At 63.0% G+C, this 56,899-nt stretch carries 41 protein-coding genes and 4 pseudogenes; 35 read left to right on the top strand and 10 right to left on the bottom strand.

The features are described from left to right. On the bottom strand, positions 1-2,146 hold a 2,146-nt coding region (locus BX592_RS30725; protein ID WP_134197060.1), incomplete at its 3' end, for a DUF6531 domain-containing protein. A gap of 255 nt (positions 2,147-2,401) precedes the next feature. Between BX592_RS30725 and hutH the strand changes: the two genes are divergently transcribed. The 8 genes from hutH to BX592_RS30685 all read left to right on the top strand — a co-directional run bounded on the left by hutH (position 2,402) and on the right by BX592_RS30685 (position 12,354). Further along, positions 2,402-3,925 carry a histidine ammonia-lyase gene (gene hutH, locus BX592_RS30720; protein ID WP_134197059.1) on the top strand — a complete coding sequence of 508 codons (1,524 nt, stop codon included), beginning with the start codon at positions 2,402-2,404 and terminating at the stop codon, positions 3,923-3,925. 1 nt (position 3,926) lies between these two features. Beyond that, positions 3,927-4,622 (top strand): histidine utilization repressor, encoded by a 696-nt coding sequence (gene hutC, locus BX592_RS30715; protein ID WP_134197058.1) that lies wholly within the window; start codon positions 3,927-3,929, stop codon positions 4,620-4,622. Between the two features lie 110 nt (positions 4,623-4,732). Beyond that, on the top strand, positions 4,733-6,421 hold the full coding sequence (gene hutU, locus BX592_RS30710) for a urocanate hydratase (RefSeq protein ID WP_134197057.1): 1,689 nt from the start codon (positions 4,733-4,735) through the stop codon (positions 6,419-6,421). Between the two features lie 5 nt (positions 6,422-6,426). After that, complete coding sequence (locus BX592_RS30705) at positions 6,427-7,047, top strand: HutD/Ves family protein (protein WP_134197056.1); 621 nt, start codon at positions 6,427-6,429, stop codon at positions 7,045-7,047. Positions 7,048-7,078: 31 nt separating this feature from the next. Beyond that, positions 7,079-8,296: an imidazolonepropionase gene (hutI, locus tag BX592_RS30700; RefSeq protein ID WP_134197055.1), complete on the top strand. Its 1,218-nt coding sequence runs from the start codon at positions 7,079-7,081 to the stop codon at positions 8,294-8,296. A 44-nt stretch (positions 8,297-8,340) separates the two neighbouring features. Next, the gene (locus tag BX592_RS30695; protein WP_134197054.1) at positions 8,341-9,732 is read left to right on the top strand and encodes a formimidoylglutamate deiminase; all 1,392 of its coding nucleotides are present in this window, start codon (positions 8,341-8,343) and stop codon (positions 9,730-9,732) included. Between the two features lie 402 nt (positions 9,733-10,134). After that, positions 10,135-10,800, top strand: coding sequence for a hypothetical protein (locus BX592_RS30690; RefSeq protein ID WP_134197053.1), 666 nt, complete (start codon positions 10,135-10,137; stop codon positions 10,798-10,800). Positions 10,801-10,965: 165 nt separating this feature from the next. Further along, positions 10,966-12,354: a DHA2 family efflux MFS transporter permease subunit gene (locus BX592_RS30685; RefSeq protein ID WP_134197052.1), complete on the top strand. Its 1,389-nt coding sequence runs from the start codon at positions 10,966-10,968 to the stop codon at positions 12,352-12,354. Between the two features lie 11 nt (positions 12,355-12,365). Here BX592_RS30685 and BX592_RS30680 read toward each other — a convergent pair whose 3' ends face one another. After that, positions 12,366-12,926, bottom strand: a complete 561-nt coding sequence (locus BX592_RS30680) for a hypothetical protein (RefSeq protein ID WP_134197051.1) — start codon at positions 12,924-12,926, stop codon at positions 12,366-12,368. Between the two features lie 139 nt (positions 12,927-13,065). Here BX592_RS30680 and BX592_RS30675 point away from each other — a divergent pair, with 139 nt between their 5' ends. Further along, positions 13,066-13,998, top strand: coding sequence for a helix-turn-helix transcriptional regulator (locus BX592_RS30675; RefSeq protein WP_243849810.1), 933 nt, complete (start codon positions 13,066-13,068; stop codon positions 13,996-13,998). Next, positions 13,995-15,965, top strand: coding sequence for a DUF3857 domain-containing transglutaminase family protein (locus BX592_RS30670; RefSeq protein WP_134197050.1), 1,971 nt, complete (start codon positions 13,995-13,997; stop codon positions 15,963-15,965). Before BX592_RS30675 ends, BX592_RS30670 begins: the two co-directional genes overlap by 4 nt. 66 nt (positions 15,966-16,031) lie before the next feature. Here the strand turns inward: BX592_RS30670 and BX592_RS30665 are convergent, their stop codons facing one another. Further along, positions 16,032-17,183: a branched-chain amino acid ABC transporter substrate-binding protein gene (locus BX592_RS30665; RefSeq protein WP_134197049.1), complete on the bottom strand. Its 1,152-nt coding sequence runs from the start codon at positions 17,181-17,183 to the stop codon at positions 16,032-16,034. Between the two features lie 156 nt (positions 17,184-17,339). On the opposite strand from BX592_RS30665, the gene BX592_RS30660 reads away from it, so the two are divergent. Next, the gene (locus BX592_RS30660; RefSeq protein ID WP_134197048.1) at positions 17,340-17,525 is read left to right on the top strand and encodes a hypothetical protein; all 186 of its coding nucleotides are present in this window, start codon (positions 17,340-17,342) and stop codon (positions 17,523-17,525) included. A gap of 139 nt (positions 17,526-17,664) precedes the next feature. On the opposite strand, the gene BX592_RS30655 is transcribed toward BX592_RS30660, so the two are convergent. After that, positions 17,665-19,008: an aminotransferase class III-fold pyridoxal phosphate-dependent enzyme gene (locus tag BX592_RS30655; protein ID WP_134197047.1), complete on the bottom strand. Its 1,344-nt coding sequence runs from the start codon at positions 19,006-19,008 to the stop codon at positions 17,665-17,667. A gap of 283 nt (positions 19,009-19,291) precedes the next feature. On the opposite strand from BX592_RS30655, the gene BX592_RS30650 reads away from it, so the two are divergent. Further along, positions 19,292-20,272 carry a helix-turn-helix domain-containing protein gene (locus tag BX592_RS30650; protein WP_134197046.1) on the top strand — a complete coding sequence of 327 codons (981 nt, stop codon included), beginning with the start codon at positions 19,292-19,294 and terminating at the stop codon, positions 20,270-20,272. Positions 20,273-20,430: 158 nt separating this feature from the next. Here BX592_RS30650 and BX592_RS30645 read toward each other — a convergent pair whose 3' ends face one another. Next, entirely contained in the window at positions 20,431-21,390 is a 960-nt protein-coding gene (locus BX592_RS30645) for a phosphodiester glycosidase family protein (RefSeq protein WP_134197045.1), read from the bottom strand. 327 nt (positions 21,391-21,717) lie between these two features. Then, the gene (locus BX592_RS30640; RefSeq protein WP_134197044.1) at positions 21,718-22,179 is read right to left on the bottom strand and encodes a hypothetical protein; all 462 of its coding nucleotides are present in this window, start codon (positions 22,177-22,179) and stop codon (positions 21,718-21,720) included. A gap of 187 nt (positions 22,180-22,366) precedes the next feature. Between BX592_RS30640 and BX592_RS30635 the strand changes: the two genes are divergently transcribed. Continuing rightward, positions 22,367-23,242 carry an alpha/beta fold hydrolase gene (locus BX592_RS30635; protein WP_134197043.1) on the top strand — a complete coding sequence of 292 codons (876 nt, stop codon included), beginning with the start codon at positions 22,367-22,369 and terminating at the stop codon, positions 23,240-23,242. Between the two features lie 25 nt (positions 23,243-23,267). On the opposite strand, the gene pdxY is transcribed toward BX592_RS30635, so the two are convergent. From pdxY to glgC, 3 genes are all read right to left on the bottom strand, one after another. Continuing rightward, complete coding sequence (gene pdxY, locus BX592_RS30630) at positions 23,268-24,131, bottom strand: pyridoxal kinase PdxY (protein ID WP_134197042.1); 864 nt, start codon at positions 24,129-24,131, stop codon at positions 23,268-23,270. 265 nt (positions 24,132-24,396) lie between these two features. Next, complete coding sequence (gene glgA, locus BX592_RS30625; protein WP_134197041.1) at positions 24,397-25,857, bottom strand: glycogen synthase GlgA; 1,461 nt, start codon at positions 25,855-25,857, stop codon at positions 24,397-24,399. A gap of 217 nt (positions 25,858-26,074) precedes the next feature. Beyond that, on the bottom strand, positions 26,075-27,343 hold the full coding sequence (gene glgC / locus BX592_RS30620) for a glucose-1-phosphate adenylyltransferase (protein ID WP_134197040.1): 1,269 nt from the start codon (positions 27,341-27,343) through the stop codon (positions 26,075-26,077). 543 nt (positions 27,344-27,886) lie between these two features. On the opposite strand from glgC, the gene BX592_RS30615 reads away from it, so the two are divergent. The 7 genes and pseudogenes from BX592_RS30615 to BX592_RS35320 form a co-directional block, all read left to right on the top strand. Further along, positions 27,887-28,891, top strand: a complete 1,005-nt coding sequence (locus BX592_RS30615) for an alpha/beta fold hydrolase (protein WP_377681679.1) — start codon at positions 27,887-27,889, stop codon at positions 28,889-28,891. 1,047 nt (positions 28,892-29,938) lie between these two features. Then, entirely contained in the window at positions 29,939-30,898 is a 960-nt protein-coding gene (locus BX592_RS30605; RefSeq protein ID WP_134197037.1) for a CgnE/CgnB domain-containing protein, read from the top strand. A 77-nt stretch (positions 30,899-30,975) separates the two neighbouring features. Then, on the top strand, positions 30,976-31,647 hold the full coding sequence (locus BX592_RS30600) for a hypothetical protein (RefSeq protein WP_134197036.1): 672 nt from the start codon (positions 30,976-30,978) through the stop codon (positions 31,645-31,647). Positions 31,648-31,985: 338 nt separating this feature from the next. Continuing rightward, entirely contained in the window at positions 31,986-32,336 is a 351-nt protein-coding gene (locus tag BX592_RS30595; RefSeq protein ID WP_243849809.1) for a MarR family winged helix-turn-helix transcriptional regulator, read from the top strand. A 54-nt stretch (positions 32,337-32,390) separates the two neighbouring features. Further along, positions 32,391-32,804, top strand: a complete 414-nt coding sequence (locus tag BX592_RS30590; RefSeq protein ID WP_134197034.1) for a DUF1398 domain-containing protein — start codon at positions 32,391-32,393, stop codon at positions 32,802-32,804. Positions 32,805-33,028: 224 nt separating this feature from the next. Continuing rightward, positions 33,029-33,577, top strand: coding sequence for a hypothetical protein (locus BX592_RS30585; protein ID WP_134197033.1), 549 nt, complete (start codon positions 33,029-33,031; stop codon positions 33,575-33,577). An 84-nt stretch (positions 33,578-33,661) separates the two neighbouring features. Beyond that, a pseudogene (locus BX592_RS35320) lies at positions 33,662-33,731 on the top strand (LysR family transcriptional regulator); the annotation flags it as partial. A gap of 97 nt (positions 33,732-33,828) precedes the next feature. On the opposite strand, the pseudogene BX592_RS30580 reads toward BX592_RS35320, so the two are convergent. Beyond that, positions 33,829-33,915: pseudogene (locus BX592_RS30580) on the bottom strand (LysR family transcriptional regulator); the annotation flags it as partial. A gap of 744 nt (positions 33,916-34,659) precedes the next feature. Between BX592_RS30580 and BX592_RS30575 the strand changes: the two are divergent. From BX592_RS30575 to BX592_RS30505, 15 genes and pseudogenes are all read left to right on the top strand, one after another. Continuing rightward, a complete protein-coding gene (locus BX592_RS30575) occupies positions 34,660-36,138 on the top strand; it encodes a sugar ABC transporter ATP-binding protein (protein WP_134197032.1) in 1,479 nt (492 codons plus the stop codon). Beyond that, a complete protein-coding gene (locus tag BX592_RS30570; protein WP_134197031.1) occupies positions 36,135-37,124 on the top strand; it encodes an ABC transporter permease in 990 nt (329 codons plus the stop codon). The genes BX592_RS30575 and BX592_RS30570 overlap by 4 nt, the downstream gene beginning before the upstream one ends. 45 nt (positions 37,125-37,169) lie before the next feature. Next, positions 37,170-38,180 (top strand): annotated as a pseudogene (locus BX592_RS30565) (substrate-binding domain-containing protein). 28 nt (positions 38,181-38,208) lie between these two features. Beyond that, positions 38,209-38,976, top strand: a complete 768-nt coding sequence (locus BX592_RS30560; protein WP_134197030.1) for a GolD/DthD family dehydrogenase — start codon at positions 38,209-38,211, stop codon at positions 38,974-38,976. A gap of 101 nt (positions 38,977-39,077) precedes the next feature. After that, complete coding sequence (locus BX592_RS30555) at positions 39,078-40,085, top strand: dihydroxyacetone kinase subunit DhaK (RefSeq protein WP_134197029.1); 1,008 nt, start codon at positions 39,078-39,080, stop codon at positions 40,083-40,085. A gap of 14 nt (positions 40,086-40,099) precedes the next feature. Next, positions 40,100-40,783: a dihydroxyacetone kinase subunit DhaL gene (gene dhaL / locus BX592_RS30550; protein ID WP_134197061.1), complete on the top strand. Its 684-nt coding sequence runs from the start codon at positions 40,100-40,102 to the stop codon at positions 40,781-40,783. A 161-nt stretch (positions 40,784-40,944) separates the two neighbouring features. After that, positions 40,945-41,439 carry a substrate-binding domain-containing protein gene (locus BX592_RS34960; RefSeq protein WP_166676514.1) on the top strand — a complete coding sequence of 165 codons (495 nt, stop codon included), beginning with the start codon at positions 40,945-40,947 and terminating at the stop codon, positions 41,437-41,439. Next, the gene (locus BX592_RS30540) at positions 41,385-42,014 is read left to right on the top strand and encodes a substrate-binding domain-containing protein (RefSeq protein WP_134197027.1); all 630 of its coding nucleotides are present in this window, start codon (positions 41,385-41,387) and stop codon (positions 42,012-42,014) included. The genes BX592_RS34960 and BX592_RS30540 overlap by 55 nt, the downstream gene beginning before the upstream one ends. A gap of 54 nt (positions 42,015-42,068) precedes the next feature. After that, a complete protein-coding gene (locus BX592_RS30535) occupies positions 42,069-43,547 on the top strand; it encodes a sugar ABC transporter ATP-binding protein (RefSeq protein ID WP_134197026.1) in 1,479 nt (492 codons plus the stop codon). Between the two features lie 7 nt (positions 43,548-43,554). Continuing rightward, positions 43,555-44,565, top strand: coding sequence for an ABC transporter permease (locus tag BX592_RS30530; protein ID WP_134197025.1), 1,011 nt, complete (start codon positions 43,555-43,557; stop codon positions 44,563-44,565). Between the two features lie 231 nt (positions 44,566-44,796). Next, entirely contained in the window at positions 44,797-45,288 is a 492-nt protein-coding gene (gene rpiB, locus BX592_RS30525; RefSeq protein ID WP_134197024.1) for a ribose 5-phosphate isomerase B, read from the top strand. Between the two features lie 84 nt (positions 45,289-45,372). After that, on the top strand, positions 45,373-46,359 hold the full coding sequence (locus BX592_RS30520; RefSeq protein WP_134197023.1) for a sugar-binding transcriptional regulator: 987 nt from the start codon (positions 45,373-45,375) through the stop codon (positions 46,357-46,359). 1,110 nt (positions 46,360-47,469) lie between these two features. Continuing rightward, positions 47,470-55,998 carry a discoidin domain-containing protein gene (locus BX592_RS30515; protein ID WP_134197022.1) on the top strand — a complete coding sequence of 2,843 codons (8,529 nt, stop codon included), beginning with the start codon at positions 47,470-47,472 and terminating at the stop codon, positions 55,996-55,998. Positions 55,999-56,100: 102 nt separating this feature from the next. Beyond that, positions 56,101-56,559, top strand: coding sequence for a type II secretion system major pseudopilin GspG (gspG, locus tag BX592_RS30510; protein WP_134197021.1), 459 nt, complete (start codon positions 56,101-56,103; stop codon positions 56,557-56,559). Between the two features lie 74 nt (positions 56,560-56,633). Then, positions 56,634-56,899: pseudogene (locus tag BX592_RS30505) on the top strand (type II secretion system F family protein); the annotation flags it as partial.

Raw genomic sequence — 56,899 nt, 5'->3', positions numbered from 1 at the left:
GAATCAGTTTGCTATTCTGTTTGGCGATCGATTCACGCAGGCGCGCGGCTAACGATTCCTTTAACCGCCTCACCCACAAAAATGCGGACAGGTTCGGAAAGATAAATGCGCACTCGACGCATATCGTTTCCAAGCCGGGTTCAGGGGAAAACCACAGCAGGCTTGAGAGCTTGTTGCGACTTGTTGATGGTCCCGCCGGAGTTATACCGGACTCGTAGTTATCCAGCCACTCATCAATCTCCTCACTACCAATCGCAGTAGCCTTCCCACCCTCAGGCTTAACCGTCCCCGTACGGGACACAACGCGCCCTTCCGGCGAATACCCATAATCGACGGTCAGCGTACGTTCCACATTCCCGTTCGCCGGCGCTGCATCCTCCCTGTAGATAAACCGCGTAACTCGTCCACGCACGTCATAATTCACGTACGCATACATGCCATCGGCCATCAGTTGCAACGGTCGATGCGCCGCGTCCCGCAACATGATCCCGACCGAGTGACCATTTACGACGGACATCGCGATCCGTCGGTTGGCGCTCCCGTCATAGTTCTGATGCCAGTCTTCGACCGTTTGACCGTTGACCTTCGTCAACATCGATAACAGTCGATTCCGGCTGTCGTAGACAAAGCCAGATGTCCGTTGCTGTCCGGTCGACTTCGCATCAAAGCCGTTCGCGCCTGTCGCATCATCGGTCGTTAGTTCGCCAAGCGCGACGAGGTTGCCCCGATCGTCATAAGCAAAGCTACGCATCACACGAGGCATCGCGATCAGCGACGGATGCAAAGTCGTCGCATCGGCGTACCTTACCGATGTGATCGACACGCCTGTCGAACTCCGTCGTGTAACGCGCACCGGGCGGCCGATATCGTCGTAGCTGTATTCGGTGCTGTTGCCATCCGCCGTGCGATCGGTGAGCAGATTTCCCTTGGTATCCCACGTCGTTGACGCGTTGCCCGACGATGAACTGCTTCCAGTGGGCCTCTGCAAACCGGCGACCGACGAGAAGTTCAACGTCGTGCTCCGGCGACTGTCCGTCACCGTCGTGCTACCGCTGCCGTACGCAAACTGAACGTTGCGCGTGGTATCCGGATGGCTAGCGGCAACGGCGCGCCCCTTCGCGTCATACGACCACGTCGCCACGCGTGAGCCCGCTTCGTCGATCACGCCGGTCATCGCCGACCAGAAGCGAACGTCCTCAAACAGATAGCGCCGCACATAACCATCGGGCCACGTCACCGAGACCAGGTTGTTGTGCGAGTCATAGCCATACCGCGTGATTGCGCCCGTCGGATCAGTCAGCTGCGTGATGCGGTATTTCGCATCGTAGGTGAACCGCAGCACAAGGTCGAAGTACGTGCTTGTATCGGCTGCGTGCTCGGTAACGGAAATGAGAAGACCGCTCGCGGGTGCTACGTTCGACGGCGTATTCGCATCGCTATAGGTGAGTGTGGTGACGCGGCCATCGTGTGTGCTGACCGATAGCAGTACGCCCTGACTCGAATACGACTCTGCCGTGTCAGTGGTCAGGTCGGTCAGCGTCCAGCCTGCCACATCGTCGCGCAGCGCGAACGCAGCAGTGCCCACTGCACGCCACGCTCCGTTCGCCTTGGCGAACGTGACAGGCTCTCCGTCTTCGCGATATGCAATGACTTGCGCAGAACTCACACGCGCATTGGCCAGATCCAGTTGACGTTGCCAGTTATGAAACCAGCCCGCACCGACAGTGGCGTCCGGGTGAAGATGAGGTGCCGAACGATAAGTGCGGCGAAACGCTACGGGCGTATCGCCACCACTGACAAAGTCGACCTCGGTCTGCGTGTTGACGCCCGTGCCCGGATAAACCGGATCCGCAACAGGACAACTCGCTTCAGGCGCGACGGGCTCCGGCGCATTGCAGTACCGATCGATGCGATCGGCGTTGGCCGTACAAAAGTACGTCCCCATGCCGACCGGCGTCCCGCCCGCGACGCTGATCGCACATCCCTTGGTTCCGGGTACCCCACGCGACTTCGCGTAAAGGGAGTAGCAGATCGCATCGCCGCCTTCAGCGTGAGCGGTGATAGCCGGCAGAAGTGCCGCTAGCAGTAGCAGCAGTCGTAGCGCGCGCGTCGAAAGCCGACGCGGCGAAAAAGAGCAAAGGCCCATTCGAATTTTTCTCTGTCGTTTGTGTGTTTATTACCCGCTTAAACGCCATCACGATAAATGCACACACAACCAAAAAATCGCCGAAAAGTCCGAACGTGCCCGCGTCTATTCCTCTTCTGAAATATGCGTACGAAGCGGCCCCAACCCCCCGCCGTAGTGGAATCCCCTAACCCAACCAAACCCAAAAACAACTTGTATATACAACTCGCACCAGCTAGACTCCACCGTAACTTGTCTATACAGGAACGCACGACCATGATCCTCACGCCCGGCTGCCTGACGCTGCCGCAACTCCGCCAGATCGCACGCGAGCAGGTCACGCTCGAACTCGACCCCGCCAGCTTTGCCGCAATCGACGCGTGCGCGAAAACGGTCCGCGACATCGCGGCGAAAGGCGAGCCCGCGTATGGGATCAACACCGGCTTCGGGCGTCTCGCCAGCACGCACATCCCGCACGATCAGCTCGAACTGCTGCAACGCAATCTGGTGCTGTCGCACGCGGTCGGCGTCGGCGAGCCGATGTCGCGTCCGGTCGTGCGTCTGTTGATGGCGTTGAAGCTGTCAAGCCTCGGCCGCGGCCATTCGGGCATTCGCCGCGAAGTGATCAACGCATTGATCGCGCTGTTCAACGCCGACGTTTTGCCGGTCATTCCGTGCAAAGGCTCAGTCGGTGCGTCCGGCGATCTCGCGCCGCTCGCGCATATGTCTGCGGTGCTGCTCGGCGTCGGCGAGGTGTTTAACAAGGGCGAGCGCATGTCGGCCGTCGAAGGCCTGCGCCTCGTCGGCTTGAAGCCGCTCACGCTCGAAGCGAAAGAAGGTCTCGCGCTGTTAAACGGTACGCAGGCCTCCGCCGCGCTGGCGCTTTACAACATGTTCGCGATCGAAGACCTGTATCGCACCGGGCTCGTCGTAGGCGCGCTTTCGGTCGACGCCGCCGCCGGTTCGGTCAAGCCATTCGACGCGCGCATTCATGACTTGCGCGGCCATCAAGGCCAGATCGACGCAGCGTCCGCGTTCCGTTCGCTGCTGGAAGGCTCGGCAATCAACCTGTCGCATCGCGACTGCGGCAAGGTGCAAGACCCATACAGCCTGCGTTGCCAGCCGCAGGTGATGGGCGCCTGTCTCGATCAGATGCGCCACGCGGCCGACGTGCTGCTAATCGAAGCGAACGCGGTCTCCGACAATCCGCTGATCTTCCCGGACACCGGCGAAGTGCTGTCCGGCGGCAACTTCCATGCAGAGCCGGTCGCATTCGCCGCGGACAATCTTGCGCTCGCCGCTGCCGAAATCGGCGCGCTCGCCGAGCGCCGCATCGCGCTGCTGATCGACGCCACGCTGTCCGGCCTGCCGCCGTTTCTCGTGAAGGATGGCGGCGTCAACTCCGGTTTCATGATCGCGCACGTCACGGCCGCGGCACTCGCATCCGAAAACAAGACGCTCGCGCATCCGGCATCGGTCGATTCGCTGCCGACTTCCGCAAACCAGGAAGACCACGTATCGATGGCGACCTTCGCCGCACGCAAGCTGGCCGACATCGCGGAGAACACCGCGAATATCCTCGCGATCGAACTGCTTGCCGCCGCGCAAGGCGTCGATCTGCGCGCGCCGCATCACACCAGCCCCGCATTGCAGCGCGTGATGACCGTCGTGCGCAATGAAGTCCCGCGCTACGAGCTCGACCGCTACTTCGCACCCGATATCGCCGCGATCACGCGTCTCGTGCAAAACGGCACGATCGCCGCGCACAGCCCCTTCGAATTCGTATCCGAGCGCGGTTGATATGAACTCGCCCGCTTATCAGGGAATCAAGGACTTCATCCTCGCCCGCATTCACGCAGGCGAATGGGCGGAGGGCGACCAGGTGCCCTCGGAGAATGAGCTCGCGCGCGAATTCAACGTCGCGCGGATGACGGTCAACCGCGCGCTGCGCGAGCTGACGGCCGAACAGGTGCTGACGCGCGTGCAGGGCTCGGGCACCTTCGTCGCGCGGCCGAAGTACGAATCGACGCTGGTCGCGATTCGCAGCATCTCGGACGAAATCATCGCGCGCGGTCATCGCTATCACGCGAATGTGCTGCATATCGGCGACGCGATCGCCGATGCCGAACTCGCCGACGAGATGCAGCTGAAAGCGGGACACGCCATTTTCCATTCGCGCGTGCTGCACTTCGAGAACGATGAGCCGGTGCAACTGGAAGAGCGCTGGGTCAACCCATCGGTCGCGCCCGACTATGCGCTCCAGGACTTTACCAACACGACGCCGAACCAGTACCTCGTGCGCGTTGCGCCGTTGCAGCGCGTCGAGTACCGGATCGAAGCGCTCGCACCCGACGACGGCACGCGCGCGCTGCTATCGATGGACGACGTCGAGCCGTGCCTCGTGTTGCATCGGCGCACGTGGTCGCAAGGCGTGGTCGCTTCGGTGGCCAACCTGTGGCACCCAGGCAGCCGCTACCGCTTTACCGGGCATTTCTGATTGCTTGCTGCCGTTTCCTTGTCGTGGCCGCGGTTTTTAGCCCGCTGTTATTCGTACCTTGCGTACCTTGCGTACCTTGCGCACCCTGCGCACCCTGAAGGCTCACTACCATGAACGATCCGAAACACATCGATCCGCGTTTGGACCCGTCGCGCACGATTCGCGCGCCGCGCGGCAGCGAGAAGGTCTGCAAAAGCTGGCTCACCGAAGCCGCCTACCGGATGATCCAGAACAACCTCGACGCGGAAGTGGCCGAGCATCCGCATGCGCTCGTCGTGTATGGCGGCATCGGTCGCGCGGCGCGCAACTGGGATTGCTTCGATCAGATTCTCGCTTCGCTGAAGGACCTGAACGACGACGAGACGCTACTGATTCAATCGGGCAAGCCAGTCGGCGTGTTTCGCACGCATCCGGATGCGCCGCGCGTGCTGCTTGCGAACTCGAACCTCGTGCCGCACTGGGCGACGTGGGACCACTTTCACGAACTCGACCGCAAGGGACTGATGATGTACGGCCAGATGACCGCGGGCAGCTGGATCTATATCGGCAGCCAGGGCATCGTGCAGGGCACATACGAAACGTTCTTCTCGGTTGCGAACCAGCATTTCGGCGGCAAGCCGCAGGGTCGCTGGATTCTGACCGGCGGCCTCGGCGGCATGGGCGGCGCGCAACCGCTTGCGGCGACGATGGCGGGATTTTCGATGATCGCAGTCGAATGCGATGAGACCCGCATCGACTTCCGCCTGAAAACGCGCTACGTCGACAAAAAAGCGAAGACGCTCGACGAAGCGCTCGCGATGATCGACGCAGCGAAGGCGAGCGGCAAGCCGGTGTCCATCGGCCTGCTCGGCAACGCGGCGGATGTGTTCGCCGAACTCGTCAAACGCAACGTCACGCCGGACTGCGTGACCGATCAGACGAGCGCGCACGATCCGATACATGGCTATTTGCCGCAAGGCTGGCAGGTCACCGACTGGCGCGAACGTCAGAAGACCGACCCGCAAAGCATCGTGACACCGGCGAAGCAGTCGATGGCCAACCAGGTGCGCGCAATGCTGACGCTGCAGCAACGTGGCGCCGCGACGCTCGATTACGGCAACAACATCCGGCAGATGGCGCTCGACATGGGTGTCGAAAATGCATTCGACTTCCCCGGCTTCGTGCCCGCCTATGTGCGGCCGCTGTTTTGCGAAGGCAAAGGTCCGTTCCGATGGGTCGCGCTGTCGGGCGATCCGGAAGATATCTACAAGACCGATGCGAAGGTCAAGGAACTGATCCCGGACGATGCGCATCTGCACAACTGGCTCGATATGGCGCGCGAACGGATCGCGTTCCAGGGGTTGCCTGCACGGATCTGCTGGGTCGGCGTGAAAGACCGCTATCGCCTCGGCCAGGCGTTCAACGAAATGGTCCGCACAGGTGAGCTGAAAGCGCCGATCGTGATCGGCCGCGACCATCTGGACACCGGTTCGGTCGCGAGCCCGAATCGCGAAACGGAAGCGATGCTCGACGGCTCGGATGCGGTCAGCGACTGGCCGCTGCTCAATGCGATGCTGAACACCGCGGGCGGTGCGACCTGGGTGTCGCTGCATCACGGCGGCGGGGTCGGCATGGGGTATAGCCAGCATGCGGGTGTCGTGATCGTCGCGGACGGCACCGATGCCGCGCATGCGCGCCTCGGTCGCGTGCTGTTCAACGACCCGGCAAGCGGGGTGATGCGCCATGCGGATGCGGGCTATGACCTTGCGCGCAAAACAGCGGTCGACGCAGGCCTCAAGCTGCCGATGCTGGGCCGGTGACTGCAATGCCGGGCAACCGCTCACAGACGGCGCAAGTCACGCTGATTCGCGGCGCGGACTTGCACGCGACGCGCTGGAAAAACGGCGGCGGTATCACGCGCGAGATTGCCGTGTATCCGGCCGCAGCGGAATTTGATACGTTTGTCTGGCGCGTGAGTGTTGCCGACGTCGAGCAAGCCGGGCCGTTCTCGCGCTTTGCCGGCATCGACCGGACACTTGTGCTGATTTCGGGTGCCGGCATGCTGCTCGACGAAGGGCAAGGGCGCACGCATGCGTTGACGCAACCGTTCGACATCGCCCGTTTTGCCGGCGAAACGGCGATCGATGCGCGGCTCGTCGAAGGCGCGACGCGCGACTTCAACCTGATGGTCCGGCGCGGTGTGGCGAGCGGCAACATCGAGGTATGGCGCGCCGGCAGCGCGCATACCGTGTCCGCGGACACCGTACTGCTATTTTGCGCAGCCGGTTCGGTCGATGTCGTGCCGAGCGCCGGCGAGCCCGTTGCGCTCGCAACGAACGACACGATGCGCATCGCTGACGCGCAAGCATGGCACTGCACGCTGCGTGGCACGGGCACCGTGCTTGCCGTGTCGATCCTTCATGCGGATTCCCGACAACCGGTCTGAGCGAACCGCCTATTCCTCCAGCGAGCTTACGATGAAGCAAACCGTCTGGCATCACCTGAAACTCTGTGCGCACGGCGATCCGCACGACACGATCGGCGACGCCGCGATCGCGGTGCAAAACGGACGCATCGAATGGCTCGGCGCCGCGCATGAGCTGCCCATCGCGTACCGCGACTGGGCGCGCGAGGATCTCGATGGTGCATGGGTGACGCCGGGGCTCGTCGAGTGCCATACGCATCTCGTCTACGGCGGTCAGCGCGCGGACGAATTCGCGCAGCGTCTGGCGGGCGTCAGCTACGAAGAGATCGCGCGGCGCGGCGGCGGCATTGTGTCGACGGTGCGCGCGACCCGCGAAGCCGATGAAAACACGTTGTTGTGCGCGGCGGCGGCGCGGCTCGAACCGCTGATCGCCGAAGGCGTCACCGCGATCGAAATCAAATCCGGCTATGGGCTCGACTTGCCGAACGAGCGCAAGATACTGCGCGTCGCCCGGCAGCTCGGCGAACGCTATCCGGTAGCGGTGTACACGACGTTTCTCGGCGCGCATGCGTTACCGCCTGAATTCACGGACCGTGCCGACGACTACATCGACGAAGTGTGTTCGCGGATGCTGCCGGCGCTCGCCGACGAAGGCCTCGTCGACGCGGTCGACGTGTTTTGCGAGCGCATCGGTTTTTCGCTGGCGCAGAGCGAGCGCGTATTCGAAGCGGCCGCGCGTCGCAATCTGCCGGTCAAGATGCACGCGGAACAGCTATCGAACAGCGGCGGCGCGGCGCTCGCCGCGCGCTATCGCGCGCTATCCGCGGACCACCTCGAATTCCTCGACGAAGCGGGGGTCGTCGCGATGAAAGAAGCGGGTACCGTCGCGGTGCTGTTGCCGGGCGCGTATTACTTTATCCGCGAGACACAACTGCCGCCGCTCGAATTGTTGCGCCGCCATGCGGTGCCGATCGCGATCTCGACTGACAGCAATCCGGGCACATCGCCTGCGACTTCGCTGCTGCTGATGATGAACATGGCGGCCACGCTGTTCCGGATGACCGTGCCGGAAATACTGCAAGCGGTGACGCTCCATGCGGCGCAGGCGCTCGGAAAACCGGACGTGCACGGCGCGCTCGCGGTAGGCCGCGCGGCGGACTTTGCCGTGTGGTCCGTCGACTCGCTTGCCGAACTGCCCTACTGGATGGGCCGACGCTTGTGCGCGCGGGTCGTGCGCGGCGGGGAGACGGTCTATGCGAGCCGGACCTGAGCGCAACGGCAAGACGATCCAGCAACGATGGAATTGAGCCGAACATGAGCGAAACCAGTCGAACGCTTTTTGCCGGGCACGCATGGCTGCCCGATGGATGGCGCCGCAACGTGCTGCTGCAATGGGATGAAGCGGGCACGTTGACCGCGGTGATACCCGATGCGCACGCAAATGCCGGCATCGCGAGAGCGGCGGGTCCGCTGTTGCCCGGCATGCCGAATCTTCATTCGCACGCATTTCAGCGCGCGATGGCGGGGCTCACCGAATATCGCGCGAACGCGACCGACACGTTCTGGAGTTGGCGCGACCTGATGTACCGTTTTGCCGCGCGCATCACACCGGAAGGCCTCGCGGCGATCGCACGCTGGCTGTACATCGAGATGCTGAAGGCAGGGTACACGTCGGTTTGCGAATTCCACTATATCCATCACGCACCGGACGGCAGCCGCTATGCGCACGGCGCGGAAATGGCGCAGCGCGTCGTCGATGCGGCGAGCGCGAGCGGCATCGGCATCACGATGTTGCCGGTGCTCTATCAGTACAGCGGCTTCAATGATGCGGCGCCGCGTGACGATCAGCGGCGCTTTATCGATACGCCCGACGGCCTGTTGCGCAACCTCGACGATCTGCGCCGTGCGCGGCCGGAGCACGGCGCGCGGCGCTATGGCGTTGCGCCACATTCGTTACGCGCGGTGTCGCCGGCCTCATTGCATGCGTTGCTCGACGGACTGGATGCGCTGCTACCCGATGCACCGGTTCATATCCATATTGCCGAACAGACCGCCGAAGTCGACGCGTGTATCGACACGCAGGGGGCGCGGCCCGTGCAATGGCTGCTCGACCAGTTCGATGTGAATGCACGCTGGTGTCTCGTGCATGCGACGCACATCGAGGCTCGCGAGACCGTTGCGCTCGCAACTAGCGGCGCGGTTGCCGGCTTGTGCCCGACCACCGAAGCGAACCTCGGCGACGGCCTGTTTCCGGCGCAAGCGTATCTGGATGCGCAAGGTCGATTCGGCGTCGGCTCGGATAGTCATATCGCAGTCGACTGGCGCGCGGAACTGCGTTTGCTGGAATACGGCCAGCGTCTGGTGAGGCGGCAACGCAACGTGCTTGCCGCGGCGGATGCAACGCATGTTGCGGACCGATTGTTCGCGGCTGCGCTCGCCGGCGGGGCACGGGCGACCGGCCGCGCGACCGGCGCGCTCGCGGCCGGCATGCGAGCCGACTGGCTCGTGCTCGATGCCGCGCACCCGGCCGTGGCGGAACTGCCATGCGATGCATGGCTATCGGGTGCGGTGTTTTGCGAGCATGGCGATTCGCCGGTGCGGGACGTCTACGCAGGCGGCGACAAAGTGGTCGAAGATCGCCGGCATCGCGACGAAGAACCCGCCTACGCGCAGTACCGCGCCGCGCTCGCCGAACTGCTGAAGTGACGCGCTGACACGCGTTGCCGATGCGCGTGTAGCCGAATTCGCGTCGAGGCGCGCGAAGCAGGTGAGCGAGCCGCGGAGGCGGCCGCCCGCGAATGGCCGTGTGCTATGCGGCAAGCCGATGTGCGTCCGGTTTAGCGCTGGTGCGATTCGTCCTGCATCACCCGTCGCCTTCGCTCGCAAATCATGTGCCAAGGAACATGGCACGTCTGTCGCAGTCAATCCTTTCTGAATCCGCGCAACGCCGCGCCATTGTTGCCGTTGCACCGCATCGGCGGCGGCGACGGGCTTGCGCGCGGCATCACGGAACGACTAATCTTTGACGGGAACCCTCGCGCGCGGCTGCGCCGCTTGCGCACATTGCGCCGGGTTGCCGCCGGGAACGGAGATCGAAAGGAAGACTCAGTGACGGAATATTCCGACGAAACGCTGCTGCCGGTCTGGCGAGCCAATTTGCTGGTATTGACGCACGAGGTCGGCGCGGCGACGCGGCTCGCGCGGATGATGACCTTCTCCGAGTCATATCTGAAGCTGATGCTCACCGGCCAGCGCGACTTCAGCGAAGAGTTCGTGCGCGGCGTCGAGGCGGTAGCCGGCCTGCCGGCCGGCTGGATGGACGCGCCGCACGACGCACACGACGTGCCGGACAACGCGCGGGCCGCCATCGACAACGAAGCTCCGCTCGCCCGTTTTCGCGGCACCGCGCATCCGGTGCGCAAGAAAGTGGTGCTGCGGCCACCCGAGCCGATCTTCGGGCAAACGCCGCCGAAGAAGCACGACGACGAGACAAAAGATGCGCAGACACATCGCAGGCACGCGTATTTGCGCAAGGTGCGCGACCTCGCGGCGCAGGACGTGCGGCGCTTCGAGCGGCACCTCACGCATCCGCCCGTCGACATTGGCGCGCTGCGCGCAAAAGTCGAAGACGTGATGGGCGCGGTCGATCTCGATGAAAACGTGCATGCGGACCTCGCGGGCCGACTCGAACAGATTGAAAAGCATCGGCATCTGTTGATCCGGCATGTCGAAAAGCTGTACGAACTGCTCGCGGCTCTCGGTGAAAACGAATGAATCGCACGACCCGGTCGAGTGATCGATGCGCGTGCAACGATACTCGCTGCCCGAACCGTCTTATCGGGAAACATTGCTTGATGCACGGGGTCGCGCGAAACGCGCAGTAACAGTCGGCACGCTCTGAGGTCTCGTCGTGCCGCGCATTTTGCGGTAAAAGAATGCATGACCGACCGCGCCCGACTTATTCCGATCATCGTTGCCTGCCCGCTGTTGCTGCAAAACCTCGACACGTCGATCATGGCAACCGCGTTGCCGTCGATAGCACGCTCGCTAGGTGTCGAGCCGCTGCATCTGAATCTCGCGATCACCTCGTATCTGCTGAGTCTTGCGGTGTTCCTGCCTGCCAGCGGCTGGCTTGCGGACCGTTTCGGCACACGCCGCGTGTTTTGTGCGGCAATCGTGTTGTTTTCGGTCGGCTCGGCGCTGTGCGGACTCGCGATGTCGCTGCCGCAACTCGTGCTGTTTCGCGTGATACAAGGCATGGGCGGCGCGATGATGGTGCCGGTGGGCCGGCTGATTCTGCTGCGCAGCGTGCCGCCCGCGCGCATGGTCGCCGCGATGGTCTGGTTCACCGTGCCCGGCGCGGTGGGGCGGCTAGCCGGTCCGCTGCTCGGCGGTTTCGTTGTGACCGTGGCGTCGTGGCGCTGGATCTTTCTGCTGAACGTGCCGTTCGGCATGGTCGGTGTGCTGTGCGCGCTAGCCTTTATCGAAGATTCGCAGGAGCCGCACGATGCGCGCTTCGATCTGCCAGGCTTCCTGTTGCTGTCGACCGGCCTGGTCGGCCTGGTCGGCGGCTTCGACACGGCCGGTCGCGGGCTGGTCGCACAGCCGGTGACTTTCACGCTGCTCGGCGCCGGCGCGCTCGCGCTCGTTGCGTACTGGTTCTACACGCGGCGTCACACGGAACCGATCATCGACCCGGGCCTGTTTCGCTTTCACGCGTACCGTACCGCGGTCGTCGGCGGCATGCCGCTGCGCATCGCGCTCGGCGCGTCGCCGTTTCTGCTGCCGCTGATGCTGCAACTCGGTTTTGGCCTTACGCCGCTGCAGTCCGGTTCGATCAGCGTGGCGACCGCGGTCGGGTCGCTGTCGGTGCGCGCGCTGATGGGGCCTGCGATTCGCCACATCGGCTTTCGCCGGCTGCTGATCGGCTCGACGCTGGTGACGGGCTGCTTTTACGCGAGCTACGGGCTGTTTAGCCCGTCCACGCCGCACGCGTTGATCTTCGTCGTGCTGCTGTTCGGCGGTCTGTTCAATTCGCTCGCGATGGTGACGCTCAATACGCTCGGCTATTCCGATATGCCGAGGCCGCAAATGAGCCGCGCGACCGCATTGGCGAGCATGGCGCAGCAACTGTCGATCAGTGTCGGCGTCGCGTTTGCGGCGTCGCTACTCGCGGTGACTGCGTACCTGTATGGCGGCAGCGCCGCACAATTGAGCGCGCGCGATTTTTCTCCGGCGTTCTTCGTGGTCGGCGCGCTCACGCTGTGTTCGCTGCTGTTTTTCGTCAGGCTGTCGCACGAAGAAGGCAACGAATTGCGGCAGCGCTGACATCGATTCGATCAACCACGTACGCGTTGCGCGGCGAACTCCGCTTCGAGTACCCACGTGATGCCGTCCGGCGCGAGCGCGACACCGGTCCAATGAAACGAGTCGCGGCCGATGTCCGTGAAGTTCCAGCGGATCGGCGTGCCGTTCGCGTGCGTGCCGATCTGCACGATCGCGTTGCCGATGCGTCTACCGATCAGTTCGTCGCGCTGCCCGGTTGCCGGATTCAGATAGGTAACCCGCCACGCGCGCACCGCGGGGTCCCAGACGCGCAACGTCGTGCCATACATATCGTGCGCTGCAGCGTGCGCGCCCGTGCGTTGTTCGCGTGGCGGCATGATCCAGACGTCTTGCACCGCGCGGCCTTCGAGTACCCAGCCAAACTGAATTTCGCCTTGCAGCGGCGCGGCGCGCAGGTCGTCGCGGTAGTGCAGCACCTGCATGCGCCAGCTGCCGACGAGCCAGCCATAGACGTCGTCTGCCTCGTCGATATCGGCGGCGCGGCTCGGCGCGCTGAGCGCGGTGAGAAGCGGGTGTGCGTCGAGCAGAGGTTCGTGCAGGCCGTGTGCGTTCATTTACGGATGCTCCCGTCGGGTTGAGAAAAGGGCAGCGAGAAAAGTTCACAGCGGAGTTCACAGCGCAAGCGGTGCGGCTCGCGCTCACGCGGCGCGCCGATGTGATAAAACAACGATACGGCGTTCGAGGGGTGAAATCTTGGGGAAAATTGCCGCGCAACTGAACGACGCGCTGCGCGAGCGCGCTGCCGCGGGCGCGCGAGGCATGCTCGCCGCGCGACCGCTCGCGGCGGGCGACGGCTGGTCGGTGACCGACATGCTGTGTACGTTGGGCCCGCGCGACGCTGCGTTCGGCGAACGCCACGATGGCGTCTGCATCGCCGCGGTGGTGGCCGGATCGTTCGCTTACCGCAGCGCGGACGGCCACGCGCTGCTGACCCCTGGCGCGTTGCTGCTCGGCAACGACGGCGCCTGTTTCGAATGCGGTCATCGTCACGGCGCCGGCGACCGGTGCATTTCGTTTCGCTACCAGCCTGACTATTTCGAATCGCTTGCGGCCGATGCGGGCATAACAAGCGGCGTCACGCGGTTCGCATGCGCGAGCGTTGCGCCGTTGCGCGCGTTGTCACCGCTTATTGCGAGCGCCTGCACGGGAATCGTGCCGGGTGCGTCGCTCGCCTGGGACGAACTCGCAGTCGAGTTTGCCGTTGCGGCGCTGCAAGCGGCTGGCGCGCACGCCCGCACGCATCGGCGCGAACGTGCGCCAGGCGCGGCCGCGTGGTCGCGCGTCGCGCAAGCGGCGCGCCTGATCGACCATGCACCGGAAGCGCCGCACACACTGCACACCCTCGCGCAGGCATGCGGCCTCAGCGATTTCCATTTCCTGCGCAGCTTCGAGCGGGTGGCCGGCGTGACACCGCATCAATACCTGCTGCGCGCGCGCCTGCGGCAGGCTGCGCTGCAACTGGTCGATACCGACGCCTCGCATGAACGTGTCGTCGATATCGCATTTGGTTGCGGCTTCAACGATCTGTCGAATTTCAATCACGCGTTTCGCGCGGAATTCGGCATGAGCCCGCGCAGCTGGCGCGCGCGGCACGCACGGACGCCGGCCGGCGCGCCACGCGGATGAACGGCGGCACACCACGCACGCGCGCGCGAGGCCGACGCACGTTGGGCAGGCGCGTGCGCGGCCGGCTTGCGTTGGCCGTGCTGCAACTGCTGATCGGCGTGTATGGCGTGCCGCGCGCATGGGCCGACGATGCGGCATTGCCCGGCGACTTGCCGCCTTCGACGGTCGAACGCGACGTGCATCTGTTTATCGTGCAGAAGGACGGTTCGGTCGAAGAGCACGACGACACGGTATTGCGCGCGAACACCACGAGCGGCGTCGACGAGATCGCGCAGCGCTACGTATGGTTCAACAAGGACATCGAGCAGGTGCAACTGCTTGCCGCGGAAACGGTCGATCGCGATGGGGTCGCGCATCCGGTTGGCGCGGACGGTATTCGCGACGTGCAGGAACCGCGTTCCGCGGGGGCGCCGACCTTCCAGGACGGCGTGTTGCGCACGGTGATTTTCCCGGGCGTCGAACCGGGCTCGCGCGTGCATCTGGCGTTTCGCAAGGTGCGCACAGTACCGCTGCAGGCAGGCACGTTCGCGTATTTTGTCGAGCCGACGCGCGGCCCGGTCGAGATGCAGAAGCTGATCTTCGATCTGCCGGCGGACGTGCCGCTGTATACGGACGCACGCGGTTATGTGGCCGAGCCGCCAGTGACCGAAAACGGCCGCACGCGCTACACGTTCGACTATCAGCACGGGCCGTACGCGCCGCTCGAGTCCGGCGCAGTCGGCTATGCGACATGGGGCGACCGGCTGATGGTGACGACGACGCCCGACTACGCGACCTTCGCCGGGCGCTATCGCGACGCGGCCGTCGACTCGACGACCGGTGACCCGGCCATCGTCCGCCTTGCGCAGCAATTGACCGCACAGACCAACGATCCGCGCGAAAAGGCGCGGATTCTGTATGACTGGGTGCGCTTCAATATCCGCTATGTCGCGCTCTTTCTCGGCGAGACAGCTGCGGTGCCGCACAAGGCGGTCGATGTGCTGCGCAATCGCTATGGCGATTGCAAGGATCACGTCGCGCTATACGGTGCGCTGCTCGCCGCGGTCGGCATCGATAGCGAGCCGGTGCTACTGAACCTCGGGTCCGTCTATACGCTACCGCAGGTGCCGGGCTATGGCGCAAGCGCGATCAACCATGTGATCACGTGGATTCCGTCGCTATCGCTGTTCGCGGATACGACTGCGGGCGGGACGGGTTTTGGCTACTTGCCGGCAAGCGTGATGGACCGGCCGGTGCTGCTCGTCGATGAAGGCGTGCTGGCGCGCACGCCCGGCGTACAGCAGCGTGCGCGCGTGGCGCGTCTGCAGATCGATGTGGACAACAGCGGGACCGGCCGTTTCAGCTATCGCGTGCAGGATATCGGCGCGCCGGCCGAACTCGAACGCAACGTATTTCGTCGCGCGACGCGGCAGCGCTGGCAGCAGATTGCCGCCGAGCGGTTGCGGCAGACCGGCCTGTCCGGCGTTGCGCGCATGCAGCCGGGCGAACTGACCACCACCACGGGCCCGTTCGCGACGACGATGCAAGGAACGCTCGAGCACGTGAGCTGGCCTGACGGCACGACCGCGTTGCCCGCGCTGACGAGCTTGTCGGGTGGCATCGCGAGTCAGGTGCAGACGTGGCTCACGGAGCCGCGCCGCACGCAGCCGTGGGCGTGTATCGACGGCGACTTCGACGAGACGTCGCAGATCACGCTGCCCGATAACGTGCGCGTGACCGATTTGCCGCAGGACGCGCAGGTGCACGATCCGTTCTTCGAGTTCTCGTCGCACTATGTGTTCGACCCGGATACGCGCATCGTGCAGATCACACGGCGGCTCACCACGCGCTTCGGTCACCAGATGTGCAGCGCTGAAGAATTCCAGGCTGCACGTGCGTCGCTTGTCAGGATTGAACGCGATGCGTTGTCGCAGATCGTCGTGCGCGCGGGGCTGAAAAAGCCGCTGGCGCGCAGCGAGACACAGTAACAACCGCAGCGAGACCGAGATCATGAAGCCCACTGCGGGCGCACGCCTGTTGCGGCACGCTATCGCTTATGTCCCGGTCTTTGTCACCACCGGATGCCATTCGCCGTCCTTCACCTGATAGAGCGTCGATGCGCCGCTCTTCAATGCGCCGGTGCTGTCGAACGAAATCGTGCCGGTCACGCCTTCGAAGTTGATGCTCTTGAGCTTGGGCCTATACGCGGATGGCGACGCGGACCCGGCCGCCTGCATCGCCTTGATCGCAGCCCACGTCGCGTCGTAGCCGAACGGCGCGTACGACAGGATGTCCTCGCCGAACTTCGCCTTGAATTTCCGCGCGAACTCCTTGCCTGCGGGCATCTGCGCGAGTGGCCGGCCATATTCCCATGCCATCGCGCCTTCCGCGGTATCGCCGGCGAGCTTGATGAACTCGGGGTCTTGCACGCCACCGCCGCCGAGCAGTTGCGCGTTCATGCCGAGCTGTTTCATCTTCTTCGCAATCGCCGCGGCCTGCGTATCGAGGCCGCCGAAGAAAATCAGGTCCGCGTTGGTTGCCTTGATCCTGGTCAGTTGCGTGCTGAAGTCGACGGCGTGATTGTCCGTGTACTCGCGCGTAACGATATTGCCGCCCGCGGCCTTGACCGCCTTTTCAAACTCGTCGGCTTCGCCCTGGCCGAATGCGGTGCGGTCGTCGATGATTGCGATGCGCTTCGCTTTGGTCACCTGCACCGCGTAAGTACCCGCGTTGCCCGCATTCTGCGCATCGGTCGAAATCACCATAAAGGTGTTCGCGAAGCCGCGATTGGTGATGGTCGGGTTGGTTGCCGCCGGGTCGATCATCGGGATACCTGCCGATTCGTAGACCTGGGAGGCGGGGATCGTCGTGCCCGAGTTGAAGTGGCCCACCACCACCGCGACGTTCGCGTCGGCAAGCTTTTGTGCCGCCTGCACGCCGATGCGCGGGTCCGCCTGATCGTCTTCGGCGACCAGCACGAAATGCGCGACCTGTTTGCCGATCTTGATCTTCTGCGCGTTGGCCTCGTCGATCGCCATCTGTACGCCGTTTTGCAGATCCTTGCCGTAACCCGCATTCGCGCCGGTCAACGGTGCGGAAAAGCCGACTTTTACCGTCAGATCGTCCGCAAACGCGCCGGGCGGAGTGATCGCGAACACGGCTCCCAGCAACAGCGCAAAGGGTTTTAATGTTTTGCTCAAGCTCATGGTTACTCCTTACGTCAGCACAGGGATCAACAGGAAGGCTGGCGCGCGCGGTATGACGCGAATACGTCGCGGCGCGGCTCGCCGGATGGCGCGGTGATGGCTAGATGACGATGGACCTCCTCGCAGCGTGGAGATGCACGAGATTACGAATGACACATGGCGCGAGGCAATGCAGGAAAACACGAACTGCGTGCGGGCGGGGCGGGTGAAGATCGTCGCGATGCGCGCGTGGTATCCGTGCTCTGCCTGGCACCTGGCGCGAATATAGAAAACCAATTTATGGCCGTCTTGGCAGAACACGGCATCGGCGATGCGCATTTCGGCACAGTCGCGGAACTTTGAAGCGGGCTGCGAGTAACGGGGGAAACGGGAGGACGACGGAACAAAGCTGTGTGGCGTGGCCCGTATTCCTGCAATGCAATCGATACGCGCCCGATACCGGGTACCGGACGCGCGGTATCGATGTATCGCGCGTATCGCTCTATTGCAGCGACGCCTGCTCGAGACCGGCGGCGAGCGCCGCGACAATCACGTCGAGTTCTTTCCGGCTCGCGACGAGCGGCGGCGCGGCGATAATCATCGAACCCATTGGCCGCACCAGTGCGCCGTGTGCGCGCGCGATGCTGCACACGCTCGCCGGATAGCTCGACATCAGGTCGACGGACTCGCGAGTCGACTTGTCGGTGACGAGGTCGAGCGCGACCAGCAGTCCTTTGCCGCGCACATCGCCGACGCGATCGAAGCGCTCGGCGAACGGTTGCAGCGCACGCAGTAAATAGTCGCCTTGTTCGGCCGCATGCGCGGCGAGGTTGTCCCGAACCACGATGTCGATGCTCGCGAGCGCGGCCGCGCAGGAGATCGGGTGGCCGGAATTCGTGTAGCCGTGCATGATCGCGCCGGTGAAGTCGCCATTGCCGTGAAACGCGCGCTCGATACGTTCATTGACAACGGTGGCGGCCAATGGCGCATAACCCGATGAGATGCCTTTCGCGAAGCACATGATGTCCGGCTTTACACCCCACATGCGGCAGCCGAACAGTTCGCCGGCGCGCCCGAAGCCGGTCACCACTTCGTCCGCGATCAGCAATACGCCGTGACGGTCGCACACTTCGCGTACCAACGGCCAGTAGTTGGCGGGCGGAATAATTACACCGCCCGCGCCCTGAATCGGCTCGGCGATAAACGCGGCGACGGTGTCCGCCCCCTGGAACACGATTTCCCGCTCGAGTAACGTCGCGCACAGCTTACCGAGTTCTTCCGGGTCCTGAGTGAATGGATTGCGGTACACCCACGGCGGTTCGACATGAAATACACCCGGCAACGTGGGTTCGTAATTGCGTCGGAATGCGTTAAAGCCATTCACCGCCCCGGAGCCGAAATGCGTGCCGTGATAGGCCATCTGCAGTGCGATGAACTTGGTTCGCTCCGGTTGCCGTTCGACTTTCCAGTATTGGCGAGCGAGTTTCAGCGCGGTCTCGACCGCGTCCGAGCCGCCTTGACTGAAGAATACGCGGCGCATGCCTTCGGGCTCCAGCATTCCGATCAGGCGCGCGGAAAGTTCTTCTGCGCGCGGGTGCGAGATCGCGCCGCCGAACAGGGTCGAGTATTCGAGTTCGTCGAGCTGCGCGGCAATCGCTTCCTTGACTTCGCGACGGTTGTGTCCGACGGTGACGTTCCAGAGACCCGATGAGCCGTCCACCAGTTCATTGCCTTGCTCGTCGTGCAGGTAACAGCCGTCGCCGTGCACGATGCGCAATGGCCGGACCGCCTGATCCGCTGCGGGGTGGGATTCCCAGTTCCAGAAATTCGTTTGAAAGGGCTGCATATGCGCTCCTTGAAGGAAAATGTAGGGATGCTCAATGCCGGTGAGAAAGTGCTCGAGCAGGCAGGTCTGCAAGCGTAAGGAAGCGGCGTGAAAGGAAGTGTTCCGTGAGCCGCGTAAGTTTTGGCTGAAACGCGCGTTCGCTGCGAGATGCCCAGCTATCGGGTTTTTCGCAGCGTTTGGGCTAGAGCGCGTGGTATAAGTGTTCGCGGAACCCTGTTTGTTGGGAATGGCGGTGACCCTGTATCAGCTTTCAAGCCGCTCTTGATGACGACGTTATTACGACATGCTGAACGATCTTATTCGCCTTGAGATAACCGACGAACCGGACGGTAAGGATATCTGGAGACACGGCAGTATGAGTGCGTTCCGGTTGGACTGCGAGTTCGGTCTGGGAGAGTCGACCGGCAGCAACGTCGATGCGTGGAATCTCGGTCGGCTCGACATGCTGGACGGGCGTTTCGCGCACCTGTCATTGGCGCCGCTTGCCGATGGTGGCGATACGTGGCTTTATCTGAAGCTCGTCACGCACGGCGCGATGAATATCGAACAGGGCACGCAGGCGCGGCGTATCGGGCCCGGCGAGATCGTGCTGGTGGAGTCGAGCCAGCCTTACCGTCAGACATTCGACGAGCCGACCGGTCTGATCGCATTGCGATTTCCGGCAAGCGCGCTAAAAGAGCGTGGCTTGCGGCACGATCTGCGTAATTTCATCACGCCGGACATGTCGTCCGCCGACGCGCGCGCGATTGCGGACTTCGTGACGTCTATCGCGACGCAGCACGGCGCGACCAGCGCGAGCCTGCGGCGTCGCCAGGGCGATCAACTGCTCGACCTGATCGACCTGTTGATCGACGACCCGGCCGCGCTGATGCGCGCACGCAGCGGTGACGCGACGCTGTTCCGCGCGAAGCGCTTTATCGCGCAGAATCTGCGCAGTCCGGGTCTGACGGTGCCGTTGATCGCGTCCGCGGTGTGCGTGTCGGATGCGCATCTGAGCCGTCTATTCAGGGCCGAAGGCGAATCGGTAATGCGCTACGTGTGGGCAAGCCGTCTCGCGCTCGCGGCGGATATCATCAAGCGCAGCGATAAGGCACACGTGCAGATCGGCGATATCGCGTATCGCTGCGGATTTTCGACGCCTGCGCACTTTAGCCGCGCGTTCAGGGAACGCTACGGACTCTCGCCACGTGACGCGCTCGCCGGGAACGAGTGCGAGGCGGTGACATGGTTCGGTACTGGCGGCACGCAAATCGAGCCGCGTTAGCAAGCTCGAGCGCAGCAGCGAGCACGACGCAGACTCGCACCAATATTGATAGTTGCGGCCGCAACGAAGCGCAAGCGCAAAGCGCATGCACACGCGTAGCGGCCAGCACGTCAAACCATCACAACATCGGCGCGGTCGTAAGCTTCATAGCCAATCGTTCAGAACGGCAGCCGCGGCAGCGGCAACGCGTGCACGCCGAAGCCGACCGCATCGAACCGCTCTGCGCCGCCGCTCGGTGTATCGACGATAAACGGCTTGCCGATCTGGTCCGCACGCACGAGCTCGGTCGAACCGCCGCCGTCGAGATTGATCGCATCGGTTGCGCCGATCGCCTGCATCAGTTGCGCGGACTGCGCGTTGGTCGTGCCGGTCGAATAGCCGGGCAGACGGCCGTCGATCACGACCATGTACAGGAAGCGGCCATTATCCGACAAGCCGACCAGCGTACGCGGATTCGGGTTCAACGGGTCGCCTTCGTTCGGGCTTTGCGCGCTGACGTCCTGGCCGTTTTTCAGCAGGATCGCCGAGCCGGCCACCGCGGTCTGGATCAGCTTCAGTTGTGGGGCCGTGATGTCCGGCGCTTGCGCGATGAAAGCGCGGTTCTGCCGCGTGATCGCGAGCACGGCTTCGCTTTGCGTCGGATCGTTCGTCAGCGGGCTCACCACATTGCCGTTCGAAACGAGCAGGCCGATCACCGTCTTCGGTTCCGGTTGCGGGTTGCAGCACGGCGCGAAAAAGTTGCCGTTGATCGCGGCGCGTACGCCGGTGCGCGCCGCGAATTGCGAAATCGTTTCGGCCGTCGTGTTCAACGGGCCGCTGTGCCCGGTTGTCTCCAGCGACACGCCGGGGGCGAACAGGTCGATCCGCATCACGTATGCACGGCTGATCGTCGGTGCGCCACCGGCCGTCGCCGGGTTTGACGGCACGGTGGCCGTTTCGGTATCGACGCCCAGATACACCGGCGAGTAGCCGCTTTGCGTGATCTCGGTAGTCGGGTTGGGGATCTGCGATGCAACGGCCGCGGTCTGTGCTTGCGCGCCGAGCGACACGACGCCGAACAGCGCGGCGGCGACGAGGGCTTTGAGACGGAATGATGCGTAGGGGGTGAAACGTGCCATGGTGATGCGCTCCCGGGACTGGGTTGAGGAACTGTTACGTGCTTCTGTCCGGGAGATGACGATAGGTGCGCCAAGTGAAGGCCGCGTGATATTTACCCGACGTTTAAATTTCTTTCGATGCTTATCCGGTATCCGCGCGCAAAACGGCACGCAGCCAGCAACCACAGCAGTGCGGAAATAAATAAGTCAGAAAAAAAGCGATGGTGCTTGCACAGGCGGGCGGCGTGCCCGCGCATGGCCGGCTTGCCGTAAGACAGGATGAACAAACGTGAAGGCCGAAAGGCGCGTTACCGCTAGAACATGACGCGCCTCTTTGGCACGCGTGCGTTAGTGTTCTTCCTGCAGTCGCAGCAGTTCATCGCGCAGTCGCAACAGCGGTTCGCGGGTTTCGTCGTCGGCCCACGTTTCGAGGTCGTCGAGTGCGTTCTGGCAGCCGTCGAGCACGATATCGAGATCGACCGGCACGCCGTTCGCCAGCGCGAAGTGCAGCGTTTCGGCGAATTGCCGGCACTCGTCTTCGCCATACGAAATGTCGAGGCTATCGGCAATCACGAACGCGATATTGCTGCGCGACCGGTCATCCGGCGTGACCATGTCGATGATGCCGCGCGCGACCGCCGGCGAGTAGTACAGCGCGATATCGAGCCATTGCGCCGCATCGAAGCCGTCCTCGCCGAACTGCGCCTCGAAGAATTCGATCGCCTCCTGCTCGTGCGTTTCATCTGAGTCGACGCTGATACACAACGCCTCGAATTGCTCTTCGCGTTCACTGCGAATGTCGCCGTCCATCGAAAACCTCTTTGCTCTTTAACGAAGTGGAAAACCGCGTGGATCATCGCCATCGCGCGGCACGCATTATAGGACGCCGTCCTTAAGCTCAAGGCTTTTGCAAGGAATAAACCATCGCTATTGGTTATTATCCGTCGCGCGTTGCAACGCCTTTTTAAACTTGTGTTGCTCAAGGAGAACAACATCCATGTCGGGAACATCGAATTGGTCGCGCTGGCTACGTGCACAGCGCCTGCTGATCTGCGCGTGCGCGGCATTCGCGGTACAGCTTGCGCACGCCGAAGCGCGCTGGCAAACCTTGCCGCCCACGCCGGCGCCCGTGGCGGGCGAGCAAACGGGCATCGCCGACGTCAACGGCATCCGCCTTTACTATGCAACGATCGGGCGCGGCTCGCCGGTCATCCTGCTGCACGGAGGTCTGTCGAATTCAGATTACTTCGGCAATCAGGTCCGTGCGCTGATCAAACATCACAAGGTGGTGCTGGTCGATAGTCGCGGCCACGGCCGCAGTTCGCGCGACGCTCGCCCCTTCGGCTACGATCTGATGGCCGATGACGTGGTCGCGCTGATGGACAAGTTGCATCTGCGCAAGGCCGATGTGGTCGGCTGGAGCGACGGCGCGATCATCGGGCTCGATCTGGCGATCCGCCATCCGGACCGCGTCGGCAAGGTGGTCGCGTTTGCGGCGAATACGAAGACGGAAGGGGTGATCGACGGCGTCGAAAAGAATCCGACGTTCGCGCGGTTTATCGAACGTGCCGGGCATGAATACCGGCGGCTATCGCCGACGCCGAACGAATACGATGCGTTCGTCGGGCAGATCAGCCATATGTGGGCATCGCAGCCGAACTGGACCGACGATCAGCTGAAGGCGATCCGCGCGCCGGTGCTGGTGTTGGACGGCGACCACGACGAAGCGATCAAACGCAGTCACACCGAATATATCGCCGCGACGATTCCGGGCGCGGGGCTGCAGATCCTGCCGAATACCAGCCACTTCGCGTTTCTGCAGGACCCGGACGCGTTCAACTTCGCGATCCTGCATTTCCTCGGCGACGAGTAGCGCGGCGCGGCTTTCACCCGAAATATCAGGCCGATTCGACCACCCACGCATCGAACCACTCGCGCGGGTGCGCGATATCATTCTGCGCGGCGATCAATTCGAGCTCGTAGCGGCCCGCGTCGTAGGTCGCGCGCATCACGCCGTTGACCGCGGCGAGCGTATGCTCGAACGCCGCGCGTAGCGGGTCGCCGAGCAGCGTGCGCGCGACGAACACCGCGCTGGTCAGGTCGCCGACGCCGACCGGCTGTCGCGCGAACGGATACAGCGGACGCTGCCCGACCCAGCTTTCGCGCTCGGTGACGACCAGCATGTTGAAGCGGTCCGCTGGACTGTTGCGATCGAGCAGATGCTTGACGAGCACGAGCTTCGGTCCGCGCTGCATTACCTCGCGGCACGCGGTAACCGCTTCCTCGACGGTCTCGATCATGCGTCCGACGAGGCGTTGCAGCTCGCTGTGATTCGGCATGATCGCGTCGCAGACTTCCGGCATCGATTTGACGAGAAACTCCTGGATGCCGGGCTCGACGCGGCAGCCGGTCGCGGTGCCCATCACCGGGTCGCAGAAATAGCGGGCATGCGGGTTCACCGCCTTCACCGCGCGGACGATTTCGATCACCGCCTGTGCCTGCTCGGGCGTGCCGAGGTAGCCGGACAGCACCGCGTCGCAACGCGGCAGCATGCCGATTGCGCCGATGCCTTCGACGAGTTCCTGCATCTGCTTCGCGTCGATCGCGCTGCCGGCCCAATGGCCGTACTGCGTGTGATTCGAGAATTGCACCGTATTGAGCGGCCACACGTTGACGCCCAGACGCCGCATCGGGAATTCCGCGGCGCTATTGCCCGCGTGCCCGAAGACGACGTGCGACTGGATGCTCAGAACGTTTTTCATGACGAACGGCGCGGGGACATGCGCATTGTTTTCTCGCGAGTGGTTCGCTGGTTGCGTCGATGGGTCGGGCCTGCCGCCCGATGTGCCCACTGTCTATGCACATTGGCTGTGCATCGTGTGGCTTACGTGCACGCAATGTGTCTGAACGAACAATACATGAGTTTTTGTGCCGTGCAACGATCCGCGCGCGGGTTCGGGCCGGCCGCGCGGCCGGTTGTTGCGCCGAACCATCATCGCGGTGCGGGTCGGCGGGCCGCGGCGTGGCTCAGACGAGCTCGCGATACAACGCCAGATAGCGTTCCGCCGACGCGCCCCAACCGAAATCTTCGCGCATCGCGCGCTGCTGCGCAGCCTTCCATTCGCTGCGCCGCGCATACAGCGCAAACGCGCGGCGGATCGCGGCGGCCAGCGACTCCGGGTCGAAGCGGTCGAACACGAAGCCGGTGGCGGTTTCGTCAGCGAGATTTTCGAGCGATGCGTCGACGACCGTGTCGGCCAACCCGCCGACCCGATGCACGAGCGGCAGCGAACCATACGCGAGCGCGTACAGCTGAGTGAGCCCGCATGGCTCGAAACGCGACGGCACCGCGACCACATCGCTACCGGCGATGATCGCGTGCGCGAGGGTTTCGTCGAAGCCGAGCTCGACCGCAACCGACTCCGGATGGGTTTGCGCCACGCGCTGCAAGCCGGTTTCGAGCGCCGGGTCGCCGGTGCCGAACACGACCAGCTGGCCGCCGCGTCTGACGATCTCCGGTAGCGACGCGAGCAGCAGATCGAGGCCTTTCTGCTCGGTCAGGCGGCTGACGACACCGAACAGCAGCACGTCGCTTTTCTGCGGCAGACCGAAGCGCGCCTGCAGCGATGTCTTGCAGACGCGTTTGCCGGCGAGGCGGGTCTCGGTATAGCGGGCGGGCAGCAGCGTGTCGGTCGACGGCTTCCACACCGCGTAGTCGACACCGTTGAGGATCCCCGACAGGTCGTGCGTGCGCTGCCGCAGCAGCCCGTCGAGGCCGCCGCCTTGCGCGAGCGTCTGGATTTCGCGGGCATAGGTCGGGCTGACGGTGGTCAGCCGGTCCGAGAAGTACAGGCCGGCCTTCAGGAACGACATCTGCCCATAGAACTCGATGCCGTTGATGCCGAAAAAGTCCGGCGGCAGCCCGAGCATGCCGAACTGTTGCGCGGGAAAGATGCCCTGATACGCGAGGTTGTGCACGGTGAACACGCTGCGCGCGAGCCGCCGGTTCTGCTCGCGTTCGGCCGCCTTCAGATACGCGGGCGCGAGGCCCGCGTGCCAGTCGTGCGCGTGGACGATTTGCGGCGCCCATGCGGGGTCGATATGTTGTGCAAGCTGCGCGGCGCTCCAGCCGAGCAGCGCGAAACGCTGCGCGTTGTCGCCGTACGGCACGTGCTGCACATCGAGATACGGGTTGCCGGGGCGCTCGTAGAACGCGTCGGCGCGAACCACGTAGACCACCACGCCACACGCGGCGAGCGTGCCCTGTTCGAGCGACGCATGTGGCGCGCCGAAGCCGCGCGCAAGCGGCGCGACCGGCTTCAGGTCCGCGAGCCCCGCGAGCACCGACGGAAAGCCCGGCAGCAGCACGCGCACGTCGGCGCCGAGTTCGATCAGCGCGGGCGGCAGCGCGCCGGTGACATCGGCGAGGCCGCCTGTTTTCAGAAGAGGGTACAGCTCGCTGGCGACGTGCAGCGCGCGAATCGTCATGGACGTGTCCTCGCAGTACGGGTTCGATCAGCCGCCGCTCACGGGCGACGTGCGGCCGGCAAGCGTCTGCATAAACGTAGCAAAAACGTGGGTAAAGCGATGCTACAGCGCGATGGTGCCGGCGGCACATCAAAGTGGCCTCGGGACGGCTGGCTGCGGGCTGTCACGCTCGCGAGACGGCACGCATTACGTGCCGTCGCCCGCGCGCGTGTACCACTCAGCGTGAAGCCTGACGCTTCAGCGCCTCCGACGTCACCAGCACGACGCCGCTCTCGGTTCGGTAGAACCGTTCGGCGTCGCGTGCCGGGTCCTCGCCGATCACCGTGCCGTCCGGAATCTGGCAGCCGCGGTCGATCACGACCTTGCGCAACCGGCAACTGGCGCCGATCGAGACCTGCGGCAATAAGACTGCCTCATTGATGTTACAGAACGAATTCACGACGACATTAGTCGACAGCACCGAACGGGAAATCTGCGAGCCGGAGATCACGCAGCCCGCACAGACGATCAGATTGGTCGCCGAGCCCTGCAGCCCGTTCAGATCGCGCACGAACTTGGCGGGCGGCAACTGCTCGAGATGCGTCCAGATCGGCCAGTTGCGGTCGTACAGGTCGAGCGTCGGGATTGTCGACGCGAGATCGAGGTTCGCTGCCCAGTACGCGTCGATCGTGCCGACATCGCGCCAGTACGGTTCGACGTCCGGGTGCGACGACACGCACGACATGCTGAAAGGATGCGCGATCGCGTGGCCCGACGTGACGACGCGCGGAATGATGTCCTTGCCGAAGTCGTGATCGGTCGCGACGCTGGTGATGTTTTCCTCGAGCAGGTGGTACAGGTAGTCCGCGCTGAACACGTAGATGCCCATGCTGGCGAGCGCGATGTCGGGGCGGCCCGGCATCGCCGGTGGATCGGCCGGCTTTTCGACGAAGCCTGTCACGTGGCGCTGTTCGTCGACCGCCATCACGCCGAATGCGACCGCCTCCATGCGCGGCACCTCGATGCAGCCGACCGTGCAATCGGCGCCGCTTTCGACGTGGTCCATCACCATCCGCGTGTAGTCCATCTTGTAGATATGGTCGCCCGCCAGCACGACGATGTACTTCGGCCCGATCGAACGGATGATGTCGAGGTTCTGGAACACCGCGTCGGCGGTGCCGCGATACCAGTGCGCGCCCTCGACGCGCTGCTGCGCGGGCCACAGGTCGATGAACTCGTTGAACTCGCCGCGCAGGAAGCCCCAGCCGCGCTGCACGTGACGCAGCAGCGAATGGGCCTTGTACTGGGTGACGACGGCGATGCGGCGGATGCCTGAATTCAGGCAGTTGGACAGCGCGAAATCGATGATGCGGTATTTGCCGCCGAAGTGGACGGCCGGTTTGACGCGCTTGTTGGTGAGCGGCCCGAGGCGGGTGCCGCGGCCGCCCGCGAGCACGATTGCGAGCGTGGTGTGTTGCAGATCGTTCAGGCTTGCCGGCGTATCCATCTGTGTCTCCTCCCATGGTGCATTGGCTCCAGGTTGCTGGAGCGATGCAGCGTCGTTAGTGGACCCCGGACGGACAAGCTAGCGTGCTTCGGACTCTTGTTGTTGTTTGTTGTTGTTCGTGATGGACTGCGCCGGATCGATTCGGACGGTGCGTGCGACGCGCGGCGCACATCGGATGTTGCAAGGCGCGTGCCGCGTTGCTCGAGGTTGCGCACCCACCAGCACGTTCGGTCTGCGCCAGCTAGAATCATCCGCTCCCATTTACGTCCATTCAAGTCGGGGTTATTGCTGCCCCGCACACTGCGATGTGCGGCACGTATGACCTTGCACTTGATCAAAAACAAGCCTATGAGTTCGCGCTACCTTGCTTCGATTGGGTCTTGGCTGTCGTTTGGCCGGGTTTCGTCTGCGCTGTTGGCCCCCGTGTCCGCGCTGGCGCTGGCGGTTTCGGGTGCGCCGGCCGCCGATGCGGCTCAAAGCGCGGGCGCGGCGTCGACGGGCGCCGCGGTTGCACCGAGCCCGACCACCCAGGGGGCCGGTCCGATGAGCCGGGCCGCCGCCAGCACCGCCGATACCCGTGCGTCCGCCGCGGGCAATGCCGGTCCCGCATACGGCCCGGAACTCGAAGGCTTCGATTACCCGTTCCCGGTGCGCCAGTTCACCTTCACATCGCAAGGCGAGCCGTTGCATATGGCTTACATGGACGTCGCACCGGCCCATCCGAACGGCCGCACCGCGGTGCTGCTGCACGGCAAGAATTTTTGCGGCGCGACATGGGTCGCGACGATTCATCAGCTCAGCGACGCTGGCTATCGCGTGATCGCACCGGACCAGATCGGCTTTTGCAAATCGAGCAAGCCGGAACGCTACCAGTTCACGTTCCAGCAACTCGCGCGTAACACGCGTGCGCTGCTCGAGTCGCTGGGCGTCGAACGCGCGACGATGATCGGCCATTCGACCGGCGGCATGCTCGCGATCCGCTATGCATTGATGTATCCGGACGCGACCGAGCAACTGGTGCTGGTCGACCCGATCGGCCTCGAGGACTGGAAGGCGAAGGGCGTGCCGTCGCTGTCGGTCGACCAGTGGTATGCGCGCGAACTGAAGACCACCGCCGACGGCATTCGCCGGTACGAGCAGGCGACTTATTACGCGGGCCAATGGAGCGACGCATACGAGCCATGGGTGCAAATGCTGGCGGGCATGTATCGCGGGCCCGGCAAGCAGCAGGTCGCGTGGAATTCCGCACTGCTGTACGACATGATTTACACACAGCCGGTCTACTACGAGCTGAGGCTATTGAAGGTGCCGACGCTGCTGATGATCGGCGACAAGGACAACACGGCGATCGGCAAGGACGCCGCGCCGCCTGACGTGCGCGCGCAACTGGGGCATTACCCGGAACTCGGCAAGGCGGCGGCGAAAGCGATTCCGCGCGCGACGCTGGTTGAATTCCCCACGCTCGGCCACGCACCGCAGCTGCAGGATCCGCAGGCGTTTCACAAGGCGCTGTTGGACTGGCTGGCCGCGGCGCAGATGAATCGCTGAACGTTTAAACGTCATCGCAACGTGACCGTTCGCCGCGGCTCGCGAAACTGACTCCGGTCTCCACGCGCCGGAGCCTTGCTCACATTGCACGCAGTCGCACTCCGTGCGGTTTGGCGTTGGAGTCGAACGTCTGGTTGGTAGGCTCCGACGTCAAGCACCCTGCGCGTGTGGTTGCAGACCTCGCGCAGGCGAACGTATCGCACACTTTGGCGCATATGGCCCAACGGACTGCTCGCACAGTGCCAAGGTTTAAATCGCGCTGTCCAACTATGCGGGAGACTCCATTCTGCGGCCCCTTAAATGGCTCACTGGCGTGCGTTTTCATCGGCGGCGGCGAGCGCCGCAACGACTTCCAGTACACCGACGGCGTCTCCGACAGGACTCGCATCTCGCCTGACAACTGGGTTCACGACCAGGCGCTGCTGGATAGACCTCAACCCTCAAGAGACAGATGTGCCGCTCCCAGGCGATCGCTGAGATCCTCGCGCGGGCGTGCCAGGAAGTGAATCTGTTCGTATGCCAAAGCACTCGAATCCCTGCTGGGCTAGTGGCTAGCGAGTCGAACGCAGGTGCTACGGCTGCATTCGGCCAGTCGTACCCCGTTCGAGGCCGACGGCCGAGCCGTTGCCAAAAATCAAGGTATTCGCGGCGATTCCCACGAACCCCGCCTCATTCTGGCCTCATTAACACTCGATACGATTCACCATCGACATGCGGCGCATCTTCCCTGCAGGACCGACGTTGCGCCAACCCGCCTCATATTGAAACGGGAGTCGATGTCCGTGGTCTGGCAGGTGGTCAGTCGACTGCCAGTATTGCAAGTCACGACGACGATATGTGTCCAACTCTTCTCAAGGAAACGCCATGCAAGAAACGCAAATTGAACTGACCGAATGGTTCGATCAGGCTACTCACCCGGAAGCGGTTGAAATGATGCAGGACGACAGCATCGTACCTTTTGGTACCGCGCTCTGGGCTGTTTAAATTCGATTAGCAGAACCAAAGCGAGCATTCACGGCAACCTGAATGCTCGCATGGATCCTGGCAATGAAAAATCTTCATCACGCATTGGGCTTTCACCCAGCGGTTCGCGAGAAGGTTGCGAACGCACAGCGGGTCCGAACGGTGATCGGCTATGACGATCTCAACCGCGAAACTGCGTTTGCGAGCCTCGCCGATCTGCCATCGCCGTTCGTCCCGGACATGCTGCCGCTGGAACACGTCGACGCCGGAATATTGACTGACCGCATTGACGGTTCGGATATCTTCATTTTGCTTTACGCCTCGTCCACGCTGCCATGCCCGAAACCTGAGGGCCCTGCGTTTCTCGATCCCATTCGATCGGCCATTGTCCGGCACTGGAAAAAGTCTGTCTTGTTCAAGGACTATGGCATACATCTGGAGGAGGCCTTTTCCGAGCCGTTACACGAGATTGCCGCTCGCAACGCCCGTCTGATTGATGTCGCGAATGCATCATCGGAAGTGCGCTTCGAGGATGGCTTGGCTAATTGCCTTGTCGGAACGCTCTCCGGAAACCAGCGTTGGACGAGCGTCGACGGCATGGGCAATCTCGATCTGGTACCCGGAGAAATCGCGACACATATCGGGGATCTCAGCGGAACAGCCGTTTTTGACGGCACCTTTCTGAGCACCATTCCATTTGCGTCAAAGTACGGGGTCGTCGATGAACGCTTTCTTACGCTTCAAATCGACCAGAGTCGCGTCACAGGCTTTGAATGCGCGGACCTCGGGTTTTGCAGGGACTTTGACGCATACCTGAATGCTCATCCGAACAACCGCCACGTGCAGGAGTTCGGCATCGGCACGAACCTGGGTGTCAAGGGTCTGTACGGGCGCAACGCCGGATTCGAGGAGCGCCACCCGGGATTGCACCTCGGTCTTGGTGGCGGCCAACTCGGCAGCCATCACCTCGACCTGATTTTTAGAACCGGGCTCATCAAGTTTGGCGACAAGGTCGTGTTTGACAGCGTGTTCTTCCTTGAATAGCCAACTCGAACCCTGTTGGCAATCCATCCACATCGCAGGCTAGCGAACGAGGCACCATTATGAATCAGCGCGCATCCATGGAGCTTTTTTTTCAGTCTCCTCTATTTTCGACAATCCAAGCCAACCCGGAGCAACTGAAGCAGTACGCACTGGTGTTCTGGCCAATCCAGGTGAATTTCATCGTCGGCTTGCCGGCGCTCACGAGCACGGTCTGCGAACGGATCGGAAAGCTCGCACTCGAGGGTTCAAATACCGCGGAAGAGAAACGCCTCAAGGCGATCTTGCGTCACATGTTCCCGCCGACTGTCGACGAACTGGGCCACGGATGCGACCAGCCGCAATGTATGCATCACGACCTGTTCGCCGCCCAGGTGCAGGCATGCACCGGACTTGCACAAAAGACACTACGGGAAGACTGGATCCGCGGAACGGCGAATCAGAGACTCGCGAATACGATCAGAGAGTCGGTGCGTTCCGTCAGCGACGGTTTGCACATGATGTATGTCGTGGAATCGCTGGCTCCCCGATTCTTCGTGCATCAGGAAGCGCTCTTTCTGAGTTGCTCCGATCCGCGCAAGGTCATTCATTCCACGATGCACAAGACGACAGAGCTCGAGCATGCGGACGATGCCGAAAAATTCATGAAATATGTCGACATGGACGAGAATCTGATCGACACGCACTTCATGCTTTGGCGCGACGTTGCCGACCAGATGCATTCAGCGATGCGTGCTTCCGCACTCTGCTAACCGTATGCAGGGCAGGGTAGCGTTCTGCTCCGGTAGCCTTGTCTGGTGTGACGCCCCCGCATTTTTCGTTCGTTACTCTTGTTTCGTTGGCAACGTTTTTCAACCCATCGCTCCGCACGCGGGTGGCTGATTTCACCATTCCATGCCGATTTTCTTGACAATGGTTTCCATGGAAACCATAATAGTTTCCATGGTAATTATGTGAAGGGAAATTTGCCGTGCCGCGTGCGACTTCGATACAACCGGCGCCCGTTCTCCAAACGCATTTGGGCTACTGGGTGAGACTCGTTTCAAATCACGTATCCGGCGCGTTCGCTCGAGAATTGCAGGAGCGCGGCTTGTCGGTCGCCGAATGGGTCGCACTGAATCAAATCTCGCAGGCGGCAGCTTCGACTCCCGCTGGCCTCGCCGACGCAATGGACATGACCCGCGGGGCCATCTCGAAAGTGCTCGACAAATTGCAATCCAAAGGATTGATTTCGCGGGCGACGAGTAAAGAAGACAGCCGCGTGCAACTACTTGCGCTGACTCAACAGGGAAAACGGGCGTTGCCGGAGCTAACAACCGTCGCTGACGGCAACGATGAGCATTTTTTCGGCGCTCTGGGTGCGAATGAACGCGCTACGCTTCGAAAGTTGCTGAAGAAGCTGGCCGATACCCATCAAATGCACAACATCCCCGTGGATTGAGGTACGACACTTTCCACACCGAACGCAGCAGCATTTCCACGATGAGGAGTGGCAGTGAGCAAAGCGATAGAGAATCTGAAGGCTGCGCAGCAACGTGCGCTGACCAACCGCCCGAAAGTGGGCGGATTTCCTTACCTGGCCGACACCCTTCGGCGAGCTGGGGTGACGCGCAATGTGTGGTTCCTGCCTGCGTGCGAGAGCCTTTACCTCACGGAGGATGGGCCGGTCGTCGTGCAGGGCGCACCGCTTGTGTCGGGTGCCGTTGATGTGCCGCAGTTCGACCAGCCGGCTCTTGTGACGGCTCTGCGGGTCGATCAGGCAGGAGAGAGCTCATTTGCAGAGTTTCTGGCGGCGTCGTGGCGTGCGGGCGTAGTCCGTTACGAGGTCGACCTGCTGGAACGCACCGTAACGTACTACGGGTGCCGGAATGAAGAATACGTTGAGGAATATCCGGCTCTGGAAGGCTAATAGCCGTGAAGACTGATTGGCCGTCGGAACCTTCGAAATCAACATCCTTTCCGCGGGAGGTATTCGCGTGGCGATCCGTTGTTGTTCGACGCGCTGCATCTGTTGGCGGGCTGCTCGCAACGGTCGAAATTACTCACCGTGTACCGAGCAGTTTTCATGTTAGCGAGATCGCGGCGAGATAACTCACACTGGCGTGTGGACGACTGGACACTTTGGAGTTGGAGATGAAACTTCTTTTAGCGTTTGCGCCGTTTATCGCCTTCGCGGTGGTCGAGCATCTGGCCGGTGTACAGCCGGGACTCGCAGTCGGCACGCTCCTGGCAATTGCTCTTCTGGTGCGCGATCTGGTGACGCCGGGCCGCCGCATCAAGCTGCTGGAGGTTGGCACGGCGCTGCTGTTTGGCGCACTCGCAGTCTATGCGTTCACGAACGATGTGCAATGGTCAATCGCCGCGGTGCGCCTGCGCGTCGATGCGGGGTTGATGCTGATCGTGCTGGCGTCTATTGCGTTGCGGCAGCCGTTCACGCTGCAGTACGCGCGCGAGGCCGTCGACCGCGAGCATTGGGAGAGCCCGCAATTCGTGCGCGTCAACCATGTCATCAGCACGGTGTGGGCCGTCGTGTTCGGCGTCCTGGTGCTTGCTGACATCGTGATGGCTTACGTCCCGGCATTGCCGCATTCGACGGGTGTCATCGCGACAATTGCGGCGCTCTACGCGGCCGTGAAGTTTACGTCGTGGTATCCCGAACAGGCGGCAGCAGAGCGAGCCTGAATCGACAGGCTGCGTCGCGGCGGCGGCTGCGCCTGTTGCCCATCCGGGCGATCGCGTGCCCGCTCGTGATGGGCGCATCGCGGGGCAGAAAAGACACAGCAGGGGTGCTGGCGAGCGCCAGTGGTGGGTGAATGACCTCGGAGCGAAACACGACCAGTGTCCGCAAGAAAATGAGGAGCCGCGGTTGGTCGCGCAATGCGGCATCGACGTCCGTGGAGGCATTGTTCACGCCGTTCAACTCGGCGCACGCATTACTTCGGCCATCGCCATGACGGCTCGGACAGATGCTCAGCGAAGTAATCGGACAGCGCGGCCACCTTCGCAGGGCGCGCGAGCGCGATCGCGTTTCTCACAGGTCATGTTTTGCACAAGACCCGGTTTGGCCGCTTTAAACGGCTCTTTGCGATGAGGGGCATGACGGATGTCTATGATGGCTCCGGCAACCGACGTTACCGGAAATCCGCGAAGAAGCTATTTACTGTCTTCGCTGCACCGGTATTCCGTTTAAAGCCCGGTCGAATAGACGGCAGCGCATTATCAATAATGCGAGCGAGAGTTTCATTCAAATGAATTCCATTTGTGCCGCGTGAACAAACGGATTCCCATCAAACAGTTCCTTTCTGCTGCAACGAGATTTTCCGCCATGTGACACGTTTCCGGTCCGGATACGGTGGATCGGAGTGTCCGCGCAACCCGTCCAGACCGCGACACCGATGCGTCGATTTTCTCGATGCGATGACATTGCCATTGCCGCAAGCGTGCCCGGCATTTGCCGACTAGTATGACAAGCTGATATGTCGGCAGTCAGCAGTGAATGGGCTGCGCGCATCGATCATATGATCGTTATGGATCAAATTCTCATTGCTTTAAGCCGAAAAACAACCTTACTTGATTAGCCTGATTTGTCGGCGCTGTGGCCTGACGGCCAGGCGTCCAAGATCGCATGGCTGCAGACGCCCACTGGGCGCGACCGTCGCTGCGGGTTTACCATCGGGCACGGAAGATTGACACCCTTTTCCTCGCCCTCTACGATAGCGCTCGATTGATCAATTGTTCATTGGTGAGCAAATGGTGGAGAGAAAGTGAGCGATCTCCTGCTCGATGCGAGCGGTCTGCAAAAGTCTTTCGACGGCGTTCCCGCGCTCGCGGACGGTCGCTTGAGCTTGCACCGCGGAAGTGTCCACGCGCTGTGCGGCGGCAACGGCGCCGGCAAGTCGACTTTCCTGAGCATCCTCATGGGCATCATCGAGCGGGATGCCGGCAAGGTTCTGCTCAACGGGCGAGAGGTTCATTTCCGGTCGCCTGCCGATGCGCTCGCCAGCCGGATCGCCATCATCACGCAGGAGCTCACGCCGATCCGCGGCATGACGGTCGCGGAGAACCTCTACCTCGGACGCGAGCCGCGCCGGGCAGGGGTGCTGGTCAAATTCAACGCACTCGCGCGCAAGGCGCAGCAACTGCTCGACCGGCTCGGCTTCGCGATCGATGCGCGCGCAACAGTCGAGTCGCTGAGCCTTGCACAAATCCAGCTCGTCGAGATCGCCAAGGCGTTTAGCCGCGAATGCGATGTGATGATCATGGATGAGCCGACCTCCGCGATCGGGGAATCGGAAACCGAGGTGTTGTTCGACGCGATCCGCAGCGTGACGGCCCAGGGAACCGGCATCATTTACGTGACTCACCGGCTTTCTGAAATATTCCGGATTGCAGATCGATATACGGTGTTTCGCGACGGTCGCTTTGTCGATAGCGGCAAGATTGCCGAAATCGACCGCTCGTATCTCGTCAGCACCATCGTCGGCCGCAAGCTGAACCAGACCGAGAGAAAGCGCCGGCCCACCGGGCAGACCGTCCTCGAAAGCACTGGCCTGTCACGTCCCTCGGAGTTCGAGAATATTTCACTGTCGGTCAAAGCCGGCGAAGTGCTCGGTATCTACGGATTGATGGGCTCCGGCCGCAGCGAGTATCTGAACTGCCTGTACGGACTCACGCGTGCGCAGGATGGCGAAGTGAAATTCAAGGGGCGCTCGCTTGCGCCGGGCAGCCCGCGCAAGGCGATTCGTGCCGGTCTCGCGCTCGTCACCGAGGATCGCAAGGAAACCGGCCTGATCCTGTCGTCATCGGTGCGCGACAACATCTCGCTGTCCGCCTATGCGTCGCTGTCGCGCTTTTCGCTGATCGACGGGCGCAAGATCAAGGCGCTCGTGCGCTCGATGATCGATCGCATGCGCATCAAGACTGCTTCGGCCGCGCTGCCGGTCTCGTCGATGAGCGGCGGCAACCAGCAGAAGGTCGTGCTGGCGCGCTGCCTGTCGACCAGCCCGGTCTGCCTGCTGTGCGACGAGCCGACGCGCGGTATCGACGAAGGCGCGAAGCGGGAGATCTATCAGTTGCTCGACGATTTCGTCGCGCAGGGCGGCGCGGCGATCGTCGTGTCGTCGGAAGCGCAGGAAGTACTCGACGTCAGCGATCGCATCGCGATCTTCAAGTCCGGGCAGTTGGTCTCCGTGATCGACGGCCATCTCTCCAGCCAGGAAGACCTACTGCACCTCGCGTCATGAATACACCACTCTCACCGTCCATCAGCGTTCCCGCGCAACCGAGCCGCGCCGCGCAGATCCATCGCTTCTACCGGCGTTACGGCATCCTCGCGGTGCTGGTGCTTCTGTGCGTCGTGCTGTCTTTCGCGAACCAGTACTTCCTGACGTGGGGCAACATCGCCGACGTCCTCAGGCAGAGCTCGATCAACGGGATTCTTGCGGTCGGCATGACCTACGTCGTGCTGACCGGCGGCATCGATCTGTCGGTCGGCTCGACACTCGCACTGGCCGGCATGGTGAGCGCAAGCGTCGTGACCGGCGCGCATCCTCACGGCGTCGTGCTGGGGCTGCTGGCGGGTCTGCTGGTCGGCGCGGCAGTCGGCGCGGTCAACGGCATCGTCGTCGCGCGGCTCGCGGTGCCGTCGTTCGTCGCGACGCTCGGGATGCTCAGCGTCGCGCGTGGGCTCACCTTCATCTACAACGACGGGATGCCGATCGCCGATCTGCCCGACGGTTTCCTGCGCGCGGGTACCGGGTCGTTCGCCGGCGTGCCGGTGCCGGTCATCGTATTTGCGCTGGTGGTGCTGCTGTTCTGGTTCGTGCTGCGTTACACGACCTACGGCCGCTACGTGTATGCGGTCGGCGGCAACGTGAAGAGCGCGAAAACGAGCGGTATCTCGACCGGCAAGATCATCTTTTCGGTGTACGTGATCGGCGGGCTGCTTGCCGGACTTGCCGGCATCGTGCTGGCCGCGCGCACCACGTCGGCGTTGCCGCAGGCTGGCCTGTCGTATGAGCTCGACGCGATCGCCGCGGTGGTGATCGGTGGCACGAGCCTGTCGGGCGGCTCGGGCTCGCTCGGCGGCACGGTGGTCGGCGCGCTGCTGATCGGCGTGATCAACAACGGTTTGAATCTGCTGGGCGTGTCGTCCTATTACCAGCAGGTTGTGAAAGGCGTGATCATCGTCGGCGCCGTTCTGCTCGATGTATCGCGCAAGAAGCAGTGACCTCCACCGAGGATCGGACTTAACAACAAACCCAGGAGACGATCAATGAAGCTACGGAATCAGGCAGTACTGGCGGCCCTCGTCGCCTCGATGACGATCAGCGTTGCGCAAGCGGCCAAGCCGGTGCGCATCGGCGTCATGCCGTACGGACTCAAAGCCGAGTTCATGCAGATGTGGACCAACGCCGTCAAGCAGGACCCGGCGGTCAAGAACGGCTCGGTGCAGATCGTCGTGTTCGACGGCAACTACGACGCGCTCACGCAGAGCAACCAGTTCGACACGATGATCACGCAGAAGTACGACGCGATCATCTTCGCGCCGATCGACCGGAATGCCGGCTCGGCTGCGGTTGCGAAGGCGGTGGCCGCGCATATCCCGGTGATCGGCTCCAATACGCACGTTTCCGGAAACCAGTTGACTTCGTATGTCGGCAACGACGACGTCGTCGCGGGCCGGCTCGAGGCTGAGGCGATCGTCAAGGCGATCGGCGGCAAGGGCAACGTCGTGATCATCGAGGGGCCGATCGGCCAGTCCGCGCAGATCGACCGCTCGAAAGGCATTGCCGAGGTGCTCGCCCAGCACAAGGATGTGAAGGTGCTGGAAAACAAGACCGCCAACTGGTCGCGCGCCGAAGCGCTTGCGCTGGTCGAGGACTGGCTGACTTCGCATCCTGGGCAGATCAACGGCGTCATCGCCGAGAACGACGAGGAAGCGCTCGGCGCGATCCAGGCGATGAAGTCCAAGGGGCTCGACCCGAAGAAGATTCCGGTGGCCGGCATCGACGGCATTGCCGATGGCATCCAGGCCGCCAAACGCGGCGAAATGACGACGTTCTTCTAGGATGCGAAGGCGCAATCGCAAGGTGCGCTCGACCTCGCGATGCGTGCGGTGGTCGGCCCGTCGTACCAGCCGCAATCGGAAATCTGGACCGAGTACGGCGCAAAGATGCCGTGGAACGGCGGCACCGCCAAGGAGTACACGGTGCCGTGGACGCAGGTCACCGAAGCGAACGCGGACGCCATTCTCAAGAAGGTTCGCGAAGTCTCGCAACAGTAAACAGCACGTCACCGACCGGAGTGGACCCATGGCGCAGCAAGCAGGCAACCTTTTCGATCTGAGCGGCCGCGTGGCGCTCGTTACCGGCGCGGCGAGCGGCATCGGCCTCGCGGCCGCCGAAAGCCTCGCGGCGGCAGGCGCGAGGCTCGCGCTGCTCGACATCAACCCGGCCGTGCGCGAGGTCGCCGCGGCACTGCCGGGTAGCGCCGGACGCCACGTCGCGGTGGTGGCCGATCTGGTCGTGCCCGGCGCTGCCGAGGCGGCGGTGCGCGACGTCACCGGTCAGTGCGGTCAGCTTGACATTCTTGTCAATAATGCCGGGGTGGCGCTGCTCGAGGCGGCGCAGACCCTCAGCGAAGACGCGTGGGACCGCACCATGGCGCTCAACCTGAAGGCGCCGTTTCTGCTTGCGCAGGCGGCCGGGCGCGAGATGATCCGGCGCGGGTACGGTCGCATTGTGAATCTCGCGTCGCAGGCGAGCGTGATCGCGCTCGAGCGTCATGTCGCGTACTGCGCGAGCAAGGCCGCGATCGTCGGCATGACGAAAGTGCTCGCGCTCGAGTGGGCGAAGCACGGCATCACGGTCAATGCGGTCTCCCCGACCGTGGTCGAAACCGAACTGGGTCGCAAGGCGTGGGCGGGCGCGGTCGGCGAAGCGATGAAGGCGAAGATTCCGGCCGGCCGTTTTGCGCGTCCGGACGAAATCGGTGCGCTGATTCTCTATCTCGCGAGCGATGCGGCCGCGATGGTGAACGGCGAGAACATCGTGATCGATGGCGGATATACCGCTCAATAAGCCGCTCAATGAGCCGTGCAATAAGCCGTGCAACAAGCGGCTCAATATGCCGCTCAATCAATCCGCTCAACAAACGCAATCAGGGAGTTCGAGGAAAGCTTATGAATCGCGTCATCAACAATCCGGATCTGGTTGTCGAGGACATGCTGCGCGGCATTCTCGCCGCGCACCCCGAACTGCGCGCGGCGGCCGACAACCCGCGCGTGGTCTCGCATGTCAACGCCGGTCAGAAGGGTCGGGTGGGAATCGTCACCGGAGGCGGGTCGGGCCATGAACCGGCCTTTATCGGTTACGTGGGCGAGCACCTCGTCGATGCGGTCGCGGTCGGCGAGATATTTTCGTCGCCAACCGCGAAGTCGTTTGCCGACGCCTTTAAGGCCGCCGACGGCGGCGCGGGTGTGGCGTGCCTGTACGGCAACTACGCCGGCGACAACATGAACGTGAAGATGGCGATGCGCATGGCCGAGCGCGATGGTATCCGCGTGGTGCCGGTCGTCGCCAACGACGACGCGGCATCGGCGCCGCCGGAGGAAATCGCCAAACGCCGCGGCGTGGCCGGCGAGATCGTCATGTGGAAGGTCGCGGGCGCTTGCGCCGCTCAAGGCGCATCGCTCGACGAAGTGGTGTCGGCCGCGCGCCATGCGATCGAATCGACACGCTCGATCGGCATCGGTCTGTCGGCGTGCACGATTCCGGCGGTGGGCAAGGCCAACTTCACGATCAAGGACGGCGACATGGAAGTCGGCATCGGCCATCACGGCGAGCCGGGAATCGAAGTGCAGCGTACCGTGCCGGCGAAGGATATGGCGAAGCGGATGCTCGATACGCTGCTGCCCGATCTGCCTTTCGCGCGCGGCGACAAGGTTGCGTTGCTGGTCTCGGGGCTGGGTGCGACGCCTCTGATGGAGCAGTACATCCTGTACGGCGAGGTGGCCGACTGTCTTCGGGAGGCCGGCATCGAAATCGGCTTTTCGCGCGTCGGCAACCTTTTCACATCTCTCGAGATGATGGGCGTGACTGTCACGCTGACGCGGCTCGACGAGCGGCTTTCGCGTGCGCTTCACCATCCGTGCCGAAGCATCGGCATTACCGTCGGAGACGCAGCGTGACTGACACTATCGACATGACCACCGCAGGCATCGTGGTGGCCAATCTGATCGGCGTGATCAATACGAACCGTACTTATCTGAGCGAAATCGACGGGGCGATCGGCGACGGCGATCACGGCATCAACATGAGCAAGGGCTTCTCGCAGTGCGGCGAACGCCTCGCCAAACGCGCGGCGCCGCCGCCACTGCCCGTCGCACTTGCCGATCTGTCCGATGCGCTGATGGGCGGCATCGGCGGTTCGATGGGCCCGCTTTATGGCTCGTTCTTCCTCGATATGGGCAGCGTGCTCGAAGGGCACGCGCTGCTCGACAAGCACCTGTTCTATCGCGCGTTGTCGGCCGGCATCGACGCGGTTCAGGCGATCGGCGACGCGAAAGTGGGCGACAAGACGCTGATCGACACGCTTGAGCCGGCGCGTGCCGCATACGATGCGGCACTCAACGACAACCGTTCGTTCCGCGAGTGCCTCGATGCGATGACGGTGGCCGCCGAGGCCGGCATGAACTCCACGCGCGAACTGCGCGCGCGTGTCGGCCGTGCCAGCCGTCTTGGCGATCGCTCGATCGGTGTGCTCGATGCGGGTGCCTGTTCGTGCTTCCTGATCCTGCGCAGCATTAGCGAATCGCTTCGCGCGTTGCTGGAAGGTTCCGCTGCCAGCGGCATCAGGCCGGTGCAGACGGAGAAACACCCCGCCTGAACGGGCGATGAATAAGCAACGAATAAGCGCTGAAAAGGCGCTGAGGGGCGCGCATGCGTCCATGTATTCGCGCGAGGAGACCCGTCCATCTGAACGATGCGGGCGCGCAATGGCACAACGGAACGACGGCGGAGCCACAGAACAACCTCAAGGAGACGAATATGCAGTCCAGCAAACGGCGGTCCTTGAAATACCTGACGAGTATTGCGCTGCTGCCGCTTGCGGCCAGCGTGCGCGCCGCGCAGCAGCAGAAAATCAGAATCGGCGTGGTCGTGCCGACGCTCGACGCGCAGTTCTGGAACAACTACATCGACTTCATGAAGCAGGGCGCGCGTCAGCTCGGCGTCGATCTGATCGTGCTCAACGCGGACAACAAGCCTGACCGTATGGTGAGCAGTCTCGAGGATCTGACCGCGCAGAAGGTGGACGGCATCATCTTCACGCCGTACTGGTCGACGGCGGTGGCCGGCCTTACGCTCGCGAGGAATGCCGGCATCCCGGTCATCCTCACCGACTCCTATCCGGACTTCAGCCCGCAGACGCCGCGCTTTCCGAACTACATCGCGTTCACGGGCCGAGCGACGAAGAGGCCGGCTATCAGATGGCGATCAAACTGTTTTCCGCAGTGCCGCCCGGCGCCGGTGGAAAGAAGGTGATCGGCGTGGTCAACGGCACGGCCGGCACTTCGGTTGCGATCGACCGGCGCAAGGGTCTCGGGCGCGCGCTGAAAGAGCATCCCGAAGTTGTCGTTGCCGGCGAGGTCGACGGCAACTTCGTGCGCGACACGTCGCAGACCGCGTTCGAATCGCTGTATCAAGGGCATCCCGACATCAAGGGCGTCTGGGCTGCGAACGGCGGAACGGCGACCGGCGTGATGGCTGCGCTCAGAAATGCCGGCAAGGTGCCCGGCAAGGATGTCTACGTGGTTGCGATGGACCTGAACCCCGAAAACGTCGAAGCCGTGAAGCGCGGCGAACTGCTGTTCGACATCGGCGGCCACTGGCTGCAGGGCGGCTTCGCACTCGTGATGCTGTTCGACCAGATCAAGGGCAAGCCGGTGAGCAGGCAGGACGACACGGTCAAACTCCATCTGCTGCCGCTCACGCGCGAGCAGGTGCCCCAGTTCGAAAAGGACTTCCCGCACGGCATCCCCCCGTACGACTTCCGCAAGCACTCGCGCTTCTATACGCCAGATGCGCCTGCGGCGTCGTTCGCGATGACGTATAGCTAGGCATTCGGCATCTTGCGCGAGGTTTTCGGCCCACCCCCCCGACCGGATCCGCACATGACCTTGATCGCCGAGCACATCAACAAACGGTTTGGCAGCACCGTCGCGCTGCGCGACGTATCGATCGCGCTCGCACCGAACGAGGTGCACGCACTGGTCGGCGAGAACGGCGCCGGCAAGTCGACGCTGCTCAGAATCCTCGCGGGAGCCGAGCAGCCCGATGATGGCGCGATGCGGCTCGCCGATGCGCAATACGCGCCACACGACACGCGCGAAGCCGAGCGGCACGGCGTCGCGCTCGTTCATCAGGAAATCACAATCAATCCGTCTTTGACAGTGGCGGAAAACATCTTTATCGATCGGCTTGGCCGCTTCACCCGTTACGGCTTCATGCAGCGCAAGGCGCTCGAGCGGGCCGCGCAACAGGTCCTCGACAGCTTCGACGCGGGCATTCAGGCATCGGCTGGGCTCGGCCGGCTCGATCTCGGGCAATGGAAGTGCATCGAGATTGCGCGGGCGCTGTCGCATGAACCACGCATCCTGTTTCTCGACGAAGCGACAGCCTTTCTCGGCCACCGCGAGGTCGACGCGTTGCTCAAAGCGATTCACACGCTCAAGGCGCGCGGGCTGTCGGTAGCATTCGTGTCGCATCACCTGAGTGAGGTGACGGAGGTGGCCGATCGCCTGACGATTCTCAAGGACGGCGGCCTCGCCGGCAGCGCGAACGTTGCGGATATCTCATCCGCGGAAATTCATGCGCGCATGGTCGGCCGCGATATCTCCGGCCATGTGTTTCCGCCGAAGGCGCAACGGCCGCCGGCTGCGGTCGTGCTGGGCGTGCAAGACGTGAGCGTCGCCGGCCGTCTCGACGAGGTGTGTCTGAACGTGCATGGCGGCGAGATCGTCGGCATTGCCGGGCTCAAGGGAAGCGGCGGCGAGGCACTGCTCGAACTTGCGATGGGCGTGGTCGCGCCGCAGCGCGGCACGCTGACGCTCGGCGCGAGCGCCTACGCACCGAAGCATCCCGCCGCGGCGTGGCGCGCCGGCGTCGCGTATCTGCCGGGCGATCGCACCGGCGAAGGGTTGATCAGCGATTTCAGCGTGCTGGACAACGTCGTGATGGCGCGGCCGCCACGCCGCATCGGCTGGTTCGATGCACGCGAGGCGCGTCGCAACGCGGCTCACCTCGGCGCGCGGCTGAAGATCAAGGCCGCGCATCCGGACATCGCATGCCGCACGCTGAGCGGCGGCAACCTGCAGAAGGTCGTGCTGGCCAAGTGCCTGCACGTCGCGCCGCGGCTGCTGCTGCTCAACAATCCGACGCGCGGGGTGGACATCGGCGCGCGGATCGAGATTTACCGGGTGATCCGCTCGCTCGCGGACGAGGGCGTCGCCGTGCTGCTCGTCAGCGACGACCTGCCTGAACTGATCGGCCTGTCGGACCGGCTCGCCGTGATGCGCGGCGGGCGCGTTGAACACACCTTTGCCGCCGGCGACACGCCGGACGAGACCACTATCGTCCGGCACATGACTTGAGACGACCATGAACCGCTTGTCTTCCTCGCTGTTTTCCGGCCGGCGCAAGCACGCCGACCGTCCCGTTGATGCGAGCGCGGCCCGCGATCGGCCCGAACGGCTCAGACGCCTGTTTCCGGTGCTGTTGCTGGCCGTGCTGTGCATTGCCTTCTCTGTCAGTTCGCCACGCTTTCTCACGCCCGGCAATGCGCTGATCGTGCTGCAGCAGGCGGTCGTGCTGGCCGTCGCCGCACTGGGCATGACCTTCGTCGTGATCGCCGGTTCGATCGACCTGTCGGTCGGCTCGATCGTGGCGCTGGCCGCGCTGGCCGCCGCCGCAAGTTCGAATTCGCTTGGCGTGTTCGCGATCGCGCCGGCTGCGCTCGTCGGACTCGCATGCGGTTTCGTCAATGGCGTGGTGGTCGCCAAGGGGAAGGTGCCATCGTTCATCGTCACGCTGGGCACGATGGTCGTGTTTCGCGGCATCGTGCTGTATTTCACGCGTGGCGCGCCGGTTTCGATCGAGAGCGAAAGCTTTCTCGACTTCTACTCGGGCCGCTTCCTTGCCGTGCCGAACGCTGTATGGATCGCGCTCTGCGTCGTGCTGCTCGGCTGGGTGGCGTTGCGCTTCACAGTATTCGCGCGAGAGCTGAAGGCGACGGGCGGCGGCGAGCGTGTGGCGCGGCTGACCGGCATCCGCATCGATCGGGTCAAGATCGTGATGTTCACGTTGCTCGGTCTGCTGTGCGGCATTGCCGGCCTGCTGCAAAGCGCGCGCGCAATGGCCGCCACCTCACAGCTGGGCGAAGGCCTCGAACTCGACGTGATCGCCGCGGTCGTGGTCGGCGGCACGCCGCTGACCGGCGGCCTCGGCAGTGTTCAGGGGACGATACTCGGCGTGCTGATCATCACGATCCTGTCGAACGGCATGAACATGGCGGGCGTCGACCCGTACCTGCAGAACATCGTAAAAGGCGTCGTCCTGATCGCCGCGGTGTTCGTCACGATCGACCGCAAGAAGATCGGGATCATCAAGTAGACCTTCCGTGGGCATTGGATTGCATGGTGACATTTGATCACGATAGAGCGTTTGTATCGCCCTGATGGCGGCATGAACAGGCGTTTATCCCACGAAAGCCGAGAAACACCCGAGTGTCGCTGCGAAAATGCGCCGAGAATTTGCTCTTGACTAATCAAATGTTCAATTTCACAATGCTGAAACTGCGAACTTACGCGCACGTCTGTGCGAAATTGCGCCTGGAGTGACTGAATGAAAATTGCGATCGGCAGTGACGAGGCCGCCTACGAGTTAAAAGAGATCCTGCTCGCGCATCTGAAGGAACGAGGCGTCGACGTGACGGATTTCGGCACCTATAATGCGCAGCCGGTTATCTACCCCGATATCGCGTTCACCGTGGCCGAGCGCGTCGTGACCGGTGAATACAAGCGCGCTGTTTTGCTGTGCGGGACGGGCATCGGCATGGCCATTTCGGCCAACAAGGTGCCGGGCATTCGCGCGGCGCAGTGTCACGATACGTACTCGGCCGAACGCGCGAGCCGCAGTAACGACGCGCAGATCGTGACGATCGGCGCGCGGGTGGTGGGCCCGGAACTGGCGAAGGCCATTGTCGATACGTTCCTTGCCGCGCAGTTCGACGGCGGTCGCTCGGCGCCCAAGGTGCAACGTATCCGGCAATACGAGACCGAGCTCCATGCGAAAGAAGAAGAGCGCGCCGCGGGCGGCGACCCCATCTCGGGCTAATGCGCGGGCAACGCGCATTGCGGCGGGCACTGTTGGGTATCCTTGCGATTATTGCAGCCCGATTTCATTTCTAAGGATGGCCTGATGGAAACCGACGAACTGACACGCCTTGCGACGCTTTACTATGTCGACGGCCTCACTCAGGAAGACCTGTCCAGAACGTTTTCGATTTCACGGGCCAAGGTCGGGCGGTTGCTCAAGCGGGCGCAAGAAGAGGGCATCGTCGAAATTCGCGTCCGGCATCATCCGCGCGACACGAGCGAGCTCGAACAGCAGCTCGTGACGCGTTTCAGACTTGAGCGCGCAATCGTCTCGATCAACCACAAGGATCAGGACAAGCAGCGCGAGTTGCTGGCCGGACTGGTCGCGAGTCATCTCGACCGGATTCTGTCGGACGGCATGATCGTCGCAGTGGGCATGGGTCGTAACATCAGTTCGATTTCGCAGCATGCGATCTCGTCGACGCGCCGTTCGTGCCAGTTCGTCTGCGCGATCGGCGGCGCGTATCGCGGCGGCGAAGCGATGAATGCCGACCATATCTGCCGGCGGCTCGCGGCGCGCTTCGGCGGCGAGAGCGAGACACTGTATGCGCCGGCGCTGGTGGTCGATCCTCAGGCTCGCGCGGCGCTGCTGCAGAACGATACGGTCAAGCAGACGCTCGACCACGCGCGGCGCGCGCAGCTCGCGCTGATCGGTATCGGCGACATCAATGAAGACAGCAACATGGTGCGCATGGGGTGGTTCACGCCCGAGGAGATTGTCGCTGTGCGACAACTCGGCGCGGTCGGCGACATGATGGGCTACGACTTCATCGATCTCACCGGCCAGCCGGCCCGCACGCCATTTGCGGACCGTGTGATCGGGCTGTCGTTTGAAGATCTCGTCCGTATCCCCAATGTGATCGCGGTTGCCAGCGAGATAACCAAGACCACCGCGGTGCTGGGTGCGTTGCGCACCGGCGCGATCAACACGCTGGCCACGACCGAGGCGATCGCGCAGTCGGTACTTAGTCTCGATGAAGCAACGCGGCCGCGGCAAGGGGCCGGCGTCACCGGGATTAGCGCGTCCTGATGTGCAGTTGATCGCGCGAAACCTGGCTCGCGTATCGGCTAGCGACGGCGTGAACGTGGACTTCCTTTAGCCTGCAAATTACCGGGCATCAACTGAGGTCACACCTGCTGCGAAAGAATTCACGACGCTCAAGACGCGCGGGCATTTAAAGCGACGCTAAAGCGATGAATAAAAATTCTGGCTGGATAAACCTGCGCACGCGCGCTGGACGCCGATGTGCATTTAAAACTCCCGTCGGGTGACGATAAGCCGCCGAACAAAGCAAATCGCGTAATCCGTTCGATGAACGCGCTTTTTTCATGCCCCGAAAATGCGCTTTTGATAATTTCAAAAAATAAATATCACGCGTGATTACGATTTAAATTCTACCTTTCACGTTGCCAGATTATCGGGTCAGACTCGGAAAAAGCATGCCATTTATAATGGCAAGTAATATTACGATAGATCGGACTCACGGCGCGGGAATGTCAATAACGCGCATTGGACGTGAAAACTGTCCGTCAAGAGACAGAAGTCGCACGAAAGCGTCTGCGTGATTTCTCGCGTTTCTGACCGCCGCCGTCGGACAGAACCGTTCGGTTTGGGGCTGGAGTAGCCGCTCGTATAGGCCGCACAGCGAGGCCCATGTTGCGGTTCGCGCCACGGCCGACCGGCCCCGGACCACTCACGGCCGGCGAAACTGTCAAAATACATCAATTCTGCTTTCATTTTTAATTTGAAATACGATGAAATTGTTTTCTTATATTTAAGAAAGACAATTGGAAGTTATATTCGACGTTGTCAACGTTAAACTCTCACAAATGTTGTCGTCGTAATCGATCCGTCAGAAACGCGCTCAGCCATGCTGAGCAAACGTTTGCCGTTCACGCACCGCGCCGCTCCGAAGTCCGCTTCGTTCTTCCACCTGTTTCTTCGTGTTTGGCCTATTCCGTAGAATTTACGGACCCTCGATAATCCGCCCCTCATTCATTGAGTGCGCCATGTGCATTCAATGATTGACGGAGTTCGCTATCGACCGCTTTGCATGCAAACGGAATCGACGCGAGGCCGCGGGTATTAAAACGACGTAATTAAAACCACGTACTAAAACCTGAACAAGGGATACTCAGAATGCGCGATCGCGCCAGGCATCTTACGGGGCAGCTTGCGGGCTGGTTTGTATTGCTATGGGTGATATTCGGCTTCGCCGCTGCCCAGGCTGCCACGAGCGATGGACTACCTCCATCCAATCGTGTCGATATCGACCTCGGTCAAACACCATGGAAATACAAGAAGGATGTCGACGACGACACCTTCTCCCAGCCGGGAATCGACGATTCGGGCTGGCAGTCGAAGGGGGTGCCGCAGTCGCCGTCCGATAACGACACGTTCCTGAACCTCGAGTCCGGCGGCGGCGAAGGCCAGCTGACCGGCAACATCATCTGGTATCGCAAGCACTTCACGCTTGATCCGTCCTACGCGAACCGCAAGATCCTGATCGAGTTCGAAGGCGCGAACACGGGGGCGCGGGTGTTCGTCAACGGAACGTTCATCAAGGGCAACAGCGCCGTTCCGACCGATGCGGGCGCCACGCACGTGCAGGGGTTCGTGCCGTTCGAAATCGACGCGACCAGTCTCGTGAAGTTCGACGGGTCGGACAATGTGATCGCGGTGGAAACCGCGCGCAACGCGAACTGGTTCGAAACGCCAAGCTTTAGCGGTGCGTTCCGCTTCGGCCAGGACGATTCGGGCCTGTACCGCCATGTGTGGATGCACATCACCGACAAGGTGCACATTCCCGAGAACACCTTTTCGGTTCTGCAGACGTGGGGCACCTACGTCGCGACGGTGGCGGCAAGTCCTTCGTCGGCGACGATCCGCGTGCAGACCAACGTGCTGAATGAGAACCCGGTCGGGCAGGCCGATCGGCAGGTGACGCTGACCACGCAGATCGTCGACCAGCAGGGCAATGTCGTGTCGACCGCGCAGGACGTCAAAACGGTGCCGTCCAACGCCGGCCCGGCTCTTACGCCGACGTTGTTCGACCAGGTGATGACGGTGCAGAACCCGATTCTCTGGTATCCGAACAATAGCCCGGTGCTGTCGGGCAAGCCGTACATGTACCACGTGATCCACACGGTCAGCGTGAACGGCACCGTGGTGGACTCGAAAGAGTCGCCGCTCGGTATCCGCACGATCACCTGGGACCAGAATTTTCCGTACTTCAACGGTACGCCGCATTACCTGTGGGGCGCTTCGGGTCGCTATGACTACCCGGCGCTCGGCTCCGCCGTGCCGGACAACCTGAAGTGGAATGACCTGTATCTGCTCGCGCAGGCAGGCGGCAGCTTGTGGCGGCCGGGTCACTCGTCCGAAGGTCCGGTGTTCCTCGACGCGGCGGACGAATACGGCATCATGGTGATGCAGCCTAGCGGCGACGGCGAAAACGGCTTTAGCGCATTCTGCACGGACACCGTGCAGCAGAATTGCGCATCGCCGAACAACTGGACGCTCAAGCAGGAGTTGCATCGGGATATGATCATCCACGATCGCAACCATCCGTCGGTGCTCGCATGGGAAGCCGACAACGGCGCGACCGCAACGCCGATCGCGCAAGCGTTGAAAGTGATTTCGCAGCAGTGGGATCCGATCAATACACGTGCCCAGGCCGACCGCACGCCGAATCCGAACAACGGCGATCTGCTTGGTTGCAGCGGCAACGGTTGCGATATCGGCGTCAAGAACCAGTTCCCGGATTCGCCTTCGGTCGGTTCCGAATACTGGGGCGACGGCGTGGGCCGCGCGAAGTACGACTTCGAGATCCAGTTCGCCGCGTCTTACGTGAACAACTGGGTGCACAGCGTACTCATCAAATCGATGGGTATCGCACACTGGTACCTGGCGGACACGCCGGGCGAAATCAACACGCAGACCGACGGCACACTGAATACCAGCGTGCGCAGCAACGGCGCGTCGATGATGGACGAACACCGTCTGCCGCGCCTGATTTACTACATCTACGAAGCGATCTGGACGTCGTTCCAGCGCAAGCCGGTGGTCAAGCTCGCGTATCACTGGAACCGTTCGGGCCCGGTGACCGTCAATGCGTTCAGTAACTGCCCGTCGGTACGGCTGTTGCTCAACGACCAGCCGGTCGGCCCGGACCAGACGCCGAATCCGACCACCTCCGACTCGAGTGCCAACCTGACCCAGAGCACGACGCTGCTGCCGGGCCAGGTGCATTGGGACAACGTGCAGTGGGTACCCGGTACGCTGAAGGCGCTGTGTCTGGATGCCTCTGGCCAGACTGTCGCGCAGGACGTGCAGGTCACCGCAGGGCCCGCCGACCATATCGTGCTGACGGTCGAGCCGGAAACGCCGAAGCCCGATGGCACGCAGTTCGATCTGCGCGCCAACGGCACGGATGCGGCGGTGATCACCGCACGCGTGGTCGACCAGGCCGGTAACCTGGTGCCGGATGCGGCTCAGGAAATTACCTTCAACGTGCCGAGCGCGGATGTCGCGGGCGAGTACCGCGGCGGTTCCGACCACTATGTGACGCGCAAGAGCGATGGCACGACCGACCTGGGCTTCCATGCACCGGGCGATCCGAAGGTGTTCGCGGAAGGCGGCATGACGCGGGTGGTCGTGAAGACGACGTTCGTGCCGGGTACCGTACACGTCACCGCGAGCGCGGACGGTCTCGGCAGCGGCAGCACGTCGTTCGACGTGTTGCCGGTGATCAGCCAGCAGACGTTCGACGGCAAGGACCTGGTGATCGGTGCGCAGCAGCAGGCCGGCTTGCAAATCATCACGCAGCCGCTCGACCAGACCGTGACGGTCGGACAAACGGCCACGTTTACCGTGCTGGCAGCCGGCGCTTCGCCGCAATTCCAGTGGACCCGCAACGGCCAGCCGATCAGCGGTGCGAACAGCTTCAGCTACACGACGCCGGCGACCGTGGCGGGCGACGACAACGCGGCCATCGCCGTGACGGTGAGCAACGCGAGCGGCAGCATTCCGTCACAAGCCGCGACGCTGCACGTGGTCGCTCCGGCGGCTCCGCAGATCCAGACGCAGCCCGCGGCGCAAAGCGTGCAGGCCGGCCAGAATGCCACCTTCTCGGTGGTCGCGACCGGCTCGCCGACGTTGACCTATCAGTGGCTGAAGAACGGTCAACCGATCCAGGGCGCGACGCAGCCGGTGTACAACACGCCGCCCGCGACGACCGACGACAACAGCTCGATGTATAGCGTCGTCGTCACCAACAGCGCGGGCACGACGACTTCGGGCACCGCTACGCTGTCGGTGGGCGCGGCCACGCCGCCGAAGATCGTGTCGCAGCCGAACGGTACGAGCGTGCCGGTGGGGCAGAGCGTGACGTTCAACGTGGTCGCGAGCGGTTCGGATCCGCTGACGTATCAGTGGACGAAGAGCGGTGTCGCGGTCGGCACGAATTCGCCGCAGCTGATCATTCCGTCGGCGTCGAACAGCGATTCGGGCGACTACATCGTGACGGTCAGCAATGCGGCCGGCTCGGTCAGCACGACGCCGTTCACGCTGGCTGTCAGCGGCGGCGACAACACGAACCTCGCGCTTGGCGCGACGGCGAGTTCCAGCCCGCCGGAGAACGACGGGCTCGCGGCCAGTTTCGCGAACGACGGCAACACGACGACCACGCGCTGGTCGTCGCAGCAGGACGACAACGCGTTTATCCAACTCGATTTTCATACGCCGAAGACCTTCGACGAAGTGACGATCGTGTGGGAAAACGCGTTCGCGAAGCTCTACAAGCTGCAGTGGTCGAACGATGGCCAGACGTGGACGGACATTGCGGAGATAAATGGCCAGGGCCACACGGAAACGACCCACTTCCCGAGTACGACGGCTCAATTCATCCGTATGCAGGGCGAGCAGCGTGCGACGAACTTCGGTTATTCGATGTTCGAGTTCGAGGTGTTCGATACGCCGCAGTGCGGACCGGCAACGGAACGTTACACGCCGATCGCGGCGCAGCCGGGCACGTATCAGTCGACCATCGCCGGTTTGCCGTCGGGTCCGTTCGTGCCGACCGTGAAGGACAACGTGAGTGGTCTGACGTGGCAGCAGCTGGCGACGACATTCCCGGGGCAAGGCGCGCAGTTCACGCAGGTGATCGCGAAGCAATACTGCGCATCGGTGAACATGCGTGTGCCGACGCAGAATGAAGCGCTGACGGTAGCGGGCGCGAACTTCTCGTCGTGTGCGTTCCCGGGTCCGTGGACCACGTGGACGACCACGGCCGATCCGGGTCAGGCGGATCGTGCGTTCACGGTGAGCTCGGTCGGTGAATCGGTTTCGCAGATCATCGACAACACGCCGGTCGCTGCACTGTGCGTATCGGGTCCGACGCTTGGCGTGCCGACCATCAACGCGCAGCCGGCGAATCAGACCGTCAGCGTGGGCCAGACGGCTACGTTTGCGGTGGGTGTCGCCGGGACCGGCCCGTTCCGTTTCGAATGGAGCGAGAACGGCAAGCTGGTCGGTATTACGACGACCAATAGCTTTACGACTGCGCCGGTGACGGCGCAGGACAGCGGTGCCGTGTTTACGGTCAGCATCAGCAATGGCGGCGGCACGGTGCAGAGCCAGCCGGCTACGCTGACGATCGGTGACGTCGGCACGGGTGGCGGCGGCACCGGCAACGGCGGCGGTACCGGCGACGGTGGCGGCACAACGGGTGGTGGCGGCGGCGGTGGTGGTGGCGCCGCGCCTACCGGCCCCAGCGCCGACCTCGCGCTCGGCAAGACCGTGACGGCAAGCGGCGTTGAAAGCGACAACTTCCTGGCTTCACAGGCAGTGGACGGCAATCAGGGCACGCGCTGGTCGTCGGCCTTCACCGATCCGCAGACGCTCGAGGTCGATCTCGGTTCGCCGCAGACGGTCGATCGCGTCGTGATCGATTGGGAGAACTCGTTCGGCGTGGCTTATACGATCGACACGTCGACCGACAACCAGAACTGGCAGAACGCGTTCACGCAGACGAACGGCAAGGGCGGTCAGGAAGATCTGCGCTTTGCCGCGCGGACCGCTCAATTCGTGCGCTTTACCGGCACGCAGCGCGCGACGCAGTTCGGCTACTCGATGTTCGAGTTCGGCGTGTACAACACGGCCGCTACCCCGCAGTACCCGATTACGGCGACGGTCACCGGCAACGGCACGATCACGCCGGCGGGCGTCACATCGGTGTTGCAGGGCGGCCCGCAGACGTACACGTTCACGCCGGCGGATGGTTTTGCGGTTACCGATGTGCTGGTCGACGGTGTCAACATCGGCATGGCCAATAGCTACACGTTCCCGGATGTGGAAGGTCCGCATACGATCAACGTGACGTTCGCGCCGGCTTCGGCCGCGGTGAACCTCGCGCTCGGCGCCGGCACGTCCACCTCGGGTGGGCTGGAAAGCGATGCATTCCCTGCATCGAACGTGGTGGACGGCGATCTGACTTCGCGCTGGTCGTCGGCGTTCTCGGACCCGCAGACCATTACGCTGGACCTGAAGTCGGTCAAGACGTTCGATCGTGTCGTGCTGTTCTGGCAGGACGCCCATGCGACGGACTATCAGATCCAGACGTCCACCGATAAGGTCAACTGGACGGTCGTGGCCAACCGGACGAATAGCCCGGGCGGTGTCGAGCAGATCGACTTCGATCCGGTGAGCGCGCAGTACGTGCAGATGGTCGGCACGAAACGCAACACGGGTTTTGGTTACTCGCTATTCGAGTTCCAGGTGTTCAACGTGCCCGTAGCGCCGGCAATTACGACGCCGCCGGCGACGGTGTCGGTGACGCAGGGCGCCACCGCGCAGTTCTCGGTGGTGGCGAGCGGCACCCCGCCGCTCACGTACCAGTGGCTGAAGAACGGCCAGCCGGTCGCGACCACGACGGTGCCGACCTACACGACGCCGCCGACGGTGGCGTCCGACAGCGGCGCAACCTTCAGCGTGATCGTCAGCAACGCGGCGGGCACGACGCAGCCCAGCGCGGGGGCGACACTGAGCGTCACCGCGCCGGTCGGCAGTGGTGACGGCAGCAGTACGGGCACGAGCAGTGGCACCAGCAGTGGCGACGGCACCGGCAGCAGCAGTACTGGCACCGGCACCGGCGATGGCGGCAGCACCGGCAGCACGGGCACGGGCAACAACAGTAGCGCGGCCGCACCGTCCAGCCCGAACCTGGCGCTGGGCATGCCGGTCGACTCGACCGGCCAGCAGGACGACGGCGACCCGGCGTCCAACGCAGTCGACGGCAACCTCGGCTCGCGCTGGTCGTCGAACTTCGCCGACGATGCATCGATGACGGTCGACCTCGGTCAGCCGAAGCTGTTCGACCGCGTGGTACTGCGTTGGGAAGCGGCGTTCGGCAAGGCGTACGTGCTGGAAGCATCGAACGACAAGCAGACGTGGACGCCGATCTTCACGCAAAACGCGGGTGCCGGCGGCACGGAAGACATTTCGGTGCCCGCCACCACCGCGCGCTATGTGCGCATGCAAGGGGTGCAGCGCGCGACGCAATTCGGTTATTCGCTGTTCGAGTTCGAAATCTATAACTCGGCCGCGACGCCGAAGCTCGCGATCACGGCAAGCAGCGGCGCCAACGGTTCGATCAGTCCGTCGGGAGCGGTGAGCGTGAACCAGGCCGGTTCCCAAACGTTCACCGCGGTGCCGGCAGCTGGTTTTGGCGTGGGCACGCTGACGGTGGATGGCCAGGACGTGGGCATGCAGTCGAGCTACACGTTCAACGACGTCACGACGCCGCACAGCATCAGCGTGAGCTTCGTGCCGCTCGCTGCAACCGTGAACCTCGCGTTGCATAAGGCGGTGACGACTAGCGGCCTCGAGGACCCGAACGGCGGCAACCCGGCCGCGGCAGCGGTGGACGGCGATCCGACCACGCGCTGGGCGTCGGCACACGTAGACCCGTCGTTTATCACGGTCGATTTCGGCGCGCAGACGACCTTCGACCGCGTCGTGCTGAGCTGGGAGAACGCACACGCGATTGCCTATCAGATTCAAACGTCCGACGACAACACCAACTGGACGACGGTCTATAACCAGACCAACAGCCAGGGTGGCATCGAAGATCTGAAGCTGCAGGCACCCGCAACCGCACGTTATGTGCGGATGTTCGGCACGCAGCGTTCGACGCCGTACGGTTACTCGTTGTTCGAGTTCCAGGTGTTCAACAGCGGCGCGGGAGCGTCGACGACACCGCAGGCCACCAGCCTGATCGAGCAGCCCGCCACGCAGACGGTGCCGCTCGGCCAGAACGGGCACTTCGCGGTGCTCGCGGCGGGCGCGGGTCCGTTCACGTACCAGTGGCGCCGCAACGGCACGCCGATCACCGGCGCGACCGCGCGAACCTACGACACCGCGGCGACCACCGCGGCGGACAACGGCGCGGTGTTCAGCGTCGTGGTGACCGGCCCGAATGGTCCGTCGACGTCGAGCGATGCGCAGCTGAGTGTCGACAGCACGATTCCGAATTACCCGGTTACGCCGGGTTTCATCGGCGTCGATCTGGCGAACAACACGAACGGCGCGTTCACCGACGACCAGGTGTATATCGCGGTGATCGCGCGCGATCCGGCGAACAACAACCAGTTCGCGTGGCTCAAGCCGGACGGCACCGTTACGCCGGCGGCCATCGCGGATAACGACGCGCCGAATCACCTGACCGGACCGGATGGACAGAACTACAGCAATTACTTCTTCACGCTTGCGCAGGCGAAGAAGATGCAGTTGCCGCACATTTCATCGGGCCGCATGTTCGTGTCGCTCGGCAGCCCGCTGTTCATCAAGATTCTGGCCGATGCGAACGGACAGGTCGGTTTTGCGGGGCCCAATCCGCAGAACCCGACGGATCCGAATGTGAAAGTTCCGTTCGACTGGATCGAGTTTGACTACGGCGGCAACACGCTGTTTATCAACACGACCCAGGTTGACGAGTTCGGTATTCCGCTGGTCGAGGATATCTACGGCAGCAATCACACGTTCCACCAGCGCACCGGCATCACGATGAGCAGCGCCGATATTTTCGCGGCGTACGCAAAGGAAGTGTCCGCGCCGTTCCAGGCGATGCAGCCGTCGAAGCTGCGCATCATGGCGCCGGCCAAGGCCAGCTTCGCCGCGGGACAGCCGAACGGCAACTTCTTCGACGACTACGTGAACCAGATGTGGCAGACGTACGCCAGCCAGAACCTGGTGCTGAACCTGTTCGGCAACCGGCAGTTCGTCGGCAAGGTGCAGGGTGACCAGTTCGTGTTCACCGAAGTCGATCTGCACAACGGTGGGTTCGTCGGCGGCACGTTCACCGTCAACAAGCCGTCCACGCAGGACGTTCTGCTGGGGGCGGGCACGCTTGCCACCGGCGATTCGACCACCTTGCAGATCGAAGCGCAGATGTGCGCGGCGTTTAACCGTCACGTGGTGGAAGACGTGAGCAAGTGGGCGCAGCCGACGGCGTGGTGGAGCAACGCGCCGACCAACGAGTACGCACGCTTCTTCCATGACCACAGCGTCAGCGGCCTCGCTTACGGCTTCGCCTATGACGACGTGTCGAACGGCAGTTCGTCGATCGTCGCCACGCAGCCGGAGCACATGGTGCTGGGCATCGGCTGGTAATTGCTACGCAATACGTATCAACGGCTGGCCTGAGGGCCAGCCGGGTCAGTTTACAAACGCGCGCCGTGTGCCTTACGCATGCGCGCAACGAGGAGAGCAACGATGGGGTTCGACACAGGATGCCTGCCGGCAGGCCGGCGCAGAGCGCGGCACACTCAGGCAGCGAAGCAACGCGGCTTCACGCTGCTCGAATTGCTGGTGGTGCTGGTGATTATCGGCATGCTGGCGGCACTGGTCGGGCCGCGCTATTTCGCGCAGCTCGGCAAGTCGCAGGTGACCGTGGCGCGTGCGCAGATCGACGTGTTCACGAAGGCCATCGACAATTTCCGGCTTGATGTCGGCCGTTATCCGACAGCAGACGAAGGTCTGAATGCGCTGGTCGTCAAACCGGCCAACGCGGACAAATGGGCCGGCCCGTATCTGAAAAAGGAAGTGCCGCTCGACCCTTGGGGTCATCCGTACATCTACAAGATCCCCGGTGCGAAGAGCGATTATGCGGTGATCTCGAATGGTCCGGATAACAAACAGTCCGGCGACGAAGCGGCCATCACCAACGAGTAGCGGGGCAAGCAGGTTGCGCTGCGGCGCCAGCTGGGCGCGCGGCAACGGGGTATCAAAAAGCTGGTCACACAAAAATGCAATATGAAGTCAGAGCGCTGTCACGGGACAACCGCATCGTCGCGTTGACCGTCGATGCGCAGGACGAAAACGACGCACGGCGCCAGGTCGAGGCACAGGGGCTGCACGCGACTGAACTCGCGCCGCTGCGTTCGCTGCGTCGGCCGGCCGCATCGCGCGGCAAGCTATCGCTGGTGCTGTTCAGCGAGGAACTGCTCGCGTTGCTGACCGCGGGCCTGTCGATTGTCGAAGGGCTCGAGGCGCTGCTCGAACGCGAAGGCAG

This window comes from Paraburkholderia rhizosphaerae (genome assembly GCF_004366595.1).
GTDB lineage: Bacteria > Pseudomonadota > Gammaproteobacteria > Burkholderiales > Burkholderiaceae > Paraburkholderia > Paraburkholderia rhizosphaerae.
Note: the sequence above shows the minus strand (reverse complement) of the source record. Positions and strands in the feature narration are given on the sequence as shown.

What these genes read in the sequence shown, in the direction of transcription:
- hutH (WP_134197059.1), top strand. Translation starts at nt 2,402, where the DNA reads ATGATCCTCACGCCCGGCTGCCTGACGCTGCCGCAACTCCGCCAGATC.
- hutC (WP_134197058.1), top strand. Translation starts at nt 3,927, where the DNA reads ATGAACTCGCCCGCTTATCAGGGAATCAAGGACTTCATCCTCGCCCGC.
- hutU (WP_134197057.1), top strand. Translation starts at nt 4,733, where the DNA reads ATGAACGATCCGAAACACATCGATCCGCGTTTGGACCCGTCGCGCACG.
- BX592_RS30705 (WP_134197056.1), top strand. Translation starts at nt 6,427, where the DNA reads ATGCCGGGCAACCGCTCACAGACGGCGCAAGTCACGCTGATTCGCGGC.
- hutI (WP_134197055.1), top strand. Translation starts at nt 7,079, where the DNA reads ATGAAGCAAACCGTCTGGCATCACCTGAAACTCTGTGCGCACGGCGAT.
- BX592_RS30695 (WP_134197054.1), top strand. Translation starts at nt 8,341, where the DNA reads ATGAGCGAAACCAGTCGAACGCTTTTTGCCGGGCACGCATGGCTGCCC.
- BX592_RS30685 (WP_134197052.1), top strand. Translation starts at nt 10,966, where the DNA reads ATGACCGACCGCGCCCGACTTATTCCGATCATCGTTGCCTGCCCGCTG.
- BX592_RS30680 (WP_134197051.1), bottom strand. Translation starts at nt 12,926, where the DNA reads ATGAACGCACACGGCCTGCACGAACCTCTGCTCGACGCACACCCGCTT.
- BX592_RS30670 (WP_134197050.1), top strand. Translation starts at nt 13,995, where the DNA reads ATGAACGGCGGCACACCACGCACGCGCGCGCGAGGCCGACGCACGTTG.
- BX592_RS30665 (WP_134197049.1), bottom strand. Translation starts at nt 17,183, where the DNA reads ATGAGCTTGAGCAAAACATTAAAACCCTTTGCGCTGTTGCTGGGAGCC.
- BX592_RS30660 (WP_134197048.1), top strand. Translation starts at nt 17,340, where the DNA reads ATGGCGCGAGGCAATGCAGGAAAACACGAACTGCGTGCGGGCGGGGCG.
- BX592_RS30655 (WP_134197047.1), bottom strand. Translation starts at nt 19,008, where the DNA reads ATGCAGCCCTTTCAAACGAATTTCTGGAACTGGGAATCCCACCCCGCA.
- BX592_RS30650 (WP_134197046.1), top strand. Translation starts at nt 19,292, where the DNA reads ATGCTGAACGATCTTATTCGCCTTGAGATAACCGACGAACCGGACGGT.
- BX592_RS30645 (WP_134197045.1), bottom strand. Translation starts at nt 21,390, where the DNA reads ATGGCACGTTTCACCCCCTACGCATCATTCCGTCTCAAAGCCCTCGTC.
- BX592_RS30640 (WP_134197044.1), bottom strand. Translation starts at nt 22,179, where the DNA reads ATGGACGGCGACATTCGCAGTGAACGCGAAGAGCAATTCGAGGCGTTG.
- BX592_RS30635 (WP_134197043.1), top strand. Translation starts at nt 22,367, where the DNA reads ATGTCGGGAACATCGAATTGGTCGCGCTGGCTACGTGCACAGCGCCTG.
- pdxY (WP_134197042.1), bottom strand. Translation starts at nt 24,131, where the DNA reads ATGAAAAACGTTCTGAGCATCCAGTCGCACGTCGTCTTCGGGCACGCG.
- glgA (WP_134197041.1), bottom strand. Translation starts at nt 25,857, where the DNA reads ATGACGATTCGCGCGCTGCACGTCGCCAGCGAGCTGTACCCTCTTCTG.
- glgC (WP_134197040.1), bottom strand. Translation starts at nt 27,343, where the DNA reads ATGGATACGCCGGCAAGCCTGAACGATCTGCAACACACCACGCTCGCA.
- BX592_RS30615 (WP_377681679.1), top strand. Translation starts at nt 27,887, where the DNA reads ATGAGCCGGGCCGCCGCCAGCACCGCCGATACCCGTGCGTCCGCCGCG.
- BX592_RS30605 (WP_134197037.1), top strand. Translation starts at nt 29,939, where the DNA reads ATGAAAAATCTTCATCACGCATTGGGCTTTCACCCAGCGGTTCGCGAG.
- BX592_RS30600 (WP_134197036.1), top strand. Translation starts at nt 30,976, where the DNA reads ATGGAGCTTTTTTTTCAGTCTCCTCTATTTTCGACAATCCAAGCCAAC.
- BX592_RS30585 (WP_134197033.1), top strand. Translation starts at nt 33,029, where the DNA reads ATGAAACTTCTTTTAGCGTTTGCGCCGTTTATCGCCTTCGCGGTGGTC.
- BX592_RS30570 (WP_134197031.1), top strand. Translation starts at nt 36,135, where the DNA reads ATGAATACACCACTCTCACCGTCCATCAGCGTTCCCGCGCAACCGAGC.
- BX592_RS30560 (WP_134197030.1), top strand. Translation starts at nt 38,209, where the DNA reads ATGGCGCAGCAAGCAGGCAACCTTTTCGATCTGAGCGGCCGCGTGGCG.
- BX592_RS30555 (WP_134197029.1), top strand. Translation starts at nt 39,078, where the DNA reads ATGAATCGCGTCATCAACAATCCGGATCTGGTTGTCGAGGACATGCTG.
- dhaL (WP_134197061.1), top strand. Translation starts at nt 40,100, where the DNA reads ATGACCACCGCAGGCATCGTGGTGGCCAATCTGATCGGCGTGATCAAT.
- BX592_RS34960 (WP_166676514.1), top strand. Translation starts at nt 40,945, where the DNA reads ATGCAGTCCAGCAAACGGCGGTCCTTGAAATACCTGACGAGTATTGCG.
- BX592_RS30540 (WP_134197027.1), top strand. Translation starts at nt 41,385, where the DNA reads ATGGCGATCAAACTGTTTTCCGCAGTGCCGCCCGGCGCCGGTGGAAAG.
- BX592_RS30535 (WP_134197026.1), top strand. Translation starts at nt 42,069, where the DNA reads ATGACCTTGATCGCCGAGCACATCAACAAACGGTTTGGCAGCACCGTC.
- BX592_RS30530 (WP_134197025.1), top strand. Translation starts at nt 43,555, where the DNA reads ATGAACCGCTTGTCTTCCTCGCTGTTTTCCGGCCGGCGCAAGCACGCC.
- rpiB (WP_134197024.1), top strand. Translation starts at nt 44,797, where the DNA reads ATGAAAATTGCGATCGGCAGTGACGAGGCCGCCTACGAGTTAAAAGAG.
- BX592_RS30520 (WP_134197023.1), top strand. Translation starts at nt 45,373, where the DNA reads ATGGAAACCGACGAACTGACACGCCTTGCGACGCTTTACTATGTCGAC.
- BX592_RS30515 (WP_134197022.1), top strand. Translation starts at nt 47,470, where the DNA reads ATGCGCGATCGCGCCAGGCATCTTACGGGGCAGCTTGCGGGCTGGTTT.
- gspG (WP_134197021.1), top strand. Translation starts at nt 56,101, where the DNA reads ATGGGGTTCGACACAGGATGCCTGCCGGCAGGCCGGCGCAGAGCGCGG.